This is a genomic window from Terriglobus albidus (assembly GCF_008000815.1).
Taxonomy (GTDB): domain Bacteria; phylum Acidobacteriota; class Terriglobia; order Terriglobales; family Acidobacteriaceae; genus Terriglobus; species Terriglobus albidus_A.
In genome coordinates, this window is sequence record NZ_CP042806.1 from 1,841,695 (window position 1) to 1,899,365 (window position 57,671).

The following is a 57,671-nucleotide window of genomic DNA, read 5'->3' on the forward strand; positions in this document are numbered from 1 at the left end:
ACGGTGCAGGCGCGATCGAGCGTGTTGTACTGCGGCACCACGCCGATGTAGCGGCGGGCCTCGGCTGGGTTGGCCACGACATCAATCCCGGCGATGCGCACGCCGCCTGCGGTCGGCAGGGCACGAGTGGTGCAGATGGAGATGGTGGTAGTTTTGCCGGCTCCGTTGGGGCCGAGCAGGCCGTAAATCTCTCCAGGGCGAACAGAAAGGTCAATGCCATCGACGGCAGTGACGGCCTGCTTGCCGTCGTATACCTTGCGCAGCGATTGAATCTCTACGATCACCACTACAAGTCTATTGCAGGGGCTTTTGAGTTACGTGAACGCCATCCACGACCATATCGGTCGGGTTGATGACGACGTTTTCGCCGGGCTTCAGGCCGGAGACAATCTCCACAGCGTTCCCCATATCGCGTCCCAGGACGAGGTTGCGCAGGCGCGCGACGTTATCGTCTCCCACGACAAAGGTCTGTGGACCGGCGGTGCGCACAAAGAGAGCATTGGTCGGCAGCACGGTGGGTGGCTCGGCGCGAGGTGCGTCGAACTGGATGGTGGCGTACATACCCGGCAGGATCTTGCCATCGTTCTTCAAGTCGATTTCGACCAGGATGGTGCGCGAGGTCGGGTCGATGCTGGCGCTGGTGCGCGAGATGGAGCCGGGATAGGGATGGTTCGGAAGCTCGCGGAAGGCGACTTTCGCCGTCTTGGCGTTCATGACGGAGACGACCTCAGACTGGGGTACTGAGCTGAAGACACGCACCGTATCGGAGCGCCCGACGGTAAACATCTGTGTCGTGTTGGTGGAGGAGCCGGAGGTGATCAGCGAGCCGTTGTCGATGTTGCGTGTGAGGATGATGCCGTCGAAAGGAGCGGTAACGCGCGAGAAGCTGAGCTGCTCCTGCAGGCTCTTCACGGTCGCTTCGCCGGCGGCGATGCTGGCTTTGGCGGCTTCGACAGTAGCCTGGTTGGTGGAGGCGGTGGCTCCGCGTGTATCGGCGTCGAGTTTGCTGACCACACCCTGGGCGTAGAGGTCGCGCCAGCGGGCGTCATTGGCGTCGGCAAGCTTGGCGTTGGCTTCGGCAAGGACGAGTTGGGCCTTGAGCTGTACAACATTGGCCTGTGCCTGGCGCAGTGATTGTTCGGTTGTGGGGTCTTCGATCAGGGCGAGCAACTGGCCCTGGCGGACGTGGTCGCCGATATCTACGTAGCGGGCTTTGACGTAGCCGTTGGTGCGGGCAAAGATCGCGGCCTGCTCAAAGGCCTGTGCGGTGCCGGGGAGTTCCAGCTTGGTGTCTTTGACGCCGATCTTTACCTTGGTGACGACCACGACCGGGGGGCCGGTGACAGCGTCGGCTTCGACCTTGAGAGCCTGGTTATGGCGCAACCGGGGAAGGAAGACGACAACGGCAACGACGCCAAGCAGCAGGAAGAGTCCCGTGACGGCGATATAGGGGCCGCGGGAGGAACGTTCAGTCTGGGTATTCGCATTCATCTGCTTTGTTGTCTTCCTTACTCCGGAATCTCTTCGGCGTGCAGTTCTTTGATCTCCTGCTTGCGCAGCAGGCTGTAGAAGATGGGAACGACCAGCAGGGTGGTGAAGGTGGCCACCAACAGGCCGCCGATGACGGCGCGGCCGAGAGGGGCATTCTGTTCACCGCCCTCGCCCATGCCCAGCGACATGGGCAGCATACCGATGATCATCGCCAGGGCCGTCATCATGACGGGACGAAGGCGGGTGAAGCCTGCGGAGCTTGCGGCCTGGATGGCGTTCATGCCGGCACGGCGTTGATCGTTGGCAAAAGTCACCATCAGGATGGAATTGGCGGTTGCTACGCCAACGCACATGATGGCGCCCATCAGCGAAGGGACGCTGAAGGTGGTGCCGGTAACGAAGAGCATCCACAGGATGCCGCAGGCGGCGCCAGGCAGCGCCATCAGGATGATAAAGGGATCAAGCCAGCTCTGGAAGTTAACGACCATCAGCAGGTAGACCAGAAGTACGGCGAAGAACATGCCGAGACCGAGACCGACGAAAGAGTCGTGCATGCTCTTGACCTGCCCCCGGACAGTGATAGTGGCTCCTGGGGGAGCGAGCTTCTGGTACTTCTCGATGATCTTGTCGATCTCTTTCTCTACGCCGCCGAGATCGCGGCCCTCCGTCGTGGCGAATACGTCAAAGACCGGCTGTACGTTGTAGTGGTTGGTGATGGCCGGGCTTGACCCATGCTGGAAGGTCGCAAGATTGGAGAGTAGCTGCGGAGCAACCGTCCCGGAGCCGGAGGTGATGGGCATTCTCCTCAGCGTGTCGATCGAGTCGAGCTGGTGCTGTGGAACCTGTACCTGGACGATGTAGTTCACGCCGTTCTGCGGATTCAGCCAGTAGTTCGGCTGTGCCGTACCGGAGCCGGAGAGGGCGAAGAGCATGCTGTTGGCGACGTTCGCTTCGGTCATGCCCAGGTTCTGTGCGCGGGTGCGGTCGACGTTGACCAGCAACTGCGGAGAGTAGAGAACCTGGTGGACGTGGACATCCACCGCGCCCGGGATCTTCGCGATCTCGGCACGCATCTTCTGGGCGATCTCGTAGTTGGGCAGCGTCTGCCGGCCGCTGATCTGAACGTCGATGGGGGAAGGAAGGCCGAAGTTCAGGATCTGGTTGACGATGTCGGAGGCCTGAAAGTAGAAGACCGTATCGGGGAAGCGTTCGCGCAACACCTTGCGAAGCTTCTGCCGGTACTCGGCCGTGGGCCGGTGGTCTTCCTTCATGGAGACGATGATCTCGCCGTCCTGCACATCGGTAAGCGAGCTGTCGCCGAAAGCGAGATTGAAGCCGCCGCTGGGGATACCGATGTCGTCGAGAACGGTGTTCAACTCGTCCGGAGGAATGACCTCGCGAATCGTGCTTTCTACCTTGGCGAAGACCTGCTCTACCTCTTCAATGCGGGTTCCGGGAGCTGCACGGACGTGCAGGCGGAAGGTGCCGGCATCGACCTGCGGGAAGAAGTCTTCTCCGATGAAGGGGATAAGGCAGAGGGTCCCGGCGATGAAGAGCGCGAACGACCCCAGCGTGAACTTCGGGTGCGCCAGTGTCCAGTCCAGCAGTGCATGGTAGCGGGAGCGCAGGCGCTCAAAGAAGTCATTGAAGCGGAAGTGGATGCGCCAGATCAGGCCCGCGTTTGCGACGTTGTGATGGCCTCCCTCTTCCAACTGCTGGTACATATCCACCTCGGAGGCGAGGAGGAACTTCACCATGGTGGGAACCAGCGTACGGGAGAGCAGGTAGGAGGCCAGCATGGCGAAGACCACGGCCATGCCCAGCGGCGTGAAGAGCGACTTGGCCGCTCCGGAGAGGAAGGCTACGGGGACGAAGACGATGCAGATCGCCAGGGTGGAGACAAAGGCGGGAACCGCGATCTGGGCGGCACCGTCCAGGATGGCGGGCTCGATCTCCTTGCCTAAGCCCAGGTTGCGATGGATGTTCTCGATCTCGACGGTGGCGTCATCGACCAGGATGCCGACGGCGAGGCCAAGGCCGCCGAGGGTCATGGTGTTCAGGGTCTCACCGAACATGTTGAGGATGATGATGGAAACCAGGATCGAGAGAGGAATCGAGATGGCGACGATGATTGTCGAGCGCCAGCTTCCAAGGAAGAGCAGAATCATCAGCGCGGTCAGGCTGGCGGCGATGGCGGCTTCCTTGACGACACCTTCCAGGGCGGCCCGGACAAACAGAGACTGATCGAGCAGCGGAATGACGTCCGGAGGTGGCGGTGGAAGGTTGGCGATGATGCGCGGCAGGGTCTCCTTCACGCGCTTGATGATGTCGAGCGTAGAGGAGTTGGTGGACTTCAGTACGGTGATGAGCGCTGCGCGTTTGCCGTTGAGCCGAACGATGTTCTGCTGGATGGGCGATCCGTTGTGGACAAAGGCCACATCACGCATGTGAATTGTGGCTCCATTGATCTGACGGATGGGGATGTCATTCAACTGATCCAATACCAGAGGGCTGGCGTTGGTGCGCACGATGTAGTCGGTGGTGCCCACTTTGACGTCGCCCGCGGGCAGAATCAGGTTTTGCGCGGTCAGCGAGTTTACGACATCGGTCGGCGAGAGGCCCTTGGAGAAGAGAGCCGGCAGATCCAGGTCGACCATGATGCTGCGGGCTTTTCCGCCGTAGGGGGCAGGCACCTGGGCGCCCTGCACCGTGGCAAGCTGCGTACGCAGGAAGTTCAGGCCGATGTCGTTCAGGTCGGCTTCCGTGAGGCGATCCGAGGAGAGGCCGAGCTGAAGAATGGGGACATTCGAGGCCGAGTAGCGCAGGATGAACGGCGCCTGGGTTCCCGGAGGCATGATACGGAGGATGGCCTGGCTGCCGGCGGCGATCTGCGCTACGGCAGACTCGATCTTCGCTCCCGGCTGGAAGAAGATCTTGATGATGGAGATGCCGTTCACCGATTGCGACTCGATGTGTTCGATGTCGTTGACGGTAGTGGTCATACTGCGCTCGGAGACGGTGGTGAAGCGTTTTTCCATCTCGTCCGGACTGGTCCCGTTGTACTGCCAGATGACCGTCACGACCGGGATATCGATCGTGGGAAAGATATCGATGCTCATGGTCGCGATGCTGACGATGCCCAGCACAAGGATCAACACAGACATCACCACGAAGGTGTAGGGGCGACGCAGGGCTAGACGGACAATCCACATGGGAACTCTTCAGCCTTCAACGAGCTTTTCGATATATTTTCCGGGACACACCCATTGTAGAGTGCGCTCGGTACCGATTTCTGAATGATGTCTAGACGTTTTGGAGGGGCGGCGGGTCGCAGTTCCGGAACCTAAATATCGGACCTCTGAGCGATTGTCCGAGCGATATCGGATTTAGGACAAACGCCATAAATAATTCGAGTTACGCGCTACGGGGCTAGAATGAGATATGGCGCGAGGGTGGGAGAGTAAATCCGTGGAAGAACAGCAGGCACAGACCGAAGCACCTAAACCGCAGGACCGGAAGATCGAAAAGGCAGCAGAAGCTGAGAAGGCCCGCCGGCGGAAGGAACTGGAGCTGCAACGCGAGCATATTCTGTCGCAACGCACATCCAGTCCCCACCGCAGAACCGCTCTGGAGACGGCTCTGGCCGATATCGAAGAGAAGCTGGCCGAGCTTGGCTGGGCCATTCACCTCTAAGGCGATATCGGTCTATCGGGTGGTGGCGCCGGTGTGACGGTGGAAATAGTAGGCGTTGCCCTGGTCGATGGTGGTCAGCACAATGGTATGAATGTTGACGTGTGCCGGCCGTGTGACCGCCCACAGAATGGCGTCGGCGATATCTTCGCCTGTGAGCGGCGTGATGTTCTGGTAGACCTTGGCCGCCGTTGCCTCATCCCCATGGAAACGCACTTTGCTGAACTCAGTTTCCACCATGCCCGGATCGATGGTGGTAACGCGGACCGGGGTTCCCAGCAGATCGATCTTCAATCCCTCTGAAATCGACTTTTCAGCCGCCTTGCTGGCGCAGTACACGCCGCCGTTGGCATAGGTGTTGTAGGTGGCGGTCGACCCCATATTGACGACGTGGCCGCGTTTCCGCGCCACCATGCCGGGGACAATCGCCCTGGTGACGTAGAGAAGGCCCTTCACGTTGGTATCGATCATCTCGTCCCAGTCGTCTGGGTCGTTTTCGTGCATCTTCCCCATACCGCGGGCGAGGCCGGCGTTGTTGACCAGGATGTCAACGGCGGTCCACTCGTCGGGCAGATCCGCGATTGCCTGGTTGACCGCGGCGCGGTCGCGGACATCAAGCTGAAAGAGATGAATCGCTTCTGCTCCGGCGGAGAGCAGCTCTTCACGCATGGCTTCCAGGCGCTGGATGCGGCGGGCGCAGAGCAGCAGGCGCGCTCCCTGCTGGGCGAAGGTAAGGGCGGTGGCTGCGCCGATGCCTGAGCTGGCGCCGGTAATGAAGACAATGTTTCCGCGAACGGGCTGCATACTTTCACGCTAGCACGTCCGGAGACAGCATAGGCCACCCGAAGGCGGCCTATGCCATTGTCACAGACCAGGTTACGGCTCAGTGTGGCTGGTCGGACGGAGGGGTCGAGGTGCCGGTCGTCTGCGTGGGTTTGGAGGTTTCGGTATTGGCAGCCACACCGGCACCGGAGTTCTCGGAATCCTTCACGCCGATGGCTGCGCCAGAGACGACCAGTTCAACGCGCCGATTCTGCTGGCGGCCCTGGGCGGTAGTGTTGTCCGCTACAGGACGTGTCTTGCCAAAGCCCTTGGCGGTGACGTTGTCCTGCGGAACACCTTCCGTGGTCAGGAAGCCGGCGACCGTGCCGGCCCGGTTTTCGCTGAGCTTCTGGTTGTAGTCATCACCGCCGACCGAGTCGGTATGGCCTTCCACCTGAACTTTCAGAGAAGGATAGGCCATCAGGATGCCGGAGACCTTCGCGAGAGCCACTTTGGTGTCAGGCTTCAGTGTGTACTTGCCAGTGTCGAAGAGCACGTCGGACATATTGACGATCAAACCGCGCGCCGTTTCCTGGGTCGTGAGGACCGAGTTCAACTGCTGGCGCAGCTTTTCGCGGGCTTCGGAGGCGGATTGCTGTGCGCTTGCCGCAGTCTGGGCGGCCTCAGCCGCGCGGGCGCGGGCCTTGGCGGTTTCCGCTTCAGCACGGGCACGCTGGGCTGCTTCGGCTTCCGCGGCTGCCTGCGAGTTTGCTGCCTGCAGTTCGGCTGCCTTGCGGGCATCGACCTCAGCCTGCCGCTGTTCGGCTGCGATCTTCCGCAGGGTGCTGATGCGAGCATCTTCCGAGCGCTGGACAACCTCACGGGCGAAGGTTACTTCCTGTTTGCGGTCGCCGTGTTTGTTCTGGTCGAACGAGTCGGCGCTATCGAGGTTCTGTTTTACCTGCGCCATGATCTCTGGTTCATACTTCTCGGCGCCTGCATTGACGGCAATGCGATAGGCGTTATGGGCTTCGTACAGCTCCAGCGGACTCTTTTCGTCACGTGTGATGGGGTTCATCACTGTCTTCGACCCGCTGGTCTGAGAGATGTACTGACCGCGCGGCAGCAGCGTGTAGTGGGCGTTGACCTTTTCCACCACACCGTTGGTTTTGTTCTCGATAACGTGGTTTTCCAGCACTACAACATCCGAGGGCACTCTGACCGCATAGTATGGTTCGGCGGTAATCATCAGACCGAAGCTCTGCAGGCCGGTGGTGACGGAGATGCTGACGTCATTGCCTGACGGCAGAAGTTCTCCGAGATTCTGTGGATGGCCGTCGGGCGTGATGGCCCACAGTACGTAGGTAAGATATTCCGGACCAAAGCCGTTCGCGGGCGGAAGATGATCGACTTTGACATCGACCGTCATGCGGCCCTTATCGCTCTTCACAACGGCTTTGCCTTTGGCATTGGCCAGAAGTGGCGTTCCCATCAGCTCGAGGGTCGTGGAGCCGCTGCGGTGCATGTAGTTGACAGCATCGAGGTCACGCTGGACGACGGTGACGCGGTAGAGAGGAACACCGTTGTACTCGCCTTCGAGATGTGCGCCGGCCGGAGGGCGGGACTGCTGCGCCGCGGAAGTATTTGTCGGGTTAGGCTCCTGCGCTGTGGCGGCAAGAGGCAGACTGGCCGCGGCGAGCAGGATTGGATAGAACGTATACCTGTAAATGACGTACATGGTCTCGCTCCTTCGCTCTCTGTGCCACCTTCCTGAGTGCGGTGTTGACGAGGGGCCTCAGAGCACCGGCATACATACCAACTCCGGTGTGCATTGATGGGATGCGGGGGAAAATGCGAAAGGTGTCCATCTTGTGGATTTGGGAATGGATCCGCGTTTCTTATTGAGTAGAGGCAACCTCCGATGGATGGTAGTTAGGACGTGAAGTTTGCTTTGTCATTTCGCAGCGACCGCAGGGAGCGGAGAAATCTGCTTATCTGGCTCGAAAACAGTGGTGTTCCTTACCCGCCCTAGCGTTGCGAGGGCGGGGCACCCCGGCAGAGAAGATGAGTGAGAAGCAGATTTCTCCGCTCCCTGCGGTCGCTGCGAAATGACAAACAAAAAAAGATTCGAGCTCCGCTTCATTCCAGCGAACAAGTTCGTCGGGACCCCGGCACTCGAATGTTCCATCCATCGCGATGCGATGCATGGAACACCCGGTGTATGGGAGCCCAAAATGTTTGCTACGTTCTTAGTTGTCGGCTTGAACCAGCTTGTGCGAGATCGCGAAGAGGGCAAGCTCCAGGCGCGTGGAGACTCCGGTCTTATCGAAGACATTCGATAGATGGCGCTTTACGGTCTCTTCGCTGATTGAGAACTGCTTCGCGATGTCCTTGTTGCTGCAGCCTTCGACGATGCAGGAGACGACCTCAAGCTCACGCGGCGTAAGACCATAGGTCTTGCGTTCCGGCTGTGCGGCGGCCTTCTGCATCAGGTCATGCAGTGCCTTGACGAGGTTGACGACCCGTTCGCCGCCGATCCAGTAATCGCCGCCGGCGACGGCACGGACAGCCTGCGACAGATCTCCGGCAACGGAGTCTTTGAGGACGATGCCGCGTGCGCCGATCTGTAGAGCTTCAATGAGCTGCTGCGTGGTGATTGCGCTGGTGAGGAGGACGATCTTGACTCCGGGCGAACGGCTCATGATCGCCCGCATCGTCTCCAGGCCGGGAAGCCGCGGCATCTGCAGGTCAAGCAGAAGGATGTCAGGCTCGTGTTCCAGCGTCTGGGTGATGGCGATGTCGCCATCTTCCGCTTCGCCGACAACGTCAAATCCGTGCTCGGGCGCGAGCATGTTGCGCACGCCGAAGCGCACGACTGGATGATCGTCGGCGATCACGATACGGACCGGAAGTCCGGAGTGCCCGATACCGTGAGCCCCAGACTTCGAGGTAGCTGCTTTCATCTGTATTCCTCCGGTCTGGAGAGGGATGGATACGGCTGTCGGCCCGTCAAAACCGCGACTCCAGCATACGACGCAGACGGTCTACCGCGAGCTCGAATTCGTCCAGCTCGGTACCAACTTGCTTCCCCGAGATACCGTTGCGTTCAAAAATCGAGGCCAGGGAAGCGAGTTCTACCGCGCCGACCATGGCGCAGCCTCCTTTAATGGCATGGGCCTGGCGGCGGAACGAGGAATTGTCGTTCTCATGGAAGGCCGTGCGCATGGCTGTGATGCGTGTGAGAGCGTCATCCAGGGCGAAGGTGTAGGTCGCTTTTAGCTGGGGAGCGGGCATGGCGGCGGTCATGCGGCGATAGATGCCCTCGTCCAGCAGGTGAGATTCCTCCGGTGTAACGGCATGATGCAAGCCGGAACCGTGCGCGAGGGAGAGGAAGCGTTCGATTGAGAGCGGCTTGAGGAGGAAGGCATCAAAGCCCGGCAGGCGATGCTCCGGAGCCGTGGCGCTCATCGCAAAGATGCGCAGCGAGGTGGTGGTGGCCTTCCGCATGGCGGCGGCAAGCGCCGGGCCACGCAAACCGGGAATCTGCAGGTCCGTCAGCACGAGACCGATCTCCTGGTTCTTCGTAATAGCTGCTACCGCGTCTTCGCCCGAACCGCAGCCAGTGACGGTGAAACCCTCCTGGGTGAGCAGGACATCCAGCAGTTCTAAGCTCATTGGGTCGTCTTCGACAACGAGAATCTGGTTGGTGGCCATGACGCTGACAGGGTATAACAGCCTGCATATGGACGGTAGTCCGGAAAATCTTGCGGAGCAGTTATTGCTGTTAAGAAAACGCGTTGAAGCGTTGGAGGAAGAGGTTGCTACGCTTCGCGGAACGCGTGTCCAGCCTGATATGCCACGAACCCAGGCTACGCCGCCGCCGCCGAGGCCGGCGAGTCCTCCGGCTCCGCGGCCTGTTTTGAAAGAGCGGGGGAACCTCGAATCGCGGTTGGGATCCCAGGTCTTCAATCGCATCGGCGTCCTGGCATTGCTGATTGGATCTGCATGGGCGCTGAAGCTGGCGATCGATAACCAGTGGATCGGTCCCTCCGGTCGCATCCTTGTGGGACTCATTGCGGGTGCCGGAATTGTAGTGTGGTCGGAACACTTCCGAAGCAAAGGTTTCCGGGTCTTTTCCTATTCACTGAAGGCTGTAGGAACGGGAGTTTTGTATCTATCGCTCTGGGCTTCCTTCCAGCTCTATCACTTGTTGCCGGAAGGGGTGGTTTTCGCCGCGATGCTGGCGGTGACTGCGTGGAATGCCTGGATGGCCTGGGCACAGGACGCGGAGCTTCTGGCGGCGTATGCTCTCGCCGGAGGGTTCGCAACTCCAGGACTGCTGTCGACCGGGCAGAATCATGCGGTCTTTCTTTTCAGCTATCTGATTGTGCTGAGTGGTTCTGTCGTCGTGCTTCTGGCCTTCAAAGTGTGGCCTCGCCTCCTGCTGGGATCTCTGGTGATGTCGTCGTTCTACACCATTGCCTGGTACGCGCGCTTTTTCACACCGGATCAGTTTGGTGTGGTCAGCTTCTTTACCGTGGTGCTCTTTCTTTTGTTTGCGATGGTGCCACTGGTGCGGTCCTTGGAAGAGAACGGTGTGTTATCGGTGTGGCTGCCGTTAGCAGCGAGCGCTTATGGCTCGTTGACGTTCTATTCGCTGCTGCAGGACAGCGGCAGGCACGCATGGCTGAGTTGGGGTGCGGTCGTATTCGCTGCTTTGTATCTTCTGTTGATGCGGCTGCAGATCCGGTTACGGCCGAATGCGGTCAGCGAGGCAATTCACTTGTCGCTGGCGATCGTCTTTCTGACCATTGCGATTCCGTTGAAGGCGTCGGGACGTTGGATTACGATCGGCTGGCTGGCCGAGGGGGTCTCCTTGTACTGGATCGCGGCCGAAAAGATGAAGCCGCAGGCAGGAGGACTGAAATCCAGCGTGCGCTGGCTTTCGCTGGGAGCGCTCGCATTGGGCTACGTCGGGGCCATCACTCTGCCCTGGTGGACGCCCAGCAGCCCCACTCCATTTGCGAATGCAGCTTTTGTCGCTGAGATCTGCGCCATTGCCGCACTATCGATCGTGATCTGGATCGACCTCAGACATGGCCAGACTCAAATTCCTGCGATCGCTTCGGTCGCGCTAAACCTGCTTATACTCGTGACCGTACGCCGCGAGATTTTCGTGTTTTTACCGGTTCGAAGAACATTTGATGATGCGATTGCACTGGAGTTCACCTTCTCCGCGTTCATGATGCTGCACGGTGCGGCCCTGCTGGCGATCGGCTTCTGGAAACGTACGGCTTTCGTACGTTGGCAAGGGTTGGTGCTGTTGGTCGCTACCATAGGGAAGGTCTTCCTGTACGACATGCGCAGCCTGTCACAGGGATACCGGGTTCTTAGCTTTATCGGTCTTGGAGCACTGCTGATGGCCGTCAGCTTCGTCTATCAGAAGGACTGGCTCGGCCTGAAGGCCGTGTCCCGTTCAGAGGAGTAGTTTGTCGTGAAGTGGTTTGCCGCAGGGCTGGTGTTGCTGGTGGCAGCGCCGGCTCCTTCCCCCCAACCTTCGGATTTCCGCTACCAGCGCCAACTCACCGCGCCTTCCGCAACCGGTGCGGACCAGGCATGCGCCGTGTTGGATTCCGACGTATTCGCCCATGCAGCGCCGGCCTTACGTGATCTGAGGCTCTTTGCAGCCGGACACGAAGTGCCGTATGCCACAACGGTCTCTGAACCTGCCACGCCGGAGGCCGAGCCCGCCCGCGTGCTGAATCTTGCTGCCCGGGGCAGTTCTATCGTTTTCGACCTTGTGATGCCGGGGCATCCCTATACGGAGATCGAGCTGAACCTGGACGCAAAGGACTTTCTGGCGGCAGCGAAGGTTTCGGCCGGCAGTGAGGAGCTTGGCAGCTATACGATCTTCGATCTTTCTGGCCAGCACCTCGGACGCAACACGACGTTGCATCTGCAGGAGAGTACCTTTCCCATTCTGCATGTCGAGCTCACGCCGATTCCGTCGCAAGGGAATCCGCATGCTGTTACCAGCGGCAGCGTGCGAGGCGCAACGATTCCGCCAAGCCGCGAGGAACAGACGCTCTACGCCATCGCGGCTCGCAGCACGAATTTCACCCAGCGGGGACGGCGGACGGTGACGACGATTGCGTTGCCGCCGCAGGTACCGGTGGAGCGCGTCCGGTTCCAGATGCAACCAGGGAAGACGGTGAACTTCGCGCGTGCGGTGAAGGTGACGGCACGTGCGACTGAGGAAGGCAGCCGCAGTGAGTCAGCAACGGGAGAGATTCTGCGCGTCAAGATGACGCGCGGTGGGCGCGAGATCGAGGACGAGGATCTGTCGATTCCGTTCACCATTGGAGCGAATCTTCAGTCCCCGGCAACCGTGGAGGTTGCCGTCGAGAACGGTGACGACCAGCCCCTGCCGATTGCCGCGGTCAACCTGGAGATGCGCGAGCGGAAGCTATGCTGGCAGGCAAGTGTCGCCAGCTCGCCAGTACTGTACTACGGCGATAAGACGTTGCCAGCTCCCGTCTATGACTATGCGCGAATCTTTCCGGTAAGCGGAAGACAGGCTGAGGCGACGATACGGGCAGAGGAGAGGAATGTGCTCTTTCACCAGACGCAGGCGAAGCGCCCGTTGACCGACCGCTATCCGCAACTGTTGTGGCTGGCGCTGATCGGTGTTGTAGGGACTCTGGGCCTGGTGGCGCTGCGGTCCGCGATGAAGCTTCCCAAATAAAAATGCCCGGCGCGAGCCGGGCATTTTTATTGAGTGATGGCTGAGGTTTAGATGCGGCCGAAGGCGATCTCCATCAGCAGCTTCTCTTCGATCTCGTGCGCCTTGGCGGAGCCGGTAGCGGGGCTGGCGGCTGCGGCACGGTTGACGGTGCGTACCGGAATGTCGCCGGCGGCGTAGCGCAGCTTCGGGTTGATGTAGGTGAGCGGGCCCATGTTGGCCGGCTCTTCCTGCACCCAGACAAGCTCTTCGACGTTGGGATGCTGCGCGATGGCGGCCTGCAGAGCAGCTTCCGGCCACGGGAAGAGTTGTTCGATGAAGATAATGCCGGTCTCGGTGTCCTTGCGCTTGGCGCGCTCGACGCGGAGGTTGTGGCCGATCTTACCGCTGCAGATGAGCAGACGCTTAGCGTTCGTGATCTCGCCCTCGGGCAGAACGGTCTGGAAGTGCTCATGGCTGAAGTCGGCGATGGGAGAGATCGCGTCGGGATGACGCAGCATGCTCTTGGGTGTGAAGACGACCAGCGGCTTGCGGTAGGGCGACAGTGCCTGGCGGCGCAGCAGATGGAAATACTGCGCGGCGTTTGAGGGCTGCGCCACGATCATGTTGTCCTGCGCGCAGAGTTGCAGGTAACGTTCCATACGGGCCGAGGAGTGCTCCGGGCCCTGGCCTTCGTAGCCGTGCGGCAGCAGCAGCACAACGCCGGAGAGCAGGTGCCACTTTGTCTCCGCAGCGGAAATAAATTGGTCGATGACCATCTGCGCGCCGTTGGAGAAGTCGCCGAACTGCGCCTCCCAGAGAACCAGAGCCTCGGGGAAGTCACGGGCGAAGCCGTATTCGAAGCCAAGTACAGCGGCTTCCGAGAGCATGGAGTTGTAGGCTTCAAAGCTCGCCTGCTTGTCGCTGAGGTGCTGTAACGGCGACCAGCGGAACTCGGTCTCGGTGTCGGTGTAGAAGCTGTGGCGCTGATTGAAGGTGCCGCGCTGTGAGTCCTGTCCCGAGAGACGAACGGGTGTGCCTGCTTCGAGCAGAGAAGCGTAGGCCACCAGCTCGGCCATACCGTAGTCGAAGGGACGCTTGCCTTCGCCCATCTCCTTGCGCTGAGCAAGGAGGGCCTTCACCTTGGGATGGATGTTGAAGTCCGCGGGATAGGTGGTGAGCTTGTTGACCAGCTCGGCGATGCGCTCCGCGGGAAGGCCGGTGACGGTGTCGTCATTCACCGGCAGATAGCCACCCTTGTAGTTGTCCCAGTAGGCCGGCGTGTCGGCCATATGCGGAATCTCGGTGGCTTGCGTCGCCTGCTTCTGCGCGTTGAGCAACTCTTCCTGAACGGCTTTGGCTTCGGCCGCTGGATCGACGCCGATCTTCTGCGCGTAAGCCTGGTAGATCGCCGGACGGTCCTTGATCAGGGCATAACGGCGCGGCTGAGTGACGGTGGGGTCATCGACTTCGGAGTGGCCGTGCTTGCGATAGCCGATCAGGTCGACGACGACGTCGGAGCCGAAGGTGGCCCGGTAGTCGGCTGCGATCTCCGCAACACGGACGACCGCGTCGACATCTTCCGCGTTGACGTGGAAGATGGGGATCGGCAGGCGCTTGGCGAGGTCAGTCGAGTAGCGCGACGAGTTGGACTCCTGCGGCATGGCGGTGAAGCCGAGCAGGTTGTTGGTGAGTACCTGGATGGTGCCGCCGACGTTGTAGCCGTTGATCGTGGCAAGGTTCAGCGTTTCGGCGGTCATGCCCTGTCCGGCGAAAGCTGCATCGCCGTGGATGACCATGGGAAGAACCTTCTTCCAACCGTCTGCACCGATACGCGTCTGCTTAGCGCGTACGCGGCCGATGACCACCGGATTCACCACTTCGAGGTGCGAAGGGTTGGACGCCAGGTGCAGCGCCATCTTCTTGCCTTCGGGTGAGGTGTAGGCGCCGGTGGCTCCGAGGTGATACTTCACGTCGCCGCCGCCCAACGTGGAGCGGGGATCGACATCTTCAAACTTGGTAAAGAGCTCCACCGCCGCGCGGCCGACGGTGTTTGTCATCACATTCAGGCGGCCGCGATGGGCCATGCCGAAGACACACGTCTCGACCCCCTGCGCGGAGCTAGTGGCAAAAAGCTGGTCGAGGAAAGGAATGAAGGAGCAGAGGCCTTCGAGGGAGAAGCGCTTCGTTCCGAGATAGCGGGCCTGGATGACCTGCTCGAACATATCGGCGCGAATGAGCTGGGAGAGGATGCGCTTCTGGTCGTACTTAGGCGCCGGACGCTCTATGCGATCCTGCAGCCACTGGCGTCGCTCAGGCGACGGAATATGCATGAACTCCGCTGCGATGGTGCCGCAGTAGTAGCTACGAGCCTCCTGCGCGATCTCGCTTGAGAGCTCATCCTCGGGCACATCGACCGGAAAAGGTTCCGGCGGAAGGTGCTGGCCCAACGGATCAAGCTGTGCCTGCAGATAACCCCAGCGACGAAATACATCGAACACAACGTCGCGCGTCATTCCGGGTGCCGTTCCATTCTTTTGTGGGGTTGTGGTTTTCTTCCGTTCGACAGGAGCCTTTGTCGCCATTGCACCATCTTCTCCAAAAGGCGGAATTTTTCCTCGAAAATCCGCCACACCTATGCTAAGCCTGCGCAGGTACTTTCGGCAGGGGTTTCACGGGGTCACGTACCGATTTTCGCATATTCTGTGCGCTAATCGGACGAGGCACAAAAATGGCGCGGCAGAGGCCGCGCCATTTTGCTTGAGTTATCGGCTATTTAGAAAGCCAGCTTCAGCCCGAACTGTAACTGGCGAGAGGTGGTTGAGGTCGCGGTAATGACGCCCGCGGTGGGCGACGCGACCACTGCGGTTGTCTGATTGGCGGCCGTGCCCTGCGTCGGTCCCGAGGTGAAGATGGTGGGGTTGGGCAGAGAGAAGTTCGTGTGGTTCAGGAAGTTGAAGGCCTCGGCTCGGAACTGCGCATTCACTCGCTCGCCAACCTTGAAGCGCTTGAGCAGTGACAGGTCAACGTTCAGGAGATGCGGTCCGGTAAGAGTGTCACGTCCCAGGTTGCCGACCGCGCCGTAGTGAGGAGCGCTGAAGGCGGCAGGATTGAACCACTGGTTGACGGTGTGCGGATAGAGGCTGCCGTTGAAGTTTGGATTGACGTCAGGACGTACGGGGTTGCGGGTGTCTCCGCTGCCAGTGGGGTTATAGCCGAGCTGAGGTGTGAAGGGAAAACCCGACTGCAGGTTGGCGATGCTGCTGACCGTCCACCCATCGAGCGTCTGACGGGCAACGCCGGAGCTGAGGCGGTGTGCGAAGGGAATCTCCCAGGTGCCGTTAATGGCAGCGTTGTGTTTGATGTCCGTAGCGGCACGGCCCCAGTCAAGCTTGGGGAAGTAAGGAACGCTGACGAAGGCTGGCGTGTTGGCACTGACGCTGGTGTTCCATGCAGAGCCGTTGTCGAGGTTGCGTGCGAAGGTGTAGTTGCCGCGAATCTGCAGACCGTGCGAGAACTGCCGGCGGACATCCACCTGGAGTGCGCTGTAGAAAGTGTTTGCCGCAGACCACCAGGAGGTGGTGTTGGCGACATTCGGATTCAGCTTGGTGGTCGTCGGATAGTAGACGGTGCCGGCGGCCAGTGATGCGGGGCAGGAGGGATTCGGGCAGACGACTGCAGCCGGCTCGTTGAGATCACCGGAGACGATCTGGTGGTACCCGCGCGATCCTGCATAGCCGACGGTAAGCGAGGTGTTGTTGGCGATCTGTTGCTCGACGCGCAACGACCACGCGATGACGGTCGGAGTGCGAATGTCCGGCTGTACGTTCGAGGGCGAGATCAGGGAACCGGCCGCCGCGGTTGTGGAGGGTGTAATCGCCAGGCTGGAGACAGAGGCGTTCTTGAAGGCCAGGGTGGTATTGAAGGGGGCGACCTGGGTCAGGCGGTAGTCGAGGTTGTCCAGGAGGGCGCGATGAATACCGGCGCCGAGGCGGATCGCTGTCTTGCCGCTGGCAAAGGGCGACCAGGAGAGGCCAAGGCGGGGCTCCGGAAGGAACTTTGCTTTGTTGTCGTAAAGGGCATACTTGCCGACGGTCGGGTTGGTATCGATGACCCAGTTGTTCAGCTTGTAGTTGGCCGCGCGGTTCTGCGCCTCGCTCCAGTTGCTGGCTGACTCGAAACGGAAGCCGGCGCGGATTTCGAGTCGCGGCGTGATGCGGAAGGTATCTTCGACGAAGCCCGCACCGAAGAGAGCGCGGAAGCCGAGCGCTGTCGGAGACGGAACGACGCTGAAGGTGGCGGCTGTACCTTGCAGAAAGCTTGTGAGCGTTGAGAAGGAGGCCTGGCCGTACTGATTCTGTGCCAGAAGATCATTGGCCTGCAGCCGCTGCAGCCATACGCCTGCTTCAATCTGGTGACGGCCCACGGTGTAGAAGACGTGGTCGTCGAAGGTGAAGAGGTTACGCACAGCGCGGTTGTTCGAACCCACGTTGGCGCCCGCGGTCGAGACCTGAGAGGCTCCGTTCGATGCGGTAGAGCCGGCGATCACGATGGCTCCGACCGGCTTGCCAACGACGAATGGCGTGACGCCATCGACGGGAACTTCGCCATTGAAGAAGAAGGCCGCGCGCGAGTAGCCGAAGCGGGCAGTATTCAGCAGACGGGGCGAGAAGACATGCTGTTCCTGCAGGCTGGTAACCTGCTCGCGCACATCTTCGTTGATCCATGTGAGCGGATTCACGGTTGGTGTGTGGGCCGTGGAGTCATCGACGGTATAGACAGCGAAGAATTGGTCTTTGCTGCCGAGGTTCCAATCAAAGCGGGTGGTGCCGAAGTCTTCGCGGATTCGCTGCACCGGATTGGAGTAGGCATACGCCAGGCCTGAGCCGAGATCGGGGCCGTTGGCCTGCGGCCACAGCTTCAGCAGATTAGCAACGCCTGGCGCCACGCCGACGTAGGTCTCTCCGGTTCCGCTGCTATTGGGCACGTATCCCTGGCGCGCGCGACCGTTGGGAACGATGGCCTTGTTGGAGAGGCCAAGGTTCTGGCGGTATCCCTCGTAGTTGGCAAAGAGCAGCAGTTTGTCCTTGCGGATCGGTCCGCCGACTGAGCCGCCGAAGTTGTTGCGCTGGAACTGCGGCAGGCGTTTGCCGTTGGCCCCTGGTTGGTCAAAGTAGTTGCGGGCATCAAGCGAAGAGTTGCGCAGGAACTCGTAGACGTTGCCGTGGTACTGGTTGGTGCCGCTGGCGGTAACGATGGAGATCTGCGCTCCTTGACGCTTGCCGTAGTTGGCGCCGTAGGTATCGGTGATGACGTTGAACTCGCGTACGGCATCGACGCCAAGAAGCTGTCCGCTGGCTCCGCCGGGGGTGACGTTGATCAGCGAGGCGCCGGTGTACTCAATACCGTTCAGAAGGAAGATATTGTCCTGCGGACGGCGGCCCGCGACCGAGAACATGGCGCCGACAGAGGAGTTCGAAGTGCCGACTGAACCGGAACGCTGACCGGTGTAGTTGACCACGCCGGGATTAAGCGTCAGCAACTGATCGTAGGAACGGCCGTTCAGAGGAAGCTCCTTGACGGCACGCTCATCGACAAGGCCGGCGGTCTGCTGAGTCGACAGGTTGACGACCGGCGGTGTGTCGACGACGGAGACCGCCTGCGAAATCTCGCCGACAGTAAGCCGGATGTCAGCGGTGACGGACTGACCGACGACGACCGGCACAGCCGTCAGAGTCTGGCGGGCGAAGCCATCCTTTTCGGCGCTAACGGACCAGCGCCCGATGGTGACGGAGGGCGCGGAATAGCGGCCCTGAGCATCGGTGGTCAGGTGGCGTTCGGTGCCCGTCTCTTCGTTGCGGACGGTGACGGTCGCACCGGAGACGGCGGCTCCGCTGGCGTCACTGACGGTGCCGGAGATGGAGCCGCCCACCATCTGGGCGTGGGCTCGGAGGAGGGCGAAGCTGGCGAATAAGATCAGGAATGCAGCGAAGTATGCGATGCGACGCATGGAGTCAATCTCCTTGTGGTTCTTGGGTGCGCGTCTGTTTCAGGTGCAGCGCGGCTTGGGATGTGAAGTGGGAACAGCCAGAAGATGCAGGAAGGTGCGCGGCCCGGAGGGGCTAGCGACAACAACAACAGGATTCTGCGGAGCCGCGGCGTGACATTAGCGAATATCTCCGCGGATAAAGGTCCAATAGACCAGTCCGAGTGTGACCAAGGCGATGAAGATCTCGCCGAGGATGCCGACCACTATGGGCCGCCAACCCTGCCCGGTCAGATCGCGCAGGTTGGTGCGCAGGCCAACCCCGGCGAATGCCGGAAGAAACGCCCAACGCGAAAGATTGCTCAGACTGGAGAGCTGTGAACTGTTGAAGAAGCTCGAAGACGCCAGCACCGAGATGATCAGAAAGCCAAGGATGAACTTGGGGAACTTCTGCCAGAGGAAAAGCGCCTTGTTCGGTACATCGGGCGCCTGTCCCTTGGATGCCCAGTAGACGGCATAGCCGAGAACGACAAAGCCGATGAAGGCAGAACGAGCGGTCTTGGCGAGGATAGCGAAACGTCCGGCAACATCGCCGTAGAGTGCGCCAGTCACGGTGGCCTCGGCGGTGTTATCGACGGCCAGGCCGGTCCAGATGCCGTAGCTCTCCTGGCTTAGGTGGAGCAGGTGACCGATCGCCGGGAACGTGAACAGAGCGATGGCGCCCAGTGTGAGAATGGCGGCGATAGAGGTCGATACGTCTTCTTCCTCAGGCTCGATAGCTCCGCGTGCTGCCATGATGGCGGTGACGCCGCAGATGGAGGAGCCGATGGCGAGCAGCGAGGTCAGCTTCGGACGCAGACCGAAGATGCGGCCCAGCAGCGTCATGACTGTGAGTGACAGCGCCAGCTCAATGAAGACGAGCACAAGGGAGACGGTGCCGATGCGCAATACATCGGAGAAGACAAAGCGCGCGCCGACCAGAACGATACCGAGCTTCAGCCAGAGCTCATAGGTAGCGACACCCGGACGGAAGATAGGTTTGACGCCGATGGTATTGGAGACGATGAGGCCAAGGATGATGGCCCAGAGCACATACTCGATCTGCGGCAGGCGCAGATGGTACTCGGTGCGAAGGTGGGTGAATTCGTGCTCGATCAGCTTGCCGAGGAACCCGATCCCGAAGAGCAGCGCCATGCCCGGTAGCAGACGCAATGATCCCCTATAGACAGACGCGGAACTCCGCGCGGAGGTATCCGGGGATGCGAGTACAGTAGACACGGCCAGCGAGACTGCGAAGTACTAAAAGCTGATATGGGGAACAACGTTGAGACGGACCAGTGCGGCCAGTGCCAGGGCAATGCCGATGGCCAGCATGTCGATGACGGCTGTGTTGTGCTTGACGGCTACCTTGGTTTGATTCGGTGACATCGTTGCGAAACTCCTTACCGGGTGGTTGGTTGTTCGCGATGCGCCGGAAAGAGAAAACCCACGCATCGCGCTTTGGCTGATGCGTGGGTCTCTGAATCTTGGAAGCGTCTTTTTACGCTTTGGCTAGGCCAGGTCAGAAACCGCGCAGCAGCATACGCTGTTGCAACAAACGCAACAGGTACAAGCGGCGATGCGGTTCATAACCATTAGTGAGAGGTTAGATGTTCCCGGGTCTCACGTCAAGGGCGGGTGGGCACTAAAATGGGGGCGGCGTTCGGTCCCCCAATGGACGCCCGGAAAGCTGCAGGTTGCGCATGAAAGCTCTCGTCAAGAGCCGAGCCGAAAGAGGGCTATGGCTGGAAGATGTTCCCGAGCCGGAGATCGGCATCAACGACGTCAAGATCAAGGTTCTGGCAACAGGTATTTGCGGTACAGATCTCCATATCTATCAGTGGGATGAATGGGCTCAGAAGACCATCCCGGTCCCGATGACCATTGGCCACGAGTTTGTCGGTCAGATCGTTGAGGTTGGTTCCAATGTGACCGACTTTCATCCGGGAGACCGGGTCAGCGGCGAGGGACACGTGGTCTGCGGCCGCTGCCGCAACTGCCTGGCTGGGCGACGCCACCTTTGCGCTCATACGCTGGGTGTCGGAGTGAACCGCCCCGGAGCCTTCGCCGAATATGTGGTGCTGCCGATGACCAATATCTGGCGGCATGCCGACAATATTCCTACGGAGGTCGCGGCTATCTTCGATCCCTTTGGCAATGCCGTGCATACAGCGCTGGCCTTCCCGGTACTGGGGGAGGATGTGCTGGTAACGGGAGCAGGTCCCATCGGTATTATGGCCGCAGCTGTGGCGAAGCATGCCGGAGCACGGCATGTCGTGATTACGGACCTGAATCCGGTGCGGCTGGAGCTGGCGCGCAAGGCTGCGGGTGTTTCTCTGGCGGTGAATCCGAAGGAGACGAGCCTCAAGGATGTGATGCAGCAGCTCGATATGCACGAAGGCTTCGATGTCGGTCTGGAGATGAGCGGCAACCAGAACGCCTTCCGCGACATGATTGCCACCATGTCGCACGGCGGCAAGATCGCAATGCTGGGCATCCCGTCGCCTTCGGAGATGGCGATCGACTGGAATCAGGTGATCTTCGATCAGCTTACGATCCGCGGTATCTATGGCCGCGAGATGTATGAGACCTGGTACAAGATGACGGTGATGCTGCAGTCAGGCCTGGACATCAGCAACGTGATTACGCATCGCTACCAGTGGAACGAGTTCGAAAAGGGCTTTGACGCAATGCGCGAAGGAAGCTCAGGGAAGGTCATCCTGGATTGGAGCACGGTATAACGCATGAGCCAGACACGTCCTCAACTTGCACATCTGACCGCCACCCTGAATGAGCTGAAGGAGCGCGGGACCTATTTCAAGCTGCGTGTGCTCGACGGAGAGCAGGGGCCGGTCAGCATCTACGACGGCCGCGAGGTTATCAACCTCGCCTCCAACAACTACCTCGGCTTGTGCGATCACCCGAAGCTGAAGGAAGCCGCGCTAAAGGCGACCGAACAGTATGGTGTCGGTTCGGGCGCCGTCCGCACAATTGCGGGCACAATGAAGATCCATCTTGAACTCGAAGAGAAGATCGCCGCTTTCAAGAATGTGGAGGCGTGCGTTGTCTTTCAGTCGGGATTTACGGCGAATGCGGGAACGGTCTCATCAATCCTCGGCAAGGAAGATTTCATTCTCTCCGATGAGCTGAACCACGCTTCCATCATCGATGGAGCGCGGCTCTCGCGGGCGAAGATCAAGGTCTTTCGCCATAAGGATGTCGCTCACTGCGAAGAGCTACTGAAGGAAGTGCAAAACGAACCCGGCCACAAGTTGGTCATCACCGATGGTGTCTTCTCAATGGATGGTGATATCGGCCCTGTAGACAAGCTGGCCGATCTGGCGGAGAAGTACGGCGCCATCATGATGGTAGACGATGCGCATGCGTCCGGCGTACTGGGCCGCAACGGTCGTGGCTCAGTGGATCACTTCCACTGTCATGGACGTGTGGATGTGCAGGTTGGCACTCTGTCGAAGGCGATTGGTGCTCTGGGAGGGTATGTCTGTGGATCGCGTGACCTGATTGAGTATCTCTACCATCGTGCGCGGCCGTTTCTGTTCTCGACATCTCATCCACCGTCGGTCGCGGCGACGTGCATCGCGGCCTTCGATCTGCTGGAGAGTGAGCCGGAGCGGATCGAGCGGCTGTGGGAGAACACACGCTACTTCAAGCAGCAGCTTACAAGTGCGGGCTTCGATGTAGGCGGCAAGACGACACCTGCCAGCGAGACTCCGATCACGCCCATCATCATCGGCGAGGGAAAGCTGACGATGGAGTTCAGCAAGGCGTTGTTTGAGGCTGGGTTGCTGGCGACCGGGATTGCGTTCCCGACGGTTCCTGAAGGCAAGGCTCGGGTGCGGACGATTGTGTCCAGTGAACACACGAAGGCTCAGTTGGATCGGGCGCTGGAGATTCTGACGGGGACGGCGAAGAGGATGGGGATTCTGTAGGAAATTGGAGTTCGCGTATTTCGCGAACCGGTGGGAGCCGTGGGCTTTCAGCCCACGGCTTACTGATCAAGAATGAATTGGGCTTTAGCCCTGGGCTTGTTCGCGCGTGAAGTAAAGACCCGGGGCTAAAGCCCATTTTTCTTAAGAGCAATATCGGCGTGGGCTGAAGCCGGCTGAAGCCCGCTGCTCCCACCCATTCCATAAGTGGTTCCTTACGGCAAGGTGCGCTTGAAGCGGTAGGCAAGTTCCAGGTCGATCTTGTTCTCGACGCTGGCGAGGCGGCCGATCTTCGGCGGGTTGAGGCCGAACTGGTCGAAGGTCAGGATCGTCTTGGCGCGGCCGGCGACCATGTTGTCGCGCGGATTGAAGGTGGCGATGCCCTGGAAGGTGACCTCTTTGGTCACTCCGTGGATGGTGAGGTTGCCGGTGAGGGCGACGCCTGTCTGTCCAGCGGAAGGAATCAGCTTATCCAGGCCGGTCACCTTAGTCGGAACGAACTCCGCAGTGGGGAACTTTGCGGTCTCCAGGGTGCGGTTCTGGACAAAGCCGTCGCGCTGGTCCTGGTCGCTCTTGAGGCCGCGCAGGTCGACGGTGATCTTGGAGCCGGGGTCGACGGTCCCGTCGGCCTTGATAGTCAGGGTGCCGGAGACCAGGTTTGTCGTACCGATGGCTTCATTGGTGAAGGCCACCCCGACAAACTGTTCGGTCACACGATAGCTGGCGGACGAACCGTCGGTGATGACGTCCAGTTTGGCGCCGGGAGTCGGGGGCGGCGGTGGCTGCTGCGGTCCACCGGGGCCGCCGGGACCGGGCATCTGAGCGTGGGCAGCGGAGCCCGCAAAAGTTAGCAGGGCTGCCAGAAGCAGAGTGGGTTTGCGAGACATACGACCTCCACAAAAAGAAAGCAGATGTTATTGCGTGGTGGAGGTTTGACGGGGAGGGTGGAAAAAAAGCCGCAGGAAAAACGGTTACAGCCCGTTTCCCCTGCGTTCTTTACTGTTGATTACTGTTCTTTACTGCTGATAGTGGCCGTTGTATTCGACGAAGAGCTCCGGGAACTGCTTCTTCAGAGCGGCGATCTTCGGCAGGTCACACACCTGGATGTAAGCATTGCCCGGGTTTTTGAGGGCATAGTCCTGGTGATAGTCCTCTCCGGGGTAGAAAGCCTGCAGGGGAGAGAGCTTGGTGACGATCTTCCCGTGGAAGACATGGGCGGCATCCAGTTGAGCAATATAGTCGGTAGCCAGCTTGCGTTGCTCCTCATTGGCGTAAAAGATGGCCGAGCGATAGGAGTAGCCGATGTCGTTGTCCTGGCGGTTGAGCTGGGTTGGATCGTGCGCAACGGAGAAGAAGATACGCAGCAAGGTACCGTAGGTGATGCGTGCGGGATCGTAGACGACCTCAACCGATTCGGCATGATCGGTGGTCTCCGTGACAACCTGGCCGTAGTTTGCTGTCTCTTTGGTGCCGCCGGAATATCCAGCGGTGGTGTGCAGCACACCCTTGAGGCGCTGGAAGACGGCCTGTGTGCCCCAGAAGCATCCACCGGCAAAGACGGCGGTCTGGCGGCCGTGGGTGGTGGCCAGGGCGACATCGTGAGTTGGCGCGGGAATCGGCTGCTTCGTCGCTGCCCCTCCTGCGAGTGTGAACATGGCAAGCATGCCCGCCAAGACTCCTGAAAGTTTGCGCATGGCAGTTGACCTCCTCGCATTGGACTCCGCACCCGGCTGGCAGGTTACAGGTCGTCGTTCGGGCGTCCCAGGAAGTGCTACTTCGACTCCTGCTTGATGGGGAAGCTGACGGTAAACTCCGTCTTGCCCGGCTCTGAGAAAAAGCTGATGGCGCCGCCCGCCTGTTCGGCGATGCGTTGTGCGATGCCGAGTCCGAGTCCGGTGCCAACGCCCATCGGCTTGGTCGTGAAGAAGGTCTCGAAGATCTTGCCCTGGTCTTCCGGTGCAATACCGGCTCCGTTGTCCCCGATGGTGACGAAGATGCGGCCGCCGTTCGTTCCGGTCTTGACGGTGATCTCGCCTCCCTGGCTGGGCGCGGCGTCGATGGCGTTGTCGAGGAGATTGGTCCAGATCTGGTTCAGGCCCGCGGCGTGGACAGAGAGGGGAGGAAGGCCGCCGGCAAAGCTCTTTTTGATGCTTAGCTGTTTCTCGTAGATCTTGTGTTTCAAAAGAATGAGCGTGGCATGCACGCTCTCGTTCAAGTCGATGGATTGTCCGCTCTTGCCTTCGTAGGTGTAAGTCTTTACCGCTTTGACGAGGCCGGTGATGCGGGTGATGCTCTCTTCGATGGTGCCTACCAGTTGCATGGAGCTGACCATCGAGGCGAGCCAGGCGATGATGTTTTCGACGGAGTGCTTGCCATCTTCGATTGCCTCAGCCTTGAGGCAATCCAGATCGTGGGTGGTAATGCCGATCGAGGTAAGGATCGGAGCCAGGCCCCAGGAGTTGGAGACGTTATTCGATTCCAGCCACTCGGCTAGTGCCTCTTCGGCGTCGGCCTCTTCCAGGGAGCTCATGCACTGCGGCCGCTCGGAGGAGAAGGCGCGCTCCTGCAGCGCCCAGACGCACTCGAATTCGCGCTTATCGTGCTCTTTGGAGAATGCTTTGCCCAGCTCATGCATCAGGCGAAGGTTGCTTCGGAGCTGGCTGGCAGCGCGGCTGGCGGCTGCGCCGGGGTTATTCAGCTCGTGCATCAGACCAGCGGTGAGGGTACCCAGGGCCGCGAGCTTTTCTTCCTGAATGGAGCGGTGCTGTGCGCCGCGCAACCGCTCGTTCAACTGGCCCAGAATAAAGTTGCGCATGGCAGGGCAGCGCGCCATCAAGCCCCAGAACTCCTCTGCAGCGTAGGAGAGGATCAGGCAGTCCTCCACGGCTTCTGCCGTGACTGGGATGGCTTGTTGGGTGATGAGGGCGTATTCGCCCATGACCGCTCCAGCTTCGAGGGTGGAGATCGTCTGCGCCTGTTTGGTGCCGTAGTTGTAGTAGCCACGGACCGCCCCCTGCAGCAGTATGCCGAACAGGGTCAGCTTCTCTCCCTGCTGGGCAAGGATCTGCCCTGCAGGGACATGCACGACAGGAGCTGACGAGATACAGTTCAACTCCTCTTCGGAGAGGGTGGAGAAGACAGGCAGCGCACGAAGTCTTTCGGTAACTTCGGCGGGTGTGAGCGACACGGTCTGGGTTAGGTCAATCATCATCTGGAAAGGTTTGCGAGATATTGGTGAACGAACTGGACGGCGATAGAGCCTTCGCCAACGGCGGAGGCACAGCGCTTGACGGAGCCATGGCGAACATCACCGGCGACAAAGATGCCGGGGACACTGCTCTCCAACAGGAACGGATCGCGGTCGATCTTGAGCTTTGCTCTCAGATCGGAAGGAAGGTCCGGACCGGCAAGGATGAAGCCGCGAGCGTCAGTCAAAACAGTCGAGGGCAGCCAATCGGTCTTGGGTGCGGCGCCGATGAAGATAAAGACAGAAGAGGTGGAACGCTTCTCTTCGCCCTTCGGGGTCTTCACGGTAATGCACTCAAGATGTCCATCGCCATCGAAACCGACGATCTCGGTTTGGGTTTCGACCGTGATGTTCGGACGGGAGGCGATCTGATCGATCAGATACTTCGACATCGACTTTTCCAGGCCACCGCCGCGGACCAGCATCCGTACGGAAGCGGCGTAGTTGGAGAAGTGCATGGCGGACTGGCCGGCGGAATTTGCTCCGCCTACGATGTAGACCTCTTCATTGGCGCAGGAGATGGCTTCGCTCATCGAAGCACCGTAGTAAACCCCTGCTCCGGTAAAGCGATCGGCTCCCGGGACTGCGAGCTTGCAGTAGGAGACACCCGTAGCGACCAGGCAGACGTGGCAGGAGACCTCGTTGCCGTCGGCCATCGTGATGATGTGATAGTTGTTCTCGCTGCGGACGCAGGTAGCGCGCTGGGTGAGGAACTCGGCTCCGAGACGGTTCGCCTGCAGGGTGGCCCGCTTGGCCAGCTCTTCGCCGGAGAGGCCCTGGGGGAAGCCAAGGTAGTTCTCGATGCGGGAGGAGGAGCCTGCCTGTCCACCAGGAGCCTCGGGCTCGACGATCAGGGTGCGAAGCCCTTCGGAGGCGCCGTAGACGCCAGCGGCCAGGCCGGCTGGACCTGCCCCGATGACAACCAGGTCGTAGAACTGCTGCTCGGCCTGGGTACGGAGTCCGATCTTCTGGGCGAGTTCGAGCTGTGACGGCTGTACGAGGACATCCCCGTTCCCGAAGCAGACCACCGGCAGGTTTTTAGCGTCGAGCTTGTGCTCTTCCAGGAGCTTGGCGGCCTCAGGATGCTGTTCCAGGTTCAGCCACTGATACTGCACGTGGTTACGGCCGAGAAAGTCCCGTGTGGCGTGATCCTGGGGCGACCAGCGGGTGCCGATGACCCGAAGTCCCTCGAATGCAGGTTTGTAACCCTGCTGCCAGGCTTCCAGAAGGTCGTCCAGGACGGGGTAAAGCTTCTCCTCCGGCGGATCCCAGGGCTTGTTTAGGTAGTAGTGGATCTTGGCGGAGTTGATCGCCCGAATAGCCGCTTCGGTGTCCGCGTAGGCGGTCAGCAGGGCGCGCTTGGCGTCTGGATAGAGGGGGATAACGTTTTCCAGCAGTTCCACACCGGTCATACCGGGCATGCGCTGGTCTGAGAGGAAGAGTGCGACCTGCTCACCGCGTTCTTTGAGCTGTTCAGCCGTATCGAGCGCTGCTTTGCCGCTGGCGGCCCGGAGGATACGGTATTGCTGCCCGTAATGGCGGCGAAGGTCCTGGACTACCGCTTCCAGAACGCTGGTATCGTCGTCGACTGCGAGGATGATTGGTTTGGGCATACCGTGAGTCTAGCTTCGCGACGGCATTTAGATTCGTTCCACAGCCGCCGGGACGCAAAATTTAGGTTGCAACTCGAGATGTGCCCGATGCAAGATGTGTTCCGTTTCCAGACACCGCTTGCGAGGGCGGCGAGCGTGCCGATAAGCCGTGACGAGAGAGTTATCGAGAGGTATCGACTGATGGTCCGGCTGATTCTAGGAGACAACGAGGCAATTTTCCGCGCGGGAATGGCGAGGGTTTTAGTCCGCGACGATGAGACTCGCATCGTCGCGCAGTGTGGCGATGAACAACGGCTGATGGAGTCCGTGCGTACGTTCCGGGCATCGATCGTTTTGGTGGGCCGGTCTATGTGCAGCGACCTGCCCGCACTGTTCGCCGCAGTCCATGAGTCGGGTAGCCGACTGATCCTGGTCCTGGAAAAGGGCGAGGAACCGACCCAGGAGACACGGGCCAAGGCTTTTGGCGTAGTGAACCGGGACGTGGACGGCCAGGCTCTGGTGGAGTGTGTGCGCCGGGTAACCCGCGGGCAGCGGGTATTTCCGGAGACGAAGCCGTCCGCCGGGGCAAAGGATGATATGGGCCATCTCGTACGCGAGAAGCTTACGCCGCGCGAGATGCAGGTCGTGGGTCTGATCGTCCAGGGATGCCGCAACAAGGACATCGCCAACCAGTTAGGCACCAAGGAGCAGGTTGTCAAAAACTACCTGCGCAGTGTCTACGGTAAGGTCGGCGTTTCGGACCGGCTGGAGCTGGCGCTGTTCGCCATCCATCACCATGTGGTTGAGGGTGTGGCTGTTACCTAGCTGGCAAGCGTAGCCGTGTTCGCTGACGGGCGGAGGAGCGTTTCCAGGATGGTGACCAGCTCCGAAGGATCGACTGGCTTTTCAAGATAGATGTCGGCTGTCGGTTCCGAAGACTGAAAGGCGCGGAAGACATATCCGGAGACGACGATGACCGGAGCTGTAGAGAGCTGTTTGATCTGCTGCAGCAGAAGGTGACCGTCTTCTGTGCCAAGCTGCCAGTCCATCACGATGGCGTCGAAGGGCGTCGTCCGCAGATGTGCCAGTGCCTGGGTAACAGATGGAGCCGGGATCGCCGTGTGACCGGCCCGATCCAGAATTGCGCATTTCAGAAGCAAAGCATCCGACTCATCATCGACGCAGAGAATGCGGGCCACGGTTCCGGTCCCTCCTCGCTCGGGGGAATTTTCCGTTAGACAGCGGTGTGTGTCAATGCGCTCGAGCATTTTCCCTGTTGATGGGTGGCCCGGAAGGGTGTGCAGCGGCGTTTTCATTGCGGAAAACGCCCATAGATATGGAAGCCCTACACGACACCTAGAGGAAAAATGCTTTACTGCACTTTTTCAGCGATGGACTTCGCCTGCGTGAAGAGTAGCAGATAGTCTGCCCCGCCCGCCTTGGAGTCCGTACCACTCATATTGAAGCCCCCGAAGGGGTGCGCTCCGACCATCGCGCCGGTGCACTTGCGGTTGAAGTACAGGTTGCCGACGTGGAACTCCACCAGGGCACGGTCGAGTTTAGCGGCGGAGTTGGAGTAAAGGGCTCCGGTCAGACCGTACTCGGTGTTATTGGCAATGGAGAGCGCATCGTCGAAGTCATGCGACTTGATTACGGCAAGCACCGGGCCAAAGATCTCTTCCTGAGCAATGCGAGCCGTTGGTGCAACATCGGTAAATATTGTGGGCTCAATGTAGTAGCCGTTTTCTTTGGTGGGGATAGCGTTGCCGCCCAGAAGCAGCTTGCCTTCCGTTTTCCCTAGAGCGAGATAGCTCATCACACGGTCGAAGGCGCGCTGGCTGCTCACCGGACCGGTATAAACGTTCTCGACGGGATCGCCCGTTTTGAGTGCAGAGACCTTGTCGCGGAGTTTGTCGGTGAAGGTGTCATAGATAGCCTGGTTGACGATGACGCGCGAGCAGGCGGAGCACTTCTGGCCGTTGAATCCGAAGGCTGAGGCGATGACGCCATCAACCGCCGCATCGAGATCGCAGTCCGCTTCGACGATGATGGAGTCTTTTCCGCCCAGCTCGAGGATGGTGCGCTTGATGAACTTCTGCCCGGGCTGCGTCTTAGCGGCGCGCTCGTGAATCTCCAGGCCAACCGCCTTCGAGCCGGTGAAGGAGATGAAGCGGGTCTGGGGATGGTCGACGAGAGCACGGCCGACTTCGGGGCCTTCGCCCTGCAGCAGATTTACAACTCCGTCGGGCAGACCCGCCTCTTCCAATACGGCGACGAAGCGTGCGGCGATGGTCGGCGCATCGGCCGATGGCTTAAGAACGACAGTGTTGCCACAGACGATGGCGGCAACCGTCATGCCCGCCATGATGGCGAGGGGAAAATTCCACGGGGGAATCACGGCGCCCACACCCAAAGGCATGTAGCGGAGCCGGTTGCGCTCACCGGGATACTGGATCGGCGTTGTGGACTGGTCGAGCTTCAAAGCTTCGCGGGCGTAGAACTCGAGGAAGTCAATGGTCTCGCCCACGTCAGCATCTGCTTCTGCCCAGTTTTTGCCAACTTCGTAGGTCAGCCAGGCGCAGAACTCGAACTTGCGTGCCCGTACAAGCTGAGCGGTGCGGATCAGGACCTTCACGCGATCTTCCATGGGAAGGCGGGACCAGGTCTGAAAGGCCGCTTGCGCTGCCTGCATTGCCTGCTCGGCATGCTCTTCGGTGGCGCGCTGATGAATGCCGACAACTTGTCCGGTACGCGCAGGATTGACGGAGATGATCTTTTCGGAGGCGGCGACACGTCTGCCGCCAATGATGAGGTCGTACTCTTTGCCGAGGAGCCCTGCTACCGTATCGAGGCCTTCGCGCATAGATTGCGCTGCGGCCGGGTCGTTGAAATTAACAAAGGGTTCGTTCTCAAACGGGGGCAGGTCAAGGATCGACATAACAGGTTAAGTTTATCGCTTTGGAGATTTTGAAGTTGGGCGGGGCCAGATGGCCCCGATGGTTGAATCGTTGAATGGTTGAATAGTTGCCGTTGGCTCTCAGGACTACGTCTTGGTTAGCTGTTCTGTTTCGACCGACATCTGAGCCGTGCGTTCCAGTTTGTCCCAGTTGAAGGGCTTGCCGTCGATGGCACGTTTGATGGTCTTGAGCAACACCACCGAGAAGACCTGGCGGTAGCTGAAGCGCTGAATCCAGATGTGCGCCAGCAGCCAGCCGTCTCCCTTACTTGCCGGATGCTTGCGTTCAAGCGCGAAAGCGAGCGCTGACGCGGCGAAGTCCACCACCATGAAGGTAACGAAGAATGCCAGCAGCTTGAGGAAGCTGGCGTTGGAGGCTGCTTCCGGATGGAAGTGCTTGTCCAGCAGATAATGCACAATGCTGGCGAGGAACATCAGATCGATCAGCGGCGAGAGCAGCGGCAGGATGATCTGGAAGATGATGATGTTGGGCAGGGCAAAGAGACCCATAGCCCGATGGTGTCTGACGGCTCCGATGTGCTTGAAGACGGCCTGCAGGATGCCGAAGGACCAGCGGAATCGCTGCCGCATCAGGCCACGCATATTCTCAGGTGCCTCAGTAAACGCGAGCGCCTGATCTTCATAGATCACCGAGTAGCCCTGTTCGAGCAGGTTCATGGTGAGATCGGCGTCTTCAGCGACGGTGTTGGCGTGATAGCCGCCGAGATCCTGCACGGCACGGGTGCGCCACGCGCCGATGGCTCCGGGAACCACCATGACAACGTCGAACAGATCCAGCGCTCGGCGCTCGAAGTTTTGGCTGGTGATGTACTCAAGCGCCTGCCAGCGTGTCCAGAGGTTCACGCGATTGCCGACCTTGGCGTTGCCGGCGACGGCGCCGATCTTCGGATTGGCGAAGTGTGGCACAAGGCGTGAGATGGCGTCGTGAGCGATGACGCCGTCGGCGTCGATACCGATATAGATATCCTCGTCGATCTGTTGTAGTGCGTAATTGAGAGCCTCGGCCTTGCCGGCATTCGGTTTGGTAAGCAGCGTGAGGCGGCCACTCTCAATCTCCTTCGGATAGGTCTCGCGGACGACAGCGGAGGTGCGGTCTTTGGAGCCGTCGTCGATGACCACGATGCGGAGGTTCTTGTAGTTCGACATCATCACCGAGCGGATGGTGCGGGCGATGACCTTCTCCTCGTTATAGGCCGGAATCAGCACGGCGACACGCGGTGTGTAGTCCTCGCCGGCCATCGACCTGCGTTTACGGAGGCGGTCAATGAGGGCAAAGAGGCCGATGATGATGAGCCGCGCGGTCATCAGGATGTCGCCGACAAAGAAGACCGCGACGACAAAGTGATTGAAGAAGCCGAAGAGCGAGAACATCACCGAATCGACGAAAGCCTGCCAGCGCTGGCGGAAGCCGGTGATGGACGGCATCACTTCGCCACGGCTCTTCCCCAGAAGTTGGGAGACGGGGACGATCTCATACCCGCGTTGACGCAGGGCCTGGATGAGAACGGGAAGGGCATCGATAGTGGGCTGGCGGTTTCCGCCTCCGTCATGCATCAGGATGATGGAGCCGCGCATCCACGGCTTTTGTTCCATCATGTCGATCTGGTCCCAGACGCTTTCGGTGATCTCGGCCGGCGTCTTGCGCGGATGCTCGTCCCAGTCGTTGGTGTCGATCTTGTTGCCGACGATCACATAGCCGAGCTTCTGCACGTCTTCCACAGGAGCCGCCTGATCGTTGGTATCCGGCTCCTGGTCGATGGAGTAAGGCGGACGGAAGTAGAGAGGCTGTACACCGACTTTGCTGGCGAACAGACGGGTCGTGAGCGTGAGCTCCAGGTCAAGCTGGCTCTTGGAGATTTCGCTGATGTCAGGGTGGGTGAAGGTGTGATTGCCTATTTCGTGGCCTTCACGGTAGATGCGTTTGACCAGACCGACATTTTCCTGTGCCTCTTCTCCGATCAGGAAGAAGGTTGCAGGTACTTTGTACTTCTTAAGAATGTCGAGGATCTTTGGTGTCCAGTCAGGATCGGGACCGTCGTCAAAGGTGATGGCGACCCGCTTCGGGTGATAGCCGTATAGCTGGACGGTATAGGAGAGCGGGTATTTCTGGAAGGTCTCTTCGGCGATGAACTTGTTGTCGTCGTCCATCTTCACCGTACGCAGACCGTTCTGCATGGTGCGCGTGACCTTGAGGACATCGCCGTCTCCTTCGGTATCGATACCGTTGCCGGGGGGGACGTCGGCCAGCTCTTTGACTGGATTAGAACGGCCGGGCTGGTCCCAGATCTTCCACATCGATGGGTCTTCAGTTCCCAGGCGCCAGAGAGCATAAGTCTGCAGGCCGAGCTCACGAGCGGCCCGCATCTCATTCAGTACGGTGACGGCGTCGAGGAACCAGATCTCGTGGCGAATCTTTGCATCGACATCGTCATAGGCGAAGTGCGGGTTCAGCGTGTCTGGATCCAGGACGACCTCTGCCTCTGAGTCGACCGCCTCCTGCCAGGCTTCCTGCGTTGCCAGATTGATCGTGTTTACGACTTTCGGCGCCGGCGGCTTGCGGTGCGGGTGCCTCTTGTCCACGGGCTCCGGCATGGTCGTAGACCAGTCATAACCATAGGAACCGAGGGCGCAGATGAGCTTTTCCTTCGGGACCTTCTTCAGAATGTCCTGCAGGTTCTGCACAAACCATTCCTGCGAAGCGATGGGACCGGGCTTGCTCTCGGTCTGGTGCTCGTCATAATTCATCAGCAGCAGACCGTCTGAGTGCGCGGCCAGATAGGCCATGTCGAAGTCGTCGTCGCCGACCGGCACGTTGATGTAGAGCCGCAGGTTGTGTGGATGGAAGTCTGCGTAGAGGGCGGCTACCAGAGCCCGGAAGCCGGGTTGGGCGTCGCTGGGAATCTCTTCGAAGTCGAGCGAGATGCCACGGTAACGCGGATTGGCGGCAAGAAAGGTGTGAATCTGCTGGACGAGATTTGAGGTGGCGTCGGGGCTATTGAGGAGCTGGCCAATCTCGGGAATAAAGCTGCCGCGTTTGACGTCGTAGTTGTTCAGCAGGGGAAAGATTTCGGTGTCTTCCCGTGCCTGGGTAATGGTGCGGGCGACCTTGTTTTCGTGATCGACGCCATGAACCGTACCCGCTTTATCAACGACAGGGAACGGACGGTTATCGATGGCGTAGGCCGTGAGTGCGCCGTCGGGGGTGATAGCGTGCAGCCACTCCGGAAAGAGAAGATCGATCTGGTGGATGTGCTGCTTCAGCGAGGAGTAGCTGGCCGGATCGTCGTCGACGTAATAGGCCGCGCGGAGGCCTTCCCCGGAGTTGAAGGCGATGTCAGAGGGCTTGCGGGTCGTGCGACGATGAGCGTTGAGCTGGGCGCGCTCTCTGGGAGTCAGCTCAGGGACCGGTGGATTCGACAGCGACTTGTAATTCCGCTTGGGAGCTTCGATGAGCAGTTGCGGCAGCGGGCGGATACGCACCAGGCCGATGATGAAGAACACGATGAGAATGCTGCCGATGACCGCGCAGACGTCGAGAATGCGGCGCAGCCGTTTCCAGCGCCGTCGTTGCGGATCGTAAAAGACAGGTTTCGTCATCGTAAGTACGTTCTATGCCTCATCTTAGAACTGAATTGCGAACCTGGCACAGTATGATGCGTTTGATGACAAACCCAAGGCGCCGAGTCCTGTTTTGGTCCATCGTCGCCCTCTTTGCCGGCGCTCTGCTTCGGGCGTACTGTATCCGACATTACCCACAGTTGCAGGGCGACCCGCAGCTCTATGCGGAGGTGATTCGTAACTGGATGACCCGCGGCGTCTATGGGTTTACTCAGGAAGCCGGGGTTCGGCCAACGCTGATCCGGCTACCCGGATATCCCATCTTCCTCGGGGTCTGCTTCCGGCTCTTCGGCATGGCTAACCTGCAGGCGGCACTGTGGGTACAGGTGGCAGTCGATCTGTTGACCTGCGGTTTACTAGCTCTGCTGGCCCGGCGTTTTGCAGGTGACCGGGCGGCGATAACAGCTTTATGGTTGGCTGCGTTGTGTCCCTTCCTGGCAGAGTTTACTGCTGCCGGATTAACAGAGACGTTAACGCTCTTCTGTACGGTGCTTGCCTTTTGGGCACTGCAGCGATGGCTGGATGCTCCGCTGTGGCGGCGGGTCGTTGTACTGGGTGCGGCGCTGGCATATGCCATTTTGTTACGGCCAGATCAAGGACTGCTGGCGGCATCAGTCTTACTAACGATGCTGCTGGGGCGTGGATACAGGCTGCCTCAGGTAAAAGGAACGATCGTTCCGGCAGCGGTGTGTGCCTTGCTGGCGGTGCTTCCCCTGGTTCCGTGGACGGCCCGGAACTACCGCGTCTTCCACGTGCTGCAACCGCTGGCGCCGCGTTATGCGAACGATCCCGGAGAGCCGAATCCGTATGGCTTCCAGCGATGGTATCGGACATGGGCGATCGACTACGCGTCGACAGAAGATATCTATTGGGACTACGACGGCGATGCCATGGACTTTGCAACGCTGCCGGCACGCGCCTTCGATTCGCCAGAGCAGTATCGAGAGACAGCAGCGATCCTTGCTCTCTATAACGAGACGAAGCGGAACTCGCCCGAGGTGGATTCCCGCTTTGCGGCTCTGGCGGAGCAGCGTGTGCGAAAGCACCCAGTGCGCTATTACGTGCTGCTGCCGGTTGCCCGCCTGGGAAATATGTTGCTGCGTCCACGCGTGGACTGGCTTCCCGGATCGCTGCAGTGGTGGCGATGGAGTGAGTCGTCGCCGCTTCAATTTGGCCGAGCCCTGTTCCTCGGAGCACTGAATCTGGCATTGATAGTGTTCGCGGCGATCGGCGCATGGAGGTTGAAGGCACAGACCGATCTGCGTCCAATCCTGCTTGCCATGCTGGCGTATGGCGTTTTGCGGTGTGCGCTGTTGTTAACGGTCGATAACTCGGAGCCGCGTTATACGGTGGAGTTCGTTCCCTTGTGGATTGTGTTGAGCGCTGTGGCGCTGACGAAGCCGCGGGCTGCCGCGCTCGGGCGTATCGATTGAATATTGCTCGAATGGTTTATCCCAGCGAAACGAGTTCGATGGGGGACCCGAATAATTTGCCCCAAATGTCCCACCCATCGCTTGTCGCGATGGATGGGGCACCCAATGCATGGGGTAACACTAGGTCGGGTTATGCCTTTAGCAGTTCTTTGACGTAAACCGGGCGCAGCGGGAGGCGGCGGATCGGTTTCCCTGTCGCGTCGAAGACAGCCGCTGCAATTGCCGGTGATGCGAGCGCGTTGGCTGCTTCCGAGCCCTGGCCGTAGCTGCCGACTGTTGGATTATGGAGGAGGACGACTTTAATCTCCGGAATCTCGTTCATCTTCAGGATTGGGTAAGAGATCCAGTCAGCTGCGGTGACGGCTCCTTCATCGAAGGCCACCTCTTCGTAGAGTGCCTGGCTGATGCCCATTACCGCTCCACCTTCGATCTGCCGTTTGAGCTGCTCCGGGTTCACCACGATGCCGGGATCCACAGCGATGGTGTACTTCTCGACCTTTACGTCTCCGGTTGCCGGTGTGACGGTGATCTGGCAGGCGCACGCCCAGTAGACTCCACCGCGGAACATGACAGAGACGCCCTGTCCGCGAACCGGCGTAGAGCCTGTAGAAGCAGCGGCTGGTTGCGGCGATGGACGTGTCTGCCATCCGGACTCTTCGCGCAGCCGCTGCAGCACGTGAATCAGGCGCTCTTCTTTCGCATGGTCGATACGGAACTGAAGAGGATCGGCCGCGGCAAGCGCCGCCGCGTCGCTGATAGCGAGCTCGCGTGGGAAGTTCTGCTGGTATTGCGTGGGTGTCCGCATGCTGTGGTCACGCAGCCCGATGGCGAGAGGGGATGCTTTCTGACCAACCTGGAAAGTGCCGTGGTAACGCTCTTCGAGATTGGGGGCGGCGTCGTATTGCCAGGGATCGGCGCTCCCGTTGGCGATGCTGGTGAGCATGCCGCCCTTTTCCGAAGGAGCCGGCATGGTGGGAAGCCCCGCAAGCACGGCGCCGATCGGACGGTCGTCCTGGCCGGCAGGCTGATGGTGATCGGCTTCGTACGCAACGATGCGCCCATTCGCGTCAAGTCCGATCCTGATGTCGGTAAAGGCGGCCGGAGATTGCGTTGACCACTGGATATCGTCGTTGCGCATCCACTGAACACGCACAGGCTTGCGGAGCTCTTTGGAAAGAAGGACAGCTTCATCCTCGGCTCCTGCGTTGCCTCCGTTCGAGCGGCCGTAGTGCCCGGCCCCGGCATAGGTCTTGACGATGACTTTGTCGGTGTTGACGCCCAGCATCATGGCGAGCTCGCCTCGTAGTGCCTGTGCGTTCTGGGTATGCGTGTGCACAGTCACGACGTCGTCAGGACGGTAATCTGCAACGGCGACCGTGGGACCGATGGGCGCGTGTTTCATGTAGGGCAGCTCGTAGGTGGCGTTGAGCACCTTTGCCGCGGACTTCATTCCGGAGGCGACGTCGCCTGTGCTCTTGCGGCTCTTCTGGACGGGCGTGGCGTTCCAGTCAGCTTCATTCCGTAGATGCTGGTGAAGCTTCTCTTTGCCGGGAAGCCCCTTCCATTCGGTCCATTTGGTGGTACCGGCAACCTGTCCCGATGCCTGGATCGCCTCCCACTCGGTGGGAGCAACAACCGCGACCAGGTCGCCTTTCACGATGACCTGAGCGTTGGGATATTTCTGTTTGTCGACTTTACCGACGGAGACCAGGCGCGATCCCAGCGTGGCTGGATGAATGGTGCGCGCATGCAGCATGCCCGGAAGCTTGACGTTCGTGACCCACGGTTCCTGGTGCTTCACCTTCTGGGCGATGACGCTGTTCTTATACGACTTGCCGATCACCTTGTAGCTGCTGACCGCCTTCATCGGTGGATTACCGCCGACCGCGAGCCCAAAGATGCTGGTGAGGTCACCGCTGACCGGGATGGTGAGCTTGAGATCCTTGCCTTTCACCAGATCGCCGTAGCGAACTTGTTTTCCGCCTCCGGAGACCATGCCGTCATGCGTCGATAGCTGTTCGGCAGGTACTCCAAGATGTTCTGAGGCGAGCTGCAGGATCGCCTGACGGGTATACGCAGCGGCTTTGCGGATATTGGGTGAGCCGTTACCAAGAAGGTCGAAGGTGCCTCCGCCGTCCGCGGTGACATCGGTGTCGCCGGTGACAACAGTGGTGATGGCCTCGAAGGGAAGGTCCAGCTCTTCGGCCACGATCTGACGGTATGCGGTATAGATGGTTCCCTGGCCGAAGTCGCTCTTGCCGGTGCGGAAGAGGACGGTATTGTCAGGACGGATCTCGATCCACGAGCCCGGCAGGGAAGCGTCAAAGGCGCGAAGGCTGGTGTTGGCGGCGGCTTCGGCGGCGCCGGAACGCAGTATGCCGAAGCCGACCATCAGCACCCCGCCAGCTTTCATAAACCCGCGGCGGCTGAGCTGTGCTCCATAGATATCGGTGGTCTGTTCCGTAAACCCGATCATTGTGCGCCTCCTTTCGCCATGAGGGTCGAAGCAAAGCGGACGGCTTCGATGATGGCGACATAGCTGCCGCAGCGGCACAGATGTGGTGACGGTCCTGAGTTGGTGAAGGTGTCCTTGATCTCTTCGACGGAGGGGTTCTGTTTGCTTTCCAGCAGCTCGGTGGCTTTGATCATCATGCCGTTCTGGCAGAAACCGCAAAGGTGAACCTGCTGTTCGATCCAGGCCTCCTGCACCGGGTGCAATGTCTTCGCTGCCTGAGCGGCGGAGAGATGTTGCTGCTTTGCCCAGCGGTCAGGCAGGCCCTCAAGGGTTGTGATTTCCTTGCCTGCTGCAGCCGTGGCGGGTGTAATGCAGGAACGAACCTCTTTGCCGTCGAGTAGTACGGAACAGGCTCCGCATTGCGCCAGGCCGCAGCCGAACTGGGGACTGGTGACATCCAACTCATCGCGAAGAACATAGAGAAGCGGCGTATCCTCAGCGGACTGCACCTCGCGCTTCTTTCCATTGACCGTAATCGTCAACATCGATCCACCTCCAGATTGAGCTCCGGCTTCGTCTCGGTGGCGAGCAGTCATGACAGTGGTTGCCGCGCAGGGAGGGTTCGCGGAGCCTGCCACAGAAGAGTAGCCCATTCCACCTGACGGGGCCACCGTGCGGTCGGCAAAACCGGCGTTTGGCGCGATCGGCATGTCTTTTGACGGGATCAGCTTGCGAAGACGATGTTAGATAGTTGCTTAAAGCAACTATTTTGGTTTAGGGTCGAGTGCATGAGTGATGCGGCCCAGATCTTTGCCATTCGCGACTTCAATCGCTTCTATACGGCCCGGCTGGGTCTATTGCGGAAGCGACATCTTGATGGCGAGTTTTCGCTTACGGAAGCGCGCATGCTGTACGAGATCTGGGCGAATCCCCGGCTGACGGCGTCGAATCTTCGGGGAATCCTGGGTCTGGATGCGGGCTATATCAGCCGGCTGCTGGCTTCATTGACGAAGCGGAAGCTTGTGCGGCAAGCAGTGTCAAAGGCCGACAGCAGGGAACGTCTGCTCTCATTGACGCAAGCCGGTGAGAAGAAGGTGGCCGCACTCAACCGGCAATCGGAGCAGCAAATTGAAGCGATGCTGCAAGGGCTGAGCGGAGAGGAAAAGGAGAAGCTGGTCGCTTCACTCTCGGCCGTACGTTCTCTGCTGAGCGCGCAGAAGAGCTCTGAGGTGCAGGTCGAGCGGCTAAACGAGGTTACCGATGAGGTGCTCGATCTTCTACAGGAGTATTACGAGGCGGTGGGCGTAATGGTGCGGGATACGCCTGAGTCGGTGCGCGAGATCGTGGACGATCCCGATGCCGGCGTATGGATCGCTACGTTGAACGGAAAGATCGTGGGATGCTCCTATCTTCACAGCCTGCCATCGATGCAGGGAGCGACGGAGTGTAAGCGGCTCTACGTCAGACCGAGCGCTCGCGGCAAAGGTGTCGCGCATGCTCTGCTCGATGCACAGGAGGCCTTTGCAAAGAGCCGGGGCTTTAAGCGGATCTATCTGGACAGTAAGGATGATCTGCGCGTTGCCATTGGCCTCTATCAGCGGAGAGGCTTTGTGGCCTGTGAGCGTTACAACGACAACCCACAGGCGACGGTGTTTCTGATGAAAGAGATTGCGGAGACGTCGAAGAAAGCTATGCGAAGGCCCTCAAGGTAGACAAAGGCCGCCGCCACTCCGTGGCCTGCCGCATGGAGAAGAACGAGCATGCCCTTCCTGTCATAGCGCTTCGATGAGTTCGCTCTGCGCATAATCACCCCGTAAATACGAGACGTCTCAATTTTTAGCGCGTACTTAGCGCGCCCAAATCGAAACGATTTTTCTTGACGATCGATGTTTGGTTCAAATACCGTCTCGTCCATCTCGAAACTGTTTTTCTATCGAAACGGCCTACCGGTCTTTCAATCTCCGCAGAGAGGGTTTCTGTCGATGCTTCGTATTTTTGTGCGTTTTCTGGCTTTGTTTGTGCTGTTCAGTAGTTCCCTGGGCGCTGCCTTTGCCCAGGGTGGTGAGGGCGCCATCTCCGGGACGGTGACGGATCCGACCGGAGCAATCGTTCCGCGCGCGACTGTCGTTGCTCATAACACTGCCACCGGCGTGGACGCGACTCGTACCACCACCAGCGACGGTGTCTATAACGTTGCTCCGCTGATGCCGGGTACCTATACGCTGACGGTTACCGCAACCGGTTTCAGCAGCTTCCGGCAGGAGAATATTCAGGTCAATGCGCTGGCCAACGTAGGCCTGAATGTGTCCCTCAAAGTCGGCAATCAGAGTGAGACGGTGACGGTCACCGATGCTCCTCCCATAATTGAAACGACGAATGCCACACTTGGCGGAACCATCGACAACAAGCTATATACCGCACTGCCGATCATGATCACAGGCCTGCAGCAGCGCGACATCACCCAGTTCTCAAATCTGCTGCCGGGCGCACAGGTTCCTCCCGGAGGCCGCTCGTCGATCATCGGTGGAACGGGACAACGGCTTGGCGAACTATATCTCGACGGTATGCCGATCACGACGCTGTCGCAGCAGGGCGACAATCGTCCGATCTTCAACATCGTTCCGCTTGAGGCCATTGACCAGGTGAAGGTGGTGACGTCAGGTTTCTCTGCGGAGTATCAGGGCGCGGGTCTGGAGAACTACAACACCAAGGGTGGGGGAAACAAATACCACGGAGCTATCTTCGGATACTTCCGCAATACGATTTTTGATGCATGGACATTCAGCAATAAGCCAGGCGCGCCTGGAAACCAGCAGAGTGTGGTGGTCAACGGAGTTGTTACCAAGGTCGATGGGCCGAAGACTCCGGAGCATCAGATCGAGACAGGTTTCACCATTGGTGGCCCAATCAAGATTCCTCATCTGATCGATGGGCACGACAAGCTGTTCTTTTTCGCGACGTACGATAAATTTCACTCAAGCCAGGGCGCGAACAACACCCCGAGCACCGTCCCCACGACGTTAATGCGACAGGGTAATTTCCAAGAATTGCTTACGGCGAACGCAACGACGGGAGGCAAGGGGAATACGGCGAACGTCAACTACCCGATTTACGATCCGACGACGCAGGCTGCCTGCACGGCGCAATATAAAACCGCGTGCCGCTATCAGTATGGCTATGGCCCCGGAGTCGGTAACAGCGCTCCGGTTCTGATCACTCCCGGTGGGGCAAACATTATTCCGGCGAGCCAACTCTCTCCGATCACGCAGTTCATGCAGAAATATCTGCCTGCACCGAGTGTGGACACTGTTGGCGCCATTGCGAACAACTACGTGGGCGGCATTCCGCAGGGCTACGACAACTGGCTCTACTCAGGCCGCATAGACTACGCCATCTCGCCGAAACAGACTTTGATCATGGTCATTACGGGCGGTAATCGTCACGCTGTCCCGTACACGACCTCGTCCACTTCCAATCTTCCGGTACCGTATCTTGCCACGACCATGTCTACGGTCGGTGGTCATTGGGCATCGCTGGAAGATAACTACGTCATCACGTCGAACCTTGTGAACCAGTTCAAATATGGCTTCATGAACTTCGGCGGGCCTCCGGTGCGTAACATCACCCAGGGAAATCCACTTTATTCTGCGGCTGCCGCGGGTATCACCGGGCTGCCGGCGGGCCAGGCGTCGGAAAATTTTCCAAACACTACTTTTTCAGGAAGTAATGCGCCGGCAGCGTGGGTTGGCAATACGCCAACGACGACGAATGTTTCGGAGACCTATACCCTTAAGGACAACCTGTCCTGGTTGCACAGCGCACATTCCTTCAACTTCGGTTTCCAGTATCAGTGGCTCGAAAACAATTCGAGCGTCGCCGATGGTGCATCACAGCCGATGACACTGACGTGGAACACGAATGAGACCGCCAATCTTTCCGGTACGAGCTACGCTTCAAACACAGGGTATTCCTACGCTAGCTACATGATTGGCGCCGTGGGCAGTTCTACCATCACGCAGCAGGCATTTAGCGTCTTAGGTGGCCGTTTCCGTCCCTGGGCGGTGTATGGACAAGACGACTGGAGAGTAAGCAAAGACCTCACGCTTAACATCGGGCTGCGTTATGACTATCTGCCTACGTATCGAGAAGTGCTCGACCGGTGGTCGTTTCTGAACCCGAACATCCAGAATCCAATCACAGGAAATCTCGGAGCCTTACAGTTCGCCGGAAATCGCGCAGGCGGTCTTCCCGTAAGTTGCAATTGCAGTACGCCGGTGGATACGCACAAAACGAACTTCGGACCGCGCGTTGGATTTGCGTGGACGATTCATGACAAGACCGTTGTCCGGGGCGGCTTCGGCCTGTTGTATTCGCATGCGGGCGGTACGGGGGGAGCAGGCGGAGCGGGCACAGGCTCCGGCCAATTTGGCTTCACTTCGGCAGTCACACTTGCCGATAGTACTGCCGGTCCGGCCTTCTATCTCAACAGCGCCAACTCCAAATGGGGTGGGCCCGGATATGTTCTGCCGGCGCCTGCAACCGTCACTCCGACCAGCCAGACACTTGGAACCGGGTACTACGTCTGCTCGGGGCAGAACTTTACCCCTTGCAATGGAGCCTCAGGCACCTCAGCCGGGAATGGCAGCAGCCTCGCATATCCAGACAGGTATCTTGGAGGCCGCGCACCGGTCTTCAACTTCTGGAACTTCGGTGTCCAGCGCGAGATTACGCAGAACATCACGATCACCCTCAACTATGTCGGCAGCCAAAGCCATTTCCTGGCGGGCGCGAACAACATTCGCGGGTTGCAGTCAGGGCAGGTGCCGGCATCGTATCTGGCATCGGTGGGCGCAGCGGATTGCAGCCAAACACCGGGCACAACGGCCTTCAACTCCTGCCTGAATCTGCCTGCAACAACGGCGAATCTTGCATTGGCACAGACCCGTAGCGGTGTAACGCTTGCCGCTCCGTACTCCGGTTACACCGCCGCCGCGGCTGTCAACTCAAATGCCACCATTGCTCACATGCTCACCTGGATGCCCCAGTATTCCGGTACCTCGGATACGTGGGGAAATGTCGCGAATGCGAATTACAACGCATTTCAGCTGAGCCTGGCTCATCGCGCGGCTCATGGTTTGACGCTGAATCTCAACTACACCTATTCGAAGAATATCGATGATGCCGGAACCGCCCGTTCGGGCTGGGATCTCCCTGCCGGCGTAACATCGACGGGCAGGGCATGGAAACAGAATGCGATCGACCGATCCCTCTCCATCAACTCGCAGCCGCATAACCTGAGCGTCTTTGGTGTCTATGAGCTGCCTTTCGGAAAGGGTAAGATCGGCGGGAACAACTTCCTTGTCCGCGCATTGCTTGGCGGATGGCAGACCGGAGACATCTTCCAGTACTCCTCCGGTCTTGCACTGGCCCTGGTCGGCTCCTGCAACACACAGCAAAACATCGGTCAAGGGACGTGCATGCCGGACTATAACCCCGCGTTCACCGGGTCAGTGCGCACCAGCGACGGCTGGGGTAAGGGAGTTACCGCGGCAACCCTGGGAACCAAGTCCTACTTGAATGGATATATCTCTACGACAAACTCAGGCATGGGCGCAGGCGGTGCGGCTTGTGGTTCATCGACGGGACCGTTCTGCAATGCCGGCAATGCCAAGATCGGTAACCTCACGCGTATTGGGGCGTATGGTCTACGCGGACCGAGCATCTATCGCCTCACATCAAACCTGCGCCGCACCTTCGACATCAATGACCGTGTGAAATTCCTCTTCGGTGTTGATTGCCAGAATGTAACGAACCACACCACCTTCGGAAACAATGCCGCGAATAACCAAATCACGGTCAACGTCAACAGCTCGACCTTCGGTACGTTGAACTTTGCCAGCGCGGACTCCCGCGCCTTCCAGTTCTCCGGCCGGTTGACCTTCTAGACTCTCCATACTCTTAAAACAGCGGGCCGCCTTTCATGGGTGGCTCGCTGTACGTATTTCAGGACTTTGCCCGTTGAGCGCGGGTCATGCATTCGGCGCGAATCGCCTCGTAGCGCTTATGCAGTTCGCCCAGCTCTTCATCGCTGAGCGATTCGATATCCATCATCTCGTTTTCGGCTTTGTCGATGGAGTGGATCAGCTCATCAAGCTTGAGATTGATGGCTTTGGCGTCACGATTCTGTGTGTTCTGAATCAAGAAGACCATGATGAAGGTGACGATGGTTGTGCCGGTATTGATGACCAGCTGCCAGGTGTCGGAATAATGGAACAGTGGGCCGGTAGCCGCCCACCCGCCAATCACCAGTACCGCTGCCAGGAACGCCCACTTCGATCCGACCCATGCAGATGCCTGCGCCGAGAAGTGCCCGAAAGTATCGGCCGTTGCCTGAGGTTTAACATTTGTCGATACGCGGACGGCGGCATTTTCCTTTTGAACTGTCTGATCTGCTGACATGCGCTGCCCCACCCAAAGCTACCAAGCAAAGACGTGAGTGACACATGTGCGGGTTGGCCGGGGCTGGATATAGCGAAGACCGTGACAAGACGTCACGACTGTGTGGCCGTCGAGCCTCTCGATCGATCACTTCAATCCGAGAATGTCAGTAGCGAATAGAAGGCGAAAATGTCACAATAGCGATGATGCCGGAGAACTTATCCGTGATTGAGGCCCTGGGAACGCGCAAGATCGTGCACGTCGACATGGATGCGTTCTATGCCTCGGTGGAGCAGAGGGACGATCCTTCATTGCGTGGACGGCCTGTTGTCGTGGCGTGGAAGGGTAAGCGGTCCGTGGTATGTGCGGCTTCGTATGAGGCGCGACGATTTGGTGTGCGGTCGGCGATGGCGGCGGTGCATGCAGAACGTCTGTGCCCTGAGGCGGTCTTCATCCCGCCTGATTTCACTCGCTATAAGGCAGTCTCGGCGGCAGTGCGTGAGATCTTTCAGCGTCACGCCGACCTGATTGAGCCGTTGTCGCTGGATGAGGCCTATCTCGATGTGACGGTGAACAAGACGGGGCTGCCGACGGCGACGCAGGTGGCGAAGACGATTCGGCGTCAGATCCGCGAAGAGCTGAATCTGACAGCCTCCGCCGGTGTGGCTCCGAATAAGTTTCTGGCGAAGATCGCCTCCGACTGGAAGAAGCCTGATGGACTGTTCGTGATTCAGCCGCATGAGGCGCAGGCATTTCTGTTGCCGCTTCCGATCGGGCGTATTCCAGGAGTTGGTAAGGTGACGGAGGTTCGGATGACGGAGCTTGGCGTGAAGACTGTCGGAGACATTCATGCGATGGAGATCGCGGCACTGGAGAGCTATTTCGGCCGTTGGGGTGTGCGCCTACATCAGCTATCTCGCGGCATCGACCACAACCCGGTCATGCCAAACCGGGTCCGTAAGCAGATCTCTGCTGAAGATACCTTTCCGGACGACGTTCCTCTGGCGGAGTGTGAATCGCATATTCGCAGGCTGGCAGAGAAAGTGTGGGTTGCGTCGCGGGAGAATGTGCGTGGTGCGAAGACCGTTGTGTTGAAGTTGAAGACGAAGGAGTTCAACACGCTGACGCGGAGCCTGACCTCCCAGATACCACCAGCGTCGTGTGAAGAAGTGACGAGTATCGCGCTGCGATTATGCGAGCGTGTTGCGCTGCCTCCCCAGCAGCTTTATCGCCTGGTCGGAGTAGGCCTCAGTAACTTTCAGGACGAAATGATGGAAGTAGAGTCTCCGTTGTTTTCTGCGATCAGAGAATCAGAGACAGATGCTCTTTGATCTCCTATCTATGGTTTTACGCAATGGTCTACCTGGATATTGCCGGAGAGCTGCTGAACGGGATTGGTTGAAGGCTTCTGCATGAGAGCATCGGCCGTCCATGTAGACGCGACAGCGATGCATGGGGCAACACGCGACTTGGCCTCTTCAATCTTTTGTGTCTGGAGCGGGGTGAGAAACCATGAAAGAGGCTGTGCGGAGCCCTGCTTCTTGCCATTGCTCTCTGTTGCATCCCGGTAGTCAAGGACGATGTGCTTAAACGGAATCTGCTGCGCCTGCAGCATGTCCATAAGGATCTCCAGTTCCCGGCGATTTCTGCGGCTGACGGCCTCGTGGCCAGCGGACCAGAATGCTCCCAAGGGACCAGAGAACTGCCGGAACGAGTTCCAGTATGTAGGGACATCTTTGCTGAAGGGGGCTTTCCCGCCCTGTTCAGGGCTTGAGTTTGCGTCGAGATCAGCGCCATCACGAATCTCGATCAGGAGCAGGGGAACTCCCAGTGTCTTATCTTGCGCATTCGCCGGCCGCGCGATTGCCTTTCGTCCAGCAAGCAGAAACTCAATCACTGAGGCAATGCCGTCGTTATCGTAGTAGCCGCCGTCGACGAAATGAAGGGTTCCCGCATCTTCTGTCCGGTTACTTCTCGCGGCGGAGGACACAAAGGGAAAGGTTGCAGAGAGACGGGCGGCAGTGGAGAGATGGATATCGGCATTCCCGCTGGCAGATCGCCTCCCATAGCCGCTGAGAAAATCTTCGGCCGGCGCTACTCCAGCATCTGCAATTGCATCTGGTTCTATGTGATAGTTGGAAAGAAGGAATCGGCCTCCCGTCTCTGCCGCAGTTGTATTCATGGTGAATGCCGGAACATAGTTGCCGGTATGTCCCGCGTGCCGAGTCCAGGCCTTGAGCTGCTCGGATAGATCTCCGAGCGTCTTTTCTTCCTTGGGGTCGCGGATAGGAGCTTTGGCGCGGTCTTTGCCATCCGCCGGGTTGTTCGATGGACAGGGCGCATCGAAGAGATGACGGCGGATGCCGGCTTCGAGGGCTGTACTTCGATCCCATTGTGGTGAGAAGAGACCCGACAATACCGGAGCCAGAAATACATCGAAGTCCCGATACTCGAGGCCCCATGCAACTGCTTCCAACGCAGAGCAGTTGGAGGCATTGAACATCCATTGTTGCCAGCCTGGAGAAGTGAATGGGGCGGCAGCGGTGTATTCGTTCAGAAAAGGGAGCAGACCAACGCTTCCACCTGAGACAGTGCTGAAGAGTGCCACATTGTTGTGAAAGCTGTACTGGTTGCTTGCCAGGCGCTGTTCGTTCCGGAAACTGTCTTCCAGTGAGGTCAACATCAGCGTGGTCCAGGCAGCGGCGTGAATACCGCCTCCGGTTGCACTGACGACGATGACGGGACATGGGACCGGGGAGTTCTGGACAGTGCAGGTGCGATTTGCCAGTACATCTGCCGGTGTTGCGAGCTCCGGTTGGCTGCCGTGGTTGAGAACCTCGAAGTAATGGTCGCTGAAGCCGCCTAATCTGGGGTTCCAATATATCCCCGGCAGGCGATAGATCAGGCTGGTTCCTCCATGCAATAACAGAATCAAGGCGGCGAAGGCCAATCCTACCGGAAGGTGAAGGCGATCGACATAGAAGGCGATTCCCGCCATGATCAGGGACACCAGGGTGAGAAGAACCAGCACGGAGCACAGAACAGGAAACGACTGCCTCGCCTTGATCTCCTGCAAGAAAAGCCCAAACGCGCCGCCGGACAAAGTCAGTAGCTCTATCACTATGAGGTATTTCGCCCACCGAATACACGGAGGCGTCAGTCCCCAAAGGATGCTGATAGCAACAGCGAGCGTGAGGATACCGAATCCTACAAGCCCGATTGTGTAGCCTTTGCCCGCCGTGAAAGGAGACGTAAGCGGAAACATGAAAAGGTAAACCAGAAAATAGCCGATTGCGGCGATGATCGTGAACTGGTGCCCGCTATAGAGCACTTTTCCGCTTTTTGAATAGCCGGGACCCAGACCGGCGATGCGTCCCCATAGGTTGGAGATGAATTGGGGTGGTATCAAGACCGACGCGGGTTTTGCCTTCTCGAGTTTTTCCAATCCGAGCCAACATCTTGGAAGCAGGATTGTGCGTGGTGGCACCCCAGTGGCATCGTCCGCAGTCCAGTAATAGATCACGTTCAAGCTCGTCCAGAAGAGGAGAGCTAACGCGATGCCGATCAGGCTCATGAGAATTGCGATGAACCAGGCGGTAACAGCCGTCTCCCGATGCGCGGTATAGATCAGATAGGTGAGAACCCCGATCCCGGGAAGCTGGTAGGTGAGAAGTACTCCTCCGGCATAAGGATCGCTATCGTGGCCAAGGAACTTAGAAAGCAGTTGAGGCGGGTCCGCTTGATAGCGATCCCGGCCGTTCAACACGACCACGCGGCTCGTGATTAATGCAATAACGCCCGCGCATGTCAGGAAGAATGCTTCACCAATAAACGAATAGACCTCGGTTGAGGTAAAGATGCCGCGCGTAACGCTATTAATGCCGGTAAAGCGATCCGCCAGCGCAAGTAGCGGAACGGTGAGAAGGCATAAAAGGCTGAAACGGAGAAAGTATAGATACTGCAGATAGGCGAAGAATGCACTCATGATGCCTCTCGGGAGAGATAAAGGCGATGGTGATACACGGCCCGGGCTACATGGGAAAAAGAGGATCGACGACAGACAGCTTTTTGCGAAACGGAGAATTCCGTGGAACAGGGAGTGACTGAATCATTCGGTTGCTTGGTGGATAAGATCAAGTGCCGTTTGAATAATTTTATTCTCCGCGCAGCCGGGTTTGAGACGGGAGTCGATCACCTGGAAAGAAAGATGGCTGTAGGCATCGTCCGAGTAGATGTAGCCGGAGTTTGCCCTGCCATTGGTCAGCGTAGAAAAAATGAGGTTGTTGACTGGAGCGGTCTGTTTCAGCTTGAGACCGATGTTGGTGTAGACCTCGCCATCGACTCCGGTGATATAGATGTCGCCGATGCGGAGCAGACTTACCGTCATCGTGACGTCCGGTCCATCTTTATAAGGCGGCATCGCATTTTCGCGGACGGGATTGTCGGTATCGGTGCGGTCGCGGCCTGGGCAGGAGATGAGTTGTTGACCGCCCCAGAGGCGGGCCTCCGGGACAGGCTTGATCTCGTGCCGCATCAGATAGAGAGTCTTCTCGGCGAGCAGAACTCCCATCATGGCGACATTGGCTCCGGTGCGGGCAACTGCCTTGCGGTACGCCGGCATACTCTGGTCGGGAACTGCTTTGAGATTCGCAACTGCATTTGTCTGATTGAAATTGGGCGTCGGCGCCGGAGGCGGCGGAGGTGCACCGATGGTCTCGGTTCCGGGAGCGTTCTCTCGGCGGAAGGCGGTGAGCTGGGTCTCGCGCAGCAGCGGATTCTGGTCGCCCGAGGTTCCCTGGGTGAAGATGGCGACGGTCTTGTGGTCGAAGTGTTCTTCGATGGCGCGTGAGGCCTCGCCGGGAAAGTCGGCGCTGACCACACCGGAGAGATAGAAATTAATTGGGTGCATTCCATAGTTCATGTACACGCCGATGGGGATGTAGTCGGGGCCGATGAACTCGATGACGGAGAGCGTCTTGTCGGAGACACCCTGCGGATTCGGTTCCTGCCGCCACTCCAGCTTGCTGTTGAAGAGATCGCGATTGATATTCAGGTCGACGGTGGAGCGGGCATAGCCAACCGTGGCAGGCACGAGCTTTGACTTTGCCTCGGTCACGGCTTTGACGATGCCTGCGGTGACGATCTCCGGCGACGGCGATCCACCGGAGAGACTGGTAGACCCGCTATGAGTATGCGTCGCAGCGATGAGGATGTTTTGCTTGGGGCATCCCGTGATGGAAACGACCTGCGGCAGGGAAGCATCGTAGACATCTTTGCGCATGTTGATCTGATCGACGCCTACCAGCACGGCGCAACTGTTACCTGATGTGATCACGATAGCGCGGGCGAAGAGAGGATCGCGAATGATGTCGCTCTTGAAAAGCAGCTGGCCGGGCTTTGGCGTGATGTCTGCCATGGCAGCGCCGGCACGCAGCGTATGTGCCTGCGGTTGTGCCTGAGCCATGCTCACGATCGTGGAAACACAAAGAATCGCTATTGCTCCAAGGAGGAACAGCTTCTGCGTGGCTTGGCTGTGAGGCCGCATCTCTTCTCCAATCTGATTCTCTGCTGAAAACGTACAGCGCCTCTTGTAGACCCGGAAGACCGAGGCCGATTCGTAATGACAGGAGTGATTCCGGACGCGAGAAGGCTATAGCACGGAGAGGACGTTACACAACCGGCGTCCCCTCCGGCGTGGTTTCACTGCTGAGCTCTGTGAAACTCCATGAACCAATTTGTCTCCCAGGTTTCGCCGCTGTCCTCAGAGAATGCCTGTTGCCATTTTGCGGAATCCTCCGAGATATCAAACCAGCGGAAGCGGATGACGATCGGGCGGCCCTCGAAGGTGTCGTTCGCAAAGAACGTCCCGACGCCGTTCTTAAAGCTGCCGACAACCGGAACATCCAGGTGTCCTGGATGACGGCCGTCGAGCCACCAGATGCTCCATGTCTTCTTCTTCGGATCGAAGGCTCGTAGAGCCACAGCCTTATAAGGAGCGCCGGGCACGTCCATCACATTCTCATCGACGTTGGCGTGACCGGAGAGAAGAGGCTGCATGACGCAGGTTCCAGAGAAGACCTGCCAGGTGTCATCGTTGGCAAGCCGGTGTACCAGCTTGCGGTGCTGTACTTTCCAGCTTCCGATCAGGAAGTCGAAGTCGTGTTCGGAAGAGGTGCCCTGCGTGGCTGTGTCCTGCACTGCTGGCTGCGATTGTGGAGTCATCATAGGAGCGGTTCCGGCCAACAACCTATCAAATTGCTCCTGACATTGTGAAATGCCGCCTCTCTATCGCATTTTCCCTGTTGCTGGGTATCCCAGAAGAGGAGTGCAGCGGCGTTTTCATTGCGGAAAACGCCCATAGATGCGGAGTCCCTACATTACACCTACAGGGAAAATGCTTTAGAGCATTTCCCTGTTACTGGGTATTCCGGAAAGGGCATACAGTGGCGTTTTCATTTGCGGAAAACGCCCATAGATGCGGAGTCCCTACATTACACCTACAGGGAAAATGCTCTATCGCAAGGGCGGCGGTTCAGGGATATCTTCGACGGTGTAGCCGGCGGGAACCTGGAAGAGCTTTTCGCCGGGTTCTTTGGCTGAGATCTTTACCAGGGTGTACTTCGTTTCGCCGAACCGTGGATCGTTCTGCGTGCTTTCGAGAATGAGCTTGAGATCCGCTGAATACCAGGTCTCATGAGTGATCTCGATGGGGGAGTCATTGCCAATGGAGTTGGCTGGGATGACGACGCGTGTTCTCTTACCGACGGCCTTGAAGCCTTCGATCTGGCGCTCTCCCAGTTGTTCTGTCTCAGGTTCCTTCGCAGGAGTGCCGGGAGCGGCAAGGACTCGGGTCTGCGTTGCGAAGCCCACGGCGCCGCTGGTAGGCTCTCCGGCAACGTAGGTGATGTTGGGACCGCCCCCAGCGACGGATGCCGTAAGAACCGGGCCGCCAAAGCCTCCAAGAGGAATGACATGGGCTAGTTTTGGATTGTCGGTGTAGTCGATGTGAGTTTTGCTCACCGGATCAAAGATTGTCGTCAGTGTCGGCGCCGTTTCATTCTGACCACCTGCTGAAGCAGGTTCACCGCTGGAGGTCCACGGGCCGATGGATTTCATCGTCTGGACACGGAAGGTACGCCCCTTGCTGTCGCGGCCGACGGATGCCTCGCTCTTCTGCGTAATGTGAGCGCCATTGCCAAGGGTCTGCTTGAGCTCGGTAACTGCCTGCGCGGTATAGGGGCGACCGGTCACCACCTCCGCATGTCCCTGAACCCGCATCGGTCCACCGACAGAGAGAATGCCGACTTCGGCGGGCATGCCTGCGGCCGCTATCGTGCATGGTCCGCTGGAGTCATCCGCAGGCTCGCAATGGATAGCGCGAGTAACCTGCGTTTGTGCAAAGGCGCAGAGGGACACAGCGAAAGGGAGTGCTACGGCATAACGGAGGGTTGAGGCGTGCTTCATGTCAGTTCTCCTTTACAACCTGAAGTGGGAGCGGCAAGCTGATTGATTTCGGCAGTCCATCATCGCCGAGGGTGACGTCTGCGATGATCCTTGAGTCTGCGGCTACTGCAGGCAGGGGCAGGCCCAATGCAGCCAATTGCACTTGCGGCATGGCTACGCGGACGACGGTGGAGGTGCCGGTCGAGATATCCGGATTGGAGTAAGGCAGAGGGACAGTAAGTCTGTCTATCGGCTTTGTTTTGGGAGGAGCCGCGTCTGGCACCCGCGTGCTCTTCTTTGTGCTCGATACCGGGGAAGAGATTTCAGGGACCTGAGAATTGGAAGAGTTAGAGCCAGGCGACGGCGGCAGTCCCGGCGGAGTTACCTGCAGATCCAATGCTGCAACTTGAGGACGGAGTGGTAAGAACATAACGACCACCACAATCGCAAGCGCGGCAATCGGAAGCGCCCACAGCCAGTGATGTTGGAGCGCCTGTCGCCCGCGTTGAAACGGTGTGCTGCTGAATTGCAGGGAGCCCATCGCCTCCAGTTGTTCGCGAATATAGGGAGAAGGTTCTTGCGGTGAGGCCTCTCGCAACAGGCGCAGCAACTCGTCGGTGCGCGCCAGACGTTTGTCAGCCGTTTGCAACGGATGCTTTCGCATGGAGACCTCCTTCCTTGAGTTTGCGATGATTCTTCCTGTTTCGGTCACCGGCGGTGAGCTTCGCTGTGAGCAGGACCTTGGCACGGTTCAACCGGGAGGCTACGGTACCTTCCGAGCACTGCAGCATTGCTGCGACATCGCGATAGCTCTTCTCCTGCAGAGCACAGAGAACGACAACCGTACGGTAGTGTTCCGGCAGCTCGAGAATGAAGCGATGGAGCAGCTTGATCTCGGTCTGTGTTGTCAGCGCCGCCAGATACTCCCAGGACCCTGAAGTCTGCTGGATGTTGTTGAACAGGCCGCTCCAGTCCATCTTTCCCTGCATCTCGTCCAGCGAAAGCAGCCGGAGGTTTCTGCGATGCTCCTGCTTGGCAAGATTACGCGCGATGCCGAGCAGATAGCCTTCCAGGGTGCCTTTGGCGGAATCGAAGGAACGCATCGGTTCGGGAGTGGCCATTGCATCCAGAATCACGATGAAGACCTCCTGTGTAAGCTCTTCCGCCGCCGAGATGGAACCCGTCATATGCATCAGATAGCGGTATACAGTTCTGCCATAACGGTCATACAGCTCAAGAAACGAGTCCTTGTCCCTCCGCTTCAGGCGGAGTGCAAGGTCTTTGTCAGGGCCGCCTTCGCGGGCTGACGGTGTCGTTTTAGCTGGAGCTTCAAACCAGCGCACTTGCTTCTGTCCCTCGTAATGTATTGGACGGGCGGCGCGCAAGCTTCCACAGAAAGCGGATATTTTTCAGGGGAAGCCGAACAGGCTGATGAATCAGCGGGTTGGGAGAAGAAGGACCGTACCCGCAGATTTGTCGTGCGCCATGCGAACGATATGCGGTGTCACCATCAGGATGATCTCCATGACGTCATGCTCGGCATTCCGATGGGGTTCGGCATTGAGCGGCAAACCTGTCAATGCGGCTGAGGCTTGTTTCTCAAGCAGGCTAACCAGCAGGGCGCTCTGCCCGGAATGCAGCACAGCTTCACCGGTGTACTGCCGGTTCGAGAGTATCGGCAGATCTCCGATGCCCGTTCCGGTGAGAGCCGCGACGGTGAGATCCAGATTCAGTGCGATGTGTTCCGATTGGTTGATGCGAGGGGTGACCTTGAGAGTGATGCCCAGGTCCTGGTATTGGAACTGTGGAACGGTCGAGCCAGAAGAGGAGGAGCCGACGTTGGAGGTCTTTGAGATGAGGATGGGATATCGCGATCCAATGCGGATGGTTCCTTGCTCCTGATCCAGAAGGCGAAGCTGTATCTGTTTAAGAGAGCGGGCCTCCGATGAGTTGAGGGCCAGGTCCGCCGCGACGTCGCCGATATTGAGGCCCAACTCCGTCAGACCGCCTCCAAAGACAACGAAAGGGCTGTTAAAGACACTGTCTTTTACCGCGCCCGAGGCGATGAGGATCGCAATGATCTTTTCGTAGTCGGTTGCGTCGGCCAGGCCACTGGCGACGATCTGTTTAACGGCATCGGCGTTCGCAGAGAGAATCTGGCTGATCTCCGTAGCGACGTGGAAGAGATTGGTCGATCCCGGCAGGGTCAGGCCGATGTTTCGGGTTTTGCTCTTGTCGAGCTCATAGAGTTCAACATCCAACAGAATTACGCTGCGTCCGTTCAGCAGCTCATGAAGAAGAGCATCCAGTGGAAGCAGCTCCCGTTGTGGGGCGCGAATTGTAATACTGTTGGCGTTTGTCTCGAGCGCATAGGAGCCGGTCTCCAGGATGGACCGCATCAGACCTGCAATGTCATTCATCTCTGCAGCAGACATGCCGAGCAGGCGGATTGTCCCCATCTGCAGATACTCATACCGTTTGTGGTTTTCTACGGTGTCTTCATAGAAATGAGCCTGCGTTGTCTCCCAGGGAACGGCAAAGGTTCCGGTGACGAGTTCCAGGGCTTCGAGTGCCTGTTGCAATGAGGCATCGTCGATCTGCAGCGATACCTGCCGTTGTGGGACGGTGACGTCGATCGACGCCTCCAGATCATATGCGCCAAGCACCTGGCGAATGAGCGTCTGCGTATCGGTTCGCGTGTGAAATGAGCAGTGTTTCTCCGAAGGTTTAAGTTCGATAGCTGATTTCAGCTCATACGATGGCGCAGATGTCTGTGCGCCGCAGGCCACGAGGTAGCTTGCGGTGAAAGCCGAGAGGATTCCTGTCCGTCTGATCATGTGTGCAAAGCCGCGTCATTCTTCTGAGTGCGATTTCCGCAGCTGGATCGACTCGCCCGTCCCGATATCCACCTGCTTCAGACTTGCCGGATTGACCTGCATGGTACGGACGAGGTGCGGTGTGATGAGAAAGACGATCTCGTCATGTTCCAGCGTCTGTTTCTGGGTGCTGAAGAGATATTTGATGAGAGGAACCTCACCCAGGCCGGGTGTCCCGCTGACATCCTTGTTGTTCTGGTCTTCAAGAAGACCTCCTATCAGGTTGCTCTCTCCCTCTTTGAGCCGGATGACCTCGTCGACGGCTTGCTGGCTGATGATCGGCTCGGTGACACCGCTGATGGTGGTCTCACCGGTCTTCGCACTGATCTCCACCTTTACCTTCAGCGTTACATCGCCGTTGTAGTGGATCACCGGCTGCATCTCCATGGTGACGCCTACGTCGATATAGGTGAACTGCGTCTGCACGGCAGCAGAGCTCGCCGCCGTAGGAGTGCTGTAAGAACCGGTTGCGACGGGGATCCTTGAGCCGATCTTGAGCGTGGACTTCTGACCGTCGGTCGCCCGCAGTCTCGGGTTCTGCAGAATACGGGTCTCACTATCGGTCATCAGAACCTGGGCTGCGGCAGAACCGACCGTAAGCTGAATGTTCTTTGCATTCAGATGAGCCAGGTCGTTCAGGTTGAATTTGGCATCGGAGTCGGTGCTGGTGCTTTGCAGTGCAGCCGAGATGCTCTGCGGAAGCTGCAGGCCGAGATTACGTACCTTATCTTTGCTTACTGTCATCACGGCGACGTCGATGACAACCTCGGCATGCGCCCGGTCCAGATCGTCGATCACCTTTTGGGCCAGGAGAAGCTGATCGGGCGTACCCCGCATGACGATGGCGTTCTGACTGGGGACAAGGAAGGTTCGTACGCTCTGGTCCATCACATTCCGCAAGGCCGTGATGAGTTCATTGGCGTCGCTCTGTTGCGTGGTGTTGGCGAGATAGAAGGTCTGCAGCGCCTGGGTCTCCACGCTGGTTCGTTTCGCCCGGGTATCGGCCGCAACAAAAATAGTGTTCGGGGTGATCGGCCTCCAGAATGTTCCGGTGAGCGTGCCGATGACCTGCAGTGCATCCGCGAGCGGTATCTTCGTGATGTCGACGGCGACCCGTTTGGTGATGAGGTCAGGATCGAACAATACGTTAACTCCCGCGGTCTTGCCGATAGCCTGATAGATCACCTTGGTGTCTTCGATCATGTGCAGTGTGATGGCATCGTCTGAGAGCGCTTTCAGTTCGACTGGTTTTGCCATGGCCGCAACCTTACGGTTGGTCTCAGGGGATTGCGGCAGGTCGCTCTTTTCAGTTGGAGAAGGGATGATGCCTGCAAGTCCGGCGATCGCCTGCTGGACAGCTGCATTGGATGGATCGACAGAGGAGGCGCGAAGGTACTCCGCCAGGGCATCGGTTGTTTTCCCTGCCTGCCTGTATTCGTTGCCCCGCTTCAAATGAGCGGCCGACGATAGCAGCCGTACGCGCTCGCAGGCAGTGCGGTAGCGAAGATCGGTGGGTGACTTCTGCAGGGCTGTGCGATATGCGAGGAAAGCCTCTTCATACTGCTGCCGGGCCTCTGCAGCCTGTCCTTGCTTGTAGAGAGAACGCGCCGAAGGTTCTGCCCATCCTGATACGGGCAACAGGCATAGCAAGGTCATGGCCAGAAAGGAAAGAGCACAAGTTCGGTTCAAAGGCACAGCAAAACACCCCCACGGGTATTTGTTCGGAAGCAAGAAAACTTCCGGAAAATCTCAGATTTTTGTGGAAGGAAGCGTCAGGAATGCAGGCTTATAAGCAAGGTGAAACGATGTCGCACGGGCGACATAGCGCATTTTCCCTGTTGCTGGGTATCCCATAAGAGGAGTGCAGCGGCGTTTTCATTGCGGAAAACGCCCATAGATGCGGAAGCCCTACTCTACACCTACAGGGAAAATGCTCTAGCGCCGGCATATCTGCGATGTAATCGGTAGACGCAGCAGGAACGAATGACGTTAGCAAGAATGAATGCCGGATTGATTCCTGCTGCATGAAGGGGGACGAGCCGTGCATACATCGGAGGATGCCTCGATCAGGCCGCCTGGATCGCGTCAGCACTTACTTCATTGCAATGATGACGTCTTCGCCAATTCTTCGAAATACGCTTGCCATTTACGGCGCAGTGGCATGACACTTCAGATATGAATCCATTGTGGTTCTGTACGACCGCCAGCCTTATCGCGCTGTGTGCCATCTGCCTTGTTACTAAGGTATATAAGGAGCTGCGTTTCTATTCCGGTATGCAGGCCCTGTTCGCGCTGTTGGCGCTAGTGTTTATCTGGGCCTATTACTCTCCCCGGGTTTCACAAACTTCCTACGAAGAGCTGTTCTGGTGGAAGCAGCACTTTACCCAGGCCAGTGAGATTGTGCTCTGCGTATATCTACTGAATGAGGAGATTCAACGTCCGTCCCGGCTGAAGAAGCTGCTGGCTTACATGAATGGCGGATATGCGTTGATCAAGTATCTGCCTTCGATTGTCAGCGATGTGCCGCAGGAGGTAGAGAAAAGTTTCTTGTATCAAGTGCAGCAATGGACGAACTTTGCTGTCATAATCGGCTCGGGAATTGCCATCCTATGGCTCTATCCCAAGGAGAAAGTGAATGCCGGAAGAGTTGAAGGAAACGAAAGAGACGGGGTATACGCAGGAGCCGACGGAGGCAGCGTTTAACGTAGCTGAAGTGGCCGCGCTGAGCGAAGATGATGGTTCAGACGGTGGCGAGCCCCCGACGAAGCCCAGCAATGGCTGAGAAAAAGCCCCTCGCGATGGAGGGGCTTTTTACTGTTCTAGAACGACCGAAAGAGATTCTGGTCGTTGTTCCTACCAGAAATAAACGTCCACAATTTTGGGAGAGCTGGTCGTTGTTCCCACCAGATTGGTCTCTAAGACCACTTGCAGATTCTTTTTCTCCCAGCCGGCGGGC

41 protein-coding genes (2 of these 41 only partly in view) are annotated in these 57,671 nt (G+C 58.7%); 11 read left to right on the top strand and 30 right to left on the bottom strand.

Features of this window, described 5'->3' with window-relative positions:
• The 3 genes in view from FTW19_RS07430 to FTW19_RS07440 are tightly spaced (at most 17 nt apart) and all read right to left on the bottom strand, a layout consistent with a single transcriptional unit that may run on beyond the window.
• Positions 1 to 284: the start of an ATP-binding cassette domain-containing protein gene (locus FTW19_RS07430; RefSeq protein WP_147650526.1), read on the bottom strand. Its footprint begins 658 nt before the window's first position; 284 of the gene's 942 nt are visible here — the first part of the coding sequence; the start codon lies at positions 282 to 284; its stop codon lies beyond the left edge, outside the window.
• 10 nt (positions 285 to 294) lie between these two features.
• Positions 295 to 1,491 (bottom strand): efflux RND transporter periplasmic adaptor subunit, encoded by a 1,197-nt coding sequence (locus FTW19_RS07435; protein ID WP_147647031.1) that lies wholly within the window; start codon positions 1,489 to 1,491, stop codon positions 295 to 297.
• A 17-nt stretch (positions 1,492 to 1,508) separates the two neighbouring features.
• Positions 1,509 to 4,703 carry an efflux RND transporter permease subunit gene (locus tag FTW19_RS07440; RefSeq protein ID WP_147647032.1) on the bottom strand — a complete coding sequence of 1,065 codons (3,195 nt, stop codon included), beginning with the start codon at positions 4,701 to 4,703 and terminating at the stop codon, positions 1,509 to 1,511.
• Positions 4,704 to 4,932: 229 nt separating this feature from the next.
• Here FTW19_RS07440 and FTW19_RS07445 point away from each other — a divergent pair, with 229 nt between their 5' ends.
• Positions 4,933 to 5,184, top strand: coding sequence for a hypothetical protein (locus FTW19_RS07445; protein ID WP_147647033.1), 252 nt, complete (start codon positions 4,933 to 4,935; stop codon positions 5,182 to 5,184).
• A 12-nt stretch (positions 5,185 to 5,196) separates the two neighbouring features.
• On the opposite strand, the gene FTW19_RS07450 is transcribed toward FTW19_RS07445, so the two are convergent.
• From FTW19_RS07450 to FTW19_RS25735, 4 genes are all read right to left on the bottom strand, one after another.
• Positions 5,197 to 5,985, bottom strand: coding sequence for an SDR family NAD(P)-dependent oxidoreductase (locus tag FTW19_RS07450; protein WP_147647034.1), 789 nt, complete (start codon positions 5,983 to 5,985; stop codon positions 5,197 to 5,199).
• Positions 5,986 to 6,064: 79 nt separating this feature from the next.
• Positions 6,065 to 7,681 carry an OmpA family protein gene (locus FTW19_RS07455; RefSeq protein WP_147647035.1) on the bottom strand — a complete coding sequence of 539 codons (1,617 nt, stop codon included), beginning with the start codon at positions 7,679 to 7,681 and terminating at the stop codon, positions 6,065 to 6,067.
• 511 nt (positions 7,682 to 8,192) lie between these two features.
• A complete protein-coding gene (locus tag FTW19_RS07460; RefSeq protein WP_147647036.1) occupies positions 8,193 to 8,906 on the bottom strand; it encodes a response regulator in 714 nt (237 codons plus the stop codon).
• A 46-nt stretch (positions 8,907 to 8,952) separates the two neighbouring features.
• The gene (locus FTW19_RS25735) at positions 8,953 to 9,657 is read right to left on the bottom strand and encodes a response regulator (protein ID WP_281292434.1); all 705 of its coding nucleotides are present in this window, start codon (positions 9,655 to 9,657) and stop codon (positions 8,953 to 8,955) included.
• Here FTW19_RS25735 and FTW19_RS07475 point away from each other — a divergent pair.
• Together FTW19_RS07475 and FTW19_RS07480 are read left to right on the top strand one after the other, a co-directional pair.
• A complete protein-coding gene (locus tag FTW19_RS07475; protein ID WP_187143347.1) occupies positions 9,656 to 11,431 on the top strand; it encodes a DUF2339 domain-containing protein in 1,776 nt (591 codons plus the stop codon). The genes FTW19_RS25735 and FTW19_RS07475 overlap by 2 nt on opposite strands.
• A gap of 6 nt (positions 11,432 to 11,437) precedes the next feature.
• The gene (locus tag FTW19_RS07480) at positions 11,438 to 12,688 is read left to right on the top strand and encodes a DUF3999 domain-containing protein (protein ID WP_147647039.1); all 1,251 of its coding nucleotides are present in this window, start codon (positions 11,438 to 11,440) and stop codon (positions 12,686 to 12,688) included.
• Positions 12,689 to 12,735: 47 nt separating this feature from the next.
• Here the strand turns inward: FTW19_RS07480 and FTW19_RS07485 are convergent, their stop codons facing one another.
• From FTW19_RS07485 to FTW19_RS26250, 4 genes are all read right to left on the bottom strand, one after another.
• Complete coding sequence (locus FTW19_RS07485; protein WP_147647040.1) at positions 12,736 to 15,249, bottom strand: 2-oxoglutarate dehydrogenase E1 component; 2,514 nt, start codon at positions 15,247 to 15,249, stop codon at positions 12,736 to 12,738.
• A 191-nt stretch (positions 15,250 to 15,440) separates the two neighbouring features.
• Positions 15,441 to 18,674 (bottom strand): TonB-dependent receptor, encoded by a 3,234-nt coding sequence (locus tag FTW19_RS07490; RefSeq protein WP_147647041.1) that lies wholly within the window; start codon positions 18,672 to 18,674, stop codon positions 15,441 to 15,443.
• A 156-nt stretch (positions 18,675 to 18,830) separates the two neighbouring features.
• Positions 18,831 to 19,928, bottom strand: coding sequence for a YeiH family protein (locus FTW19_RS07495; RefSeq protein WP_246153630.1), 1,098 nt, complete (start codon positions 19,926 to 19,928; stop codon positions 18,831 to 18,833).
• 21 nt (positions 19,929 to 19,949) lie between these two features.
• Positions 19,950 to 20,078, bottom strand: a complete 129-nt coding sequence (locus FTW19_RS26250) for a hypothetical protein (protein WP_281292435.1) — start codon at positions 20,076 to 20,078, stop codon at positions 19,950 to 19,952.
• A 314-nt stretch (positions 20,079 to 20,392) separates the two neighbouring features.
• Here FTW19_RS26250 and tdh point away from each other — a divergent pair, with 314 nt between their 5' ends.
• Both tdh and FTW19_RS07505 read left to right on the top strand, forming a co-directional pair.
• Positions 20,393 to 21,430, top strand: coding sequence for an L-threonine 3-dehydrogenase (tdh, locus tag FTW19_RS07500; protein ID WP_147647042.1), 1,038 nt, complete (start codon positions 20,393 to 20,395; stop codon positions 21,428 to 21,430).
• Positions 21,431 to 21,433: 3 nt separating this feature from the next.
• Complete coding sequence (locus tag FTW19_RS07505) at positions 21,434 to 22,639, top strand: glycine C-acetyltransferase (protein WP_147647043.1); 1,206 nt, start codon at positions 21,434 to 21,436, stop codon at positions 22,637 to 22,639.
• A gap of 212 nt (positions 22,640 to 22,851) precedes the next feature.
• Here FTW19_RS07505 and FTW19_RS07510 read toward each other — a convergent pair whose 3' ends face one another.
• The 4 genes from FTW19_RS07510 to FTW19_RS07525 form a co-directional block, all read right to left on the bottom strand.
• The gene (locus tag FTW19_RS07510; RefSeq protein ID WP_147647044.1) at positions 22,852 to 23,523 is read right to left on the bottom strand and encodes a YceI family protein; all 672 of its coding nucleotides are present in this window, start codon (positions 23,521 to 23,523) and stop codon (positions 22,852 to 22,854) included.
• Between the two features lie 129 nt (positions 23,524 to 23,652).
• Entirely contained in the window at positions 23,653 to 24,330 is a 678-nt protein-coding gene (gene msrA, locus FTW19_RS07515; protein WP_147647045.1) for a peptide-methionine (S)-S-oxide reductase MsrA, read from the bottom strand.
• 77 nt (positions 24,331 to 24,407) lie between these two features.
• The gene (locus FTW19_RS07520) at positions 24,408 to 25,847 is read right to left on the bottom strand and encodes an ATP-binding protein (RefSeq protein ID WP_147647046.1); all 1,440 of its coding nucleotides are present in this window, start codon (positions 25,845 to 25,847) and stop codon (positions 24,408 to 24,410) included.
• Entirely contained in the window at positions 25,844 to 27,496 is a 1,653-nt protein-coding gene (locus FTW19_RS07525) for a response regulator (protein ID WP_147647047.1), read from the bottom strand. Before FTW19_RS07525 ends, FTW19_RS07520 begins: the two co-directional genes overlap by 4 nt.
• 228 nt (positions 27,497 to 27,724) lie before the next feature.
• Here FTW19_RS07525 and FTW19_RS07530 point away from each other — a divergent pair, with 228 nt between their 5' ends.
• Positions 27,725 to 28,300 (top strand): helix-turn-helix transcriptional regulator, encoded by a 576-nt coding sequence (locus FTW19_RS07530; RefSeq protein ID WP_246153631.1) that lies wholly within the window; start codon positions 27,725 to 27,727, stop codon positions 28,298 to 28,300.
• Here FTW19_RS07530 and FTW19_RS07535 read toward each other — a convergent pair.
• The 3 genes from FTW19_RS07535 to FTW19_RS07545 form a co-directional block, all read right to left on the bottom strand.
• Positions 28,297 to 28,674, bottom strand: coding sequence for a response regulator (locus FTW19_RS07535; RefSeq protein WP_187143348.1), 378 nt, complete (start codon positions 28,672 to 28,674; stop codon positions 28,297 to 28,299). The two genes, FTW19_RS07530 and FTW19_RS07535, sit on opposite strands and share 4 nt — an antisense overlap.
• A gap of 173 nt (positions 28,675 to 28,847) precedes the next feature.
• The gene (pruA, locus tag FTW19_RS07540; protein WP_147647049.1) at positions 28,848 to 30,413 is read right to left on the bottom strand and encodes an L-glutamate gamma-semialdehyde dehydrogenase; all 1,566 of its coding nucleotides are present in this window, start codon (positions 30,411 to 30,413) and stop codon (positions 28,848 to 28,850) included.
• Positions 30,414 to 30,518: 105 nt separating this feature from the next.
• Positions 30,519 to 34,049, bottom strand: coding sequence for a glycosyltransferase (locus FTW19_RS07545; protein WP_147647050.1), 3,531 nt, complete (start codon positions 34,047 to 34,049; stop codon positions 30,519 to 30,521).
• Between the two features lie 65 nt (positions 34,050 to 34,114).
• Here FTW19_RS07545 and FTW19_RS07550 point away from each other — a divergent pair, with 65 nt between their 5' ends.
• Positions 34,115 to 35,503, top strand: coding sequence for an ArnT family glycosyltransferase (locus FTW19_RS07550; RefSeq protein WP_147647051.1), 1,389 nt, complete (start codon positions 34,115 to 34,117; stop codon positions 35,501 to 35,503).
• A 130-nt stretch (positions 35,504 to 35,633) separates the two neighbouring features.
• Here FTW19_RS07550 and FTW19_RS07555 read toward each other — a convergent pair whose 3' ends face one another.
• Together FTW19_RS07555 and FTW19_RS07560 are read right to left on the bottom strand one after the other, a co-directional pair.
• Positions 35,634 to 37,979, bottom strand: coding sequence for a xanthine dehydrogenase family protein molybdopterin-binding subunit (locus FTW19_RS07555; protein WP_147647052.1), 2,346 nt, complete (start codon positions 37,977 to 37,979; stop codon positions 35,634 to 35,636).
• A complete protein-coding gene (locus FTW19_RS07560) occupies positions 37,976 to 38,668 on the bottom strand; it encodes a (2Fe-2S)-binding protein (protein WP_246153632.1) in 693 nt (230 codons plus the stop codon). The genes FTW19_RS07555 and FTW19_RS07560 overlap by 4 nt, the downstream gene beginning before the upstream one ends.
• A gap of 78 nt (positions 38,669 to 38,746) precedes the next feature.
• On the opposite strand from FTW19_RS07560, the gene FTW19_RS07565 reads away from it, so the two are divergent.
• Positions 38,747 to 39,670: a bifunctional helix-turn-helix transcriptional regulator/GNAT family N-acetyltransferase gene (locus FTW19_RS07565; protein WP_187143350.1), complete on the top strand. Its 924-nt coding sequence runs from the start codon at positions 38,747 to 38,749 to the stop codon at positions 39,668 to 39,670.
• Positions 39,671 to 39,940: 270 nt separating this feature from the next.
• Positions 39,941 to 43,903, top strand: coding sequence for a TonB-dependent receptor (locus FTW19_RS07570; protein ID WP_147647054.1), 3,963 nt, complete (start codon positions 39,941 to 39,943; stop codon positions 43,901 to 43,903).
• Between the two features lie 58 nt (positions 43,904 to 43,961).
• Here FTW19_RS07570 and FTW19_RS07575 read toward each other — a convergent pair whose 3' ends face one another.
• Positions 43,962 to 44,417, bottom strand: a complete 456-nt coding sequence (locus tag FTW19_RS07575; protein WP_147647055.1) for a low affinity iron permease family protein — start codon at positions 44,415 to 44,417, stop codon at positions 43,962 to 43,964.
• 203 nt (positions 44,418 to 44,620) lie between these two features.
• Between FTW19_RS07575 and dinB the strand changes: the two genes are divergently transcribed.
• Entirely contained in the window at positions 44,621 to 45,727 is a 1,107-nt protein-coding gene (gene dinB / locus FTW19_RS07580) for a DNA polymerase IV (protein ID WP_348641845.1), read from the top strand.
• Positions 45,728 to 45,735: 8 nt separating this feature from the next.
• Here dinB and FTW19_RS07585 read toward each other — a convergent pair whose 3' ends face one another.
• The 8 genes from FTW19_RS07585 to FTW19_RS07620 all read right to left on the bottom strand — a co-directional run bounded on the left by FTW19_RS07585 (position 45,736) and on the right by FTW19_RS07620 (position 56,410).
• Entirely contained in the window at positions 45,736 to 48,381 is a 2,646-nt protein-coding gene (locus tag FTW19_RS07585; protein WP_147647056.1) for a patatin-like phospholipase family protein, read from the bottom strand.
• A gap of 123 nt (positions 48,382 to 48,504) precedes the next feature.
• Positions 48,505 to 49,941, bottom strand: a complete 1,437-nt coding sequence (locus tag FTW19_RS07590) for a neutral/alkaline non-lysosomal ceramidase N-terminal domain-containing protein (protein ID WP_147647057.1) — start codon at positions 49,939 to 49,941, stop codon at positions 48,505 to 48,507.
• A 155-nt stretch (positions 49,942 to 50,096) separates the two neighbouring features.
• Entirely contained in the window at positions 50,097 to 50,621 is a 525-nt protein-coding gene (locus FTW19_RS07595) for a DUF1579 domain-containing protein (protein ID WP_222705542.1), read from the bottom strand.
• Between the two features lie 288 nt (positions 50,622 to 50,909).
• Positions 50,910 to 51,860, bottom strand: coding sequence for a hypothetical protein (locus FTW19_RS07600; protein ID WP_147647058.1), 951 nt, complete (start codon positions 51,858 to 51,860; stop codon positions 50,910 to 50,912).
• A gap of 1 nt (position 51,861) precedes the next feature.
• Positions 51,862 to 52,503, bottom strand: coding sequence for a hypothetical protein (locus FTW19_RS07605; RefSeq protein WP_147647059.1), 642 nt, complete (start codon positions 52,501 to 52,503; stop codon positions 51,862 to 51,864).
• Positions 52,475 to 53,182 carry an RNA polymerase sigma factor gene (locus tag FTW19_RS07610; RefSeq protein ID WP_147647060.1) on the bottom strand — a complete coding sequence of 236 codons (708 nt, stop codon included), beginning with the start codon at positions 53,180 to 53,182 and terminating at the stop codon, positions 52,475 to 52,477. Before FTW19_RS07610 ends, FTW19_RS07605 begins: the two co-directional genes overlap by 29 nt.
• Positions 53,183 to 53,275: 93 nt before the next feature.
• A complete protein-coding gene (locus tag FTW19_RS07615) occupies positions 53,276 to 54,676 on the bottom strand; it encodes a type II secretion system protein GspD (protein WP_147647061.1) in 1,401 nt (466 codons plus the stop codon).
• A gap of 15 nt (positions 54,677 to 54,691) precedes the next feature.
• Complete coding sequence (locus FTW19_RS07620; RefSeq protein ID WP_147647062.1) at positions 54,692 to 56,410, bottom strand: type II secretion system protein GspD; 1,719 nt, start codon at positions 56,408 to 56,410, stop codon at positions 54,692 to 54,694.
• A gap of 480 nt (positions 56,411 to 56,890) precedes the next feature.
• On the opposite strand from FTW19_RS07620, the gene FTW19_RS07625 reads away from it, so the two are divergent.
• A complete protein-coding gene (locus tag FTW19_RS07625; protein WP_147647063.1) occupies positions 56,891 to 57,418 on the top strand; it encodes a hypothetical protein in 528 nt (175 codons plus the stop codon).
• Positions 57,419 to 57,568: 150 nt separating this feature from the next.
• Here FTW19_RS07625 and FTW19_RS07630 read toward each other — a convergent pair whose 3' ends face one another.
• Positions 57,569 to 57,671 carry the final stretch of a hypothetical protein gene (locus FTW19_RS07630; protein ID WP_147647064.1) on the bottom strand. Its footprint extends 1,220 nt past the window's final position, so only the last 103 of its 1,323 coding nucleotides appear in the window; the start codon falls outside the window, past its right edge; its stop codon occupies positions 57,569 to 57,571.

Coding starts and splice junctions, on each gene's coding strand:
- FTW19_RS07490 (WP_147647041.1), bottom strand. CDS start 18,674: ATGCGTCGCATCGCATACTTCGCTGCATTCCTGATCTTATTCGCCAGC.
- FTW19_RS07575 (WP_147647055.1), bottom strand. CDS start 44,417: ATGTCAGCAGATCAGACAGTTCAAAAGGAAAATGCCGCCGTCCGCGTA.
- FTW19_RS07590 (WP_147647057.1), bottom strand. CDS start 49,941: ATGCGGCCTCACAGCCAAGCCACGCAGAAGCTGTTCCTCCTTGGAGCA.
- FTW19_RS07600 (WP_147647058.1), bottom strand. CDS start 51,860: ATGAAGCACGCCTCAACCCTCCGTTATGCCGTAGCACTCCCTTTCGCT.
- FTW19_RS07560 (WP_246153632.1), bottom strand. CDS start 38,668: ATGCCGATCGCGCCAAACGCCGGTTTTGCCGACCGCACGGTGGCCCCG.
- FTW19_RS07565 (WP_187143350.1), top strand. CDS start 38,747: ATGAGTGATGCGGCCCAGATCTTTGCCATTCGCGACTTCAATCGCTTC.
- FTW19_RS07505 (WP_147647043.1), top strand. CDS start 21,434: ATGAGCCAGACACGTCCTCAACTTGCACATCTGACCGCCACCCTGAAT.
- FTW19_RS07545 (WP_147647050.1), bottom strand. CDS start 34,049: ATGACGAAACCTGTCTTTTACGATCCGCAACGACGGCGCTGGAAACGG.
- FTW19_RS07445 (WP_147647033.1), top strand. CDS start 4,933: ATGGCGCGAGGGTGGGAGAGTAAATCCGTGGAAGAACAGCAGGCACAG.
- tdh (WP_147647042.1), top strand. CDS start 20,393: ATGAAAGCTCTCGTCAAGAGCCGAGCCGAAAGAGGGCTATGGCTGGAA.
- FTW19_RS26250 (WP_281292435.1), bottom strand. CDS start 20,078: ATGTCACCGAATCAAACCAAGGTAGCCGTCAAGCACAACACAGCCGTC.
- FTW19_RS07625 (WP_147647063.1), top strand. CDS start 56,891: ATGAATCCATTGTGGTTCTGTACGACCGCCAGCCTTATCGCGCTGTGT.
- FTW19_RS07485 (WP_147647040.1), bottom strand. CDS start 15,249: ATGGCGACAAAGGCTCCTGTCGAACGGAAGAAAACCACAACCCCACAA.
- FTW19_RS07550 (WP_147647051.1), top strand. CDS start 34,115: ATGACAAACCCAAGGCGCCGAGTCCTGTTTTGGTCCATCGTCGCCCTC.
- FTW19_RS07595 (WP_222705542.1), bottom strand. CDS start 50,621: ATGATGACTCCACAATCGCAGCCAGCAGTGCAGGACACAGCCACGCAG.
- FTW19_RS07570 (WP_147647054.1), top strand. CDS start 39,941: ATGCTTCGTATTTTTGTGCGTTTTCTGGCTTTGTTTGTGCTGTTCAGT.
- FTW19_RS07615 (WP_147647061.1), bottom strand. CDS start 54,676: ATGATCAGACGGACAGGAATCCTCTCGGCTTTCACCGCAAGCTACCTC.
- pruA (WP_147647049.1), bottom strand. CDS start 30,413: ATGTCGATCCTTGACCTGCCCCCGTTTGAGAACGAACCCTTTGTTAAT.
- FTW19_RS07530 (WP_246153631.1), top strand. CDS start 27,725: ATGGCGAGGGTTTTAGTCCGCGACGATGAGACTCGCATCGTCGCGCAG.
- FTW19_RS07605 (WP_147647059.1), bottom strand. CDS start 52,503: ATGCGAAAGCATCCGTTGCAAACGGCTGACAAACGTCTGGCGCGCACC.
- FTW19_RS07440 (WP_147647032.1), bottom strand. CDS start 4,703: ATGTGGATTGTCCGTCTAGCCCTGCGTCGCCCCTACACCTTCGTGGTG.
- FTW19_RS25735 (WP_281292434.1), bottom strand. CDS start 9,657: ATGGCCACCAACCAGATTCTCGTTGTCGAAGACGACCCAATGAGCTTA.
- msrA (WP_147647045.1), bottom strand. CDS start 24,330: ATGCGCAAACTTTCAGGAGTCTTGGCGGGCATGCTTGCCATGTTCACA.
- FTW19_RS07525 (WP_147647047.1), bottom strand. CDS start 27,496: ATGCCCAAACCAATCATCCTCGCAGTCGACGACGATACCAGCGTTCTG.
- FTW19_RS07460 (WP_147647036.1), bottom strand. CDS start 8,906: ATGAAAGCAGCTACCTCGAAGTCTGGGGCTCACGGTATCGGGCACTCC.
- FTW19_RS07450 (WP_147647034.1), bottom strand. CDS start 5,985: ATGCAGCCCGTTCGCGGAAACATTGTCTTCATTACCGGCGCCAGCTCA.
- FTW19_RS07510 (WP_147647044.1), bottom strand. CDS start 23,523: ATGTCTCGCAAACCCACTCTGCTTCTGGCAGCCCTGCTAACTTTTGCG.
- FTW19_RS07585 (WP_147647056.1), bottom strand. CDS start 48,381: ATGAGTGCATTCTTCGCCTATCTGCAGTATCTATACTTTCTCCGTTTC.
- FTW19_RS07475 (WP_187143347.1), top strand. CDS start 9,656: ATGACGCTGACAGGGTATAACAGCCTGCATATGGACGGTAGTCCGGAA.
- FTW19_RS07435 (WP_147647031.1), bottom strand. CDS start 1,491: ATGAATGCGAATACCCAGACTGAACGTTCCTCCCGCGGCCCCTATATC.
- FTW19_RS07555 (WP_147647052.1), bottom strand. CDS start 37,979: ATGATCGGGTTTACGGAACAGACCACCGATATCTATGGAGCACAGCTC.
- FTW19_RS07520 (WP_147647046.1), bottom strand. CDS start 25,847: ATGATGATTGACCTAACCCAGACCGTGTCGCTCACACCCGCCGAAGTT.
- FTW19_RS07455 (WP_147647035.1), bottom strand. CDS start 7,681: ATGTACGTCATTTACAGGTATACGTTCTATCCAATCCTGCTCGCCGCG.